The 53,593-nt window shown below is 48.9% G+C and carries 79 protein-coding genes; 72 read left to right on the plus strand and 7 right to left on the minus strand.

Annotated elements, in window-relative coordinates:
• Window positions 1–13 precede the first annotated feature (13 nt).
• Both MKX76_RS29315 and MKX76_RS29320 read right to left on the minus strand, forming a co-directional pair.
• Window positions 14–1,660 (minus strand): recombinase family protein, encoded by a 1,647-nt coding sequence (locus MKX76_RS29315; RefSeq protein ID WP_341035088.1) that lies wholly within the window; start codon window positions 1,658–1,660, stop codon window positions 14–16.
• A gap of 367 nt (window positions 1,661–2,027) precedes the next feature.
• A complete protein-coding gene (locus MKX76_RS29320; protein ID WP_341035089.1) occupies window positions 2,028–2,303 on the minus strand; it encodes a hypothetical protein in 276 nt (91 codons plus the stop codon).
• 138 nt (window positions 2,304–2,441) lie between these two features.
• On the opposite strand from MKX76_RS29320, the gene MKX76_RS29325 reads away from it, so the two are divergent.
• Complete coding sequence (locus tag MKX76_RS29325; RefSeq protein WP_341035090.1) at window positions 2,442–2,645, plus strand: Acb2/Tad1 domain-containing protein; 204 nt, start codon at window positions 2,442–2,444, stop codon at window positions 2,643–2,645.
• A 430-nt stretch (window positions 2,646–3,075) separates the two neighbouring features.
• Here MKX76_RS29325 and MKX76_RS29330 read toward each other — a convergent pair whose 3' ends face one another.
• A complete protein-coding gene (locus MKX76_RS29330) occupies window positions 3,076–3,309 on the minus strand; it encodes a DUF2188 domain-containing protein (protein ID WP_341035091.1) in 234 nt (77 codons plus the stop codon).
• A 94-nt stretch (window positions 3,310–3,403) separates the two neighbouring features.
• On the opposite strand from MKX76_RS29330, the gene MKX76_RS29335 reads away from it, so the two are divergent.
• The 33 genes from MKX76_RS29335 to MKX76_RS29495 all read left to right on the plus strand — a co-directional run bounded on the left by MKX76_RS29335 (window position 3,404) and on the right by MKX76_RS29495 (window position 29,050).
• A complete protein-coding gene (locus MKX76_RS29335) occupies window positions 3,404–3,688 on the plus strand; it encodes a YjcQ family protein (protein WP_341035092.1) in 285 nt (94 codons plus the stop codon).
• 58 nt (window positions 3,689–3,746) lie between these two features.
• Window positions 3,747–4,466 (plus strand): hypothetical protein, encoded by a 720-nt coding sequence (locus MKX76_RS29340; protein WP_341035093.1) that lies wholly within the window; start codon window positions 3,747–3,749, stop codon window positions 4,464–4,466.
• A gap of 1 nt (window position 4,467) precedes the next feature.
• A complete protein-coding gene (locus MKX76_RS29345; RefSeq protein ID WP_341035094.1) occupies window positions 4,468–5,973 on the plus strand; it encodes a hypothetical protein in 1,506 nt (501 codons plus the stop codon).
• Between the two features lie 8 nt (window positions 5,974–5,981).
• Complete coding sequence (locus MKX76_RS29350; protein ID WP_341035095.1) at window positions 5,982–6,647, plus strand: hypothetical protein; 666 nt, start codon at window positions 5,982–5,984, stop codon at window positions 6,645–6,647.
• A 715-nt stretch (window positions 6,648–7,362) separates the two neighbouring features.
• Window positions 7,363–7,887, plus strand: coding sequence for a hypothetical protein (locus MKX76_RS29355; protein WP_341035096.1), 525 nt, complete (start codon window positions 7,363–7,365; stop codon window positions 7,885–7,887).
• Entirely contained in the window at window positions 7,868–9,772 is a 1,905-nt protein-coding gene (locus MKX76_RS29360; RefSeq protein ID WP_341035097.1) for a phage terminase large subunit family protein, read from the plus strand. The genes MKX76_RS29355 and MKX76_RS29360 overlap by 20 nt, the downstream gene beginning before the upstream one ends.
• Before the next feature lie 29 nt (window positions 9,773–9,801).
• Window positions 9,802–10,032 carry a DUF6148 family protein gene (locus MKX76_RS29365; RefSeq protein WP_341035098.1) on the plus strand — a complete coding sequence of 77 codons (231 nt, stop codon included), beginning with the start codon at window positions 9,802–9,804 and terminating at the stop codon, window positions 10,030–10,032.
• Window positions 10,029–11,714 (plus strand): phage portal protein, encoded by a 1,686-nt coding sequence (locus MKX76_RS29370; RefSeq protein WP_341035099.1) that lies wholly within the window; start codon window positions 10,029–10,031, stop codon window positions 11,712–11,714. The genes MKX76_RS29365 and MKX76_RS29370 overlap by 4 nt, the downstream gene beginning before the upstream one ends.
• Entirely contained in the window at window positions 11,714–12,796 is a 1,083-nt protein-coding gene (locus MKX76_RS29375) for a head maturation protease, ClpP-related (protein ID WP_341035100.1), read from the plus strand. The genes MKX76_RS29370 and MKX76_RS29375 overlap by 1 nt, the downstream gene beginning before the upstream one ends.
• Before the next feature lie 2 nt (window positions 12,797–12,798).
• A complete protein-coding gene (locus MKX76_RS29380; RefSeq protein WP_341035102.1) occupies window positions 12,799–13,191 on the plus strand; it encodes a head decoration protein in 393 nt (130 codons plus the stop codon).
• A gap of 16 nt (window positions 13,192–13,207) precedes the next feature.
• Window positions 13,208–14,248: a major capsid protein gene (locus MKX76_RS29385; protein WP_341035103.1), complete on the plus strand. Its 1,041-nt coding sequence runs from the start codon at window positions 13,208–13,210 to the stop codon at window positions 14,246–14,248.
• A 21-nt stretch (window positions 14,249–14,269) separates the two neighbouring features.
• Entirely contained in the window at window positions 14,270–14,464 is a 195-nt protein-coding gene (locus MKX76_RS29390) for a hypothetical protein (protein ID WP_341035105.1), read from the plus strand.
• 14 nt (window positions 14,465–14,478) lie between these two features.
• Window positions 14,479–14,835 carry a hypothetical protein gene (locus tag MKX76_RS29395; RefSeq protein ID WP_341035106.1) on the plus strand — a complete coding sequence of 119 codons (357 nt, stop codon included), beginning with the start codon at window positions 14,479–14,481 and terminating at the stop codon, window positions 14,833–14,835.
• The gene (locus MKX76_RS29400) at window positions 14,832–15,398 is read left to right on the plus strand and encodes a phage tail protein (RefSeq protein WP_341035107.1); all 567 of its coding nucleotides are present in this window, start codon (window positions 14,832–14,834) and stop codon (window positions 15,396–15,398) included. Before MKX76_RS29395 ends, MKX76_RS29400 begins: the two co-directional genes overlap by 4 nt.
• Complete coding sequence (locus tag MKX76_RS29405) at window positions 15,395–15,901, plus strand: hypothetical protein (RefSeq protein WP_341035108.1); 507 nt, start codon at window positions 15,395–15,397, stop codon at window positions 15,899–15,901. The genes MKX76_RS29400 and MKX76_RS29405 overlap by 4 nt, the downstream gene beginning before the upstream one ends.
• Window positions 15,891–16,223, plus strand: a complete 333-nt coding sequence (locus MKX76_RS29410; RefSeq protein ID WP_341035109.1) for a hypothetical protein — start codon at window positions 15,891–15,893, stop codon at window positions 16,221–16,223. Before MKX76_RS29405 ends, MKX76_RS29410 begins: the two co-directional genes overlap by 11 nt.
• 2 nt (window positions 16,224–16,225) lie before the next feature.
• Entirely contained in the window at window positions 16,226–17,665 is a 1,440-nt protein-coding gene (locus MKX76_RS29415; protein WP_341035110.1) for a phage tail sheath family protein, read from the plus strand.
• Window positions 17,666–17,681: 16 nt separating this feature from the next.
• Window positions 17,682–18,203, plus strand: a complete 522-nt coding sequence (locus MKX76_RS29420) for a phage major tail tube protein (RefSeq protein ID WP_341035111.1) — start codon at window positions 17,682–17,684, stop codon at window positions 18,201–18,203.
• A gap of 19 nt (window positions 18,204–18,222) precedes the next feature.
• On the plus strand, window positions 18,223–18,543 hold the full coding sequence (locus MKX76_RS29425; protein ID WP_341035112.1) for a phage tail assembly protein: 321 nt from the start codon (window positions 18,223–18,225) through the stop codon (window positions 18,541–18,543).
• A gap of 172 nt (window positions 18,544–18,715) precedes the next feature.
• Entirely contained in the window at window positions 18,716–21,535 is a 2,820-nt protein-coding gene (locus tag MKX76_RS29430) for a phage tail tape measure protein (protein WP_341035113.1), read from the plus strand.
• Window positions 21,535–21,750, plus strand: a complete 216-nt coding sequence (locus MKX76_RS29435; RefSeq protein ID WP_341035114.1) for a tail protein X — start codon at window positions 21,535–21,537, stop codon at window positions 21,748–21,750. Before MKX76_RS29430 ends, MKX76_RS29435 begins: the two co-directional genes overlap by 1 nt.
• Window positions 21,747–22,859: a phage late control D family protein gene (locus tag MKX76_RS29440; RefSeq protein WP_341035115.1), complete on the plus strand. Its 1,113-nt coding sequence runs from the start codon at window positions 21,747–21,749 to the stop codon at window positions 22,857–22,859. The genes MKX76_RS29435 and MKX76_RS29440 overlap by 4 nt, the downstream gene beginning before the upstream one ends.
• Before the next feature lie 2 nt (window positions 22,860–22,861).
• On the plus strand, window positions 22,862–23,365 hold the full coding sequence (locus tag MKX76_RS29445) for a phage baseplate assembly protein V (protein WP_341035116.1): 504 nt from the start codon (window positions 22,862–22,864) through the stop codon (window positions 23,363–23,365).
• On the plus strand, window positions 23,362–23,769 hold the full coding sequence (locus tag MKX76_RS29450) for a phage tail protein (RefSeq protein ID WP_341035117.1): 408 nt from the start codon (window positions 23,362–23,364) through the stop codon (window positions 23,767–23,769). The genes MKX76_RS29445 and MKX76_RS29450 overlap by 4 nt, the downstream gene beginning before the upstream one ends.
• Window positions 23,766–24,092, plus strand: coding sequence for a GPW/gp25 family protein (locus tag MKX76_RS29455; RefSeq protein WP_341035118.1), 327 nt, complete (start codon window positions 23,766–23,768; stop codon window positions 24,090–24,092). The genes MKX76_RS29450 and MKX76_RS29455 overlap by 4 nt, the downstream gene beginning before the upstream one ends.
• Window positions 24,089–25,216, plus strand: a complete 1,128-nt coding sequence (locus tag MKX76_RS29460) for a baseplate assembly protein (RefSeq protein WP_341035119.1) — start codon at window positions 24,089–24,091, stop codon at window positions 25,214–25,216. Before MKX76_RS29455 ends, MKX76_RS29460 begins: the two co-directional genes overlap by 4 nt.
• Complete coding sequence (locus MKX76_RS29465) at window positions 25,209–25,775, plus strand: phage tail protein (RefSeq protein ID WP_341035120.1); 567 nt, start codon at window positions 25,209–25,211, stop codon at window positions 25,773–25,775. The genes MKX76_RS29460 and MKX76_RS29465 overlap by 8 nt, the downstream gene beginning before the upstream one ends.
• Before the next feature lies 1 nt (window position 25,776).
• On the plus strand, window positions 25,777–27,156 hold the full coding sequence (locus tag MKX76_RS29470; RefSeq protein WP_341035121.1) for a phage tail protein: 1,380 nt from the start codon (window positions 25,777–25,779) through the stop codon (window positions 27,154–27,156).
• A gap of 12 nt (window positions 27,157–27,168) precedes the next feature.
• Window positions 27,169–27,600: a hypothetical protein gene (locus tag MKX76_RS29475; RefSeq protein ID WP_341035122.1), complete on the plus strand. Its 432-nt coding sequence runs from the start codon at window positions 27,169–27,171 to the stop codon at window positions 27,598–27,600.
• Between the two features lie 47 nt (window positions 27,601–27,647).
• Window positions 27,648–27,779: a hypothetical protein gene (locus tag MKX76_RS29480; protein ID WP_341035123.1), complete on the plus strand. Its 132-nt coding sequence runs from the start codon at window positions 27,648–27,650 to the stop codon at window positions 27,777–27,779.
• A gap of 90 nt (window positions 27,780–27,869) precedes the next feature.
• Window positions 27,870–28,160, plus strand: coding sequence for a hypothetical protein (locus MKX76_RS29485; protein WP_028403909.1), 291 nt, complete (start codon window positions 27,870–27,872; stop codon window positions 28,158–28,160).
• Between the two features lie 16 nt (window positions 28,161–28,176).
• Window positions 28,177–28,371 carry a holin gene (locus MKX76_RS29490; protein WP_341035124.1) on the plus strand — a complete coding sequence of 65 codons (195 nt, stop codon included), beginning with the start codon at window positions 28,177–28,179 and terminating at the stop codon, window positions 28,369–28,371.
• Entirely contained in the window at window positions 28,364–29,050 is a 687-nt protein-coding gene (locus MKX76_RS29495) for an N-acetylmuramoyl-L-alanine amidase (protein ID WP_341035125.1), read from the plus strand. Before MKX76_RS29490 ends, MKX76_RS29495 begins: the two co-directional genes overlap by 8 nt.
• A gap of 61 nt (window positions 29,051–29,111) precedes the next feature.
• On the opposite strand, the gene MKX76_RS29500 is transcribed toward MKX76_RS29495, so the two are convergent.
• Both MKX76_RS29500 and MKX76_RS29505 read right to left on the minus strand, forming a co-directional pair.
• Window positions 29,112–29,570 carry a hypothetical protein gene (locus MKX76_RS29500; RefSeq protein ID WP_341035126.1) on the minus strand — a complete coding sequence of 153 codons (459 nt, stop codon included), beginning with the start codon at window positions 29,568–29,570 and terminating at the stop codon, window positions 29,112–29,114.
• 224 nt (window positions 29,571–29,794) lie between these two features.
• The gene (locus tag MKX76_RS29505; protein WP_341035127.1) at window positions 29,795–30,019 is read right to left on the minus strand and encodes a hypothetical protein; all 225 of its coding nucleotides are present in this window, start codon (window positions 30,017–30,019) and stop codon (window positions 29,795–29,797) included.
• 524 nt (window positions 30,020–30,543) lie between these two features.
• Between MKX76_RS29505 and MKX76_RS29510 the strand changes: the two genes are divergently transcribed.
• The 6 genes from MKX76_RS29510 to MKX76_RS29535 all read left to right on the plus strand — a co-directional run bounded on the left by MKX76_RS29510 (window position 30,544) and on the right by MKX76_RS29535 (window position 34,684).
• A complete protein-coding gene (locus tag MKX76_RS29510) occupies window positions 30,544–31,098 on the plus strand; it encodes a hypothetical protein (protein WP_341035128.1) in 555 nt (184 codons plus the stop codon).
• A 412-nt stretch (window positions 31,099–31,510) separates the two neighbouring features.
• Window positions 31,511–32,308 carry a ParM/StbA family protein gene (locus tag MKX76_RS29515; protein WP_341035129.1) on the plus strand — a complete coding sequence of 266 codons (798 nt, stop codon included), beginning with the start codon at window positions 31,511–31,513 and terminating at the stop codon, window positions 32,306–32,308.
• Window positions 32,301–32,513: a hypothetical protein gene (locus MKX76_RS29520; protein ID WP_341035130.1), complete on the plus strand. Its 213-nt coding sequence runs from the start codon at window positions 32,301–32,303 to the stop codon at window positions 32,511–32,513. The genes MKX76_RS29515 and MKX76_RS29520 overlap by 8 nt, the downstream gene beginning before the upstream one ends.
• A gap of 11 nt (window positions 32,514–32,524) precedes the next feature.
• Complete coding sequence (locus tag MKX76_RS29525; RefSeq protein WP_341035131.1) at window positions 32,525–32,728, plus strand: hypothetical protein; 204 nt, start codon at window positions 32,525–32,527, stop codon at window positions 32,726–32,728.
• Between the two features lie 235 nt (window positions 32,729–32,963).
• The gene (locus MKX76_RS29530; protein WP_341035132.1) at window positions 32,964–34,076 is read left to right on the plus strand and encodes an FtsK/SpoIIIE domain-containing protein; all 1,113 of its coding nucleotides are present in this window, start codon (window positions 32,964–32,966) and stop codon (window positions 34,074–34,076) included.
• A 2-nt stretch (window positions 34,077–34,078) separates the two neighbouring features.
• On the plus strand, window positions 34,079–34,684 hold the full coding sequence (locus tag MKX76_RS29535) for a hypothetical protein (protein WP_341035133.1): 606 nt from the start codon (window positions 34,079–34,081) through the stop codon (window positions 34,682–34,684).
• A 420-nt stretch (window positions 34,685–35,104) separates the two neighbouring features.
• Here the strand turns inward: MKX76_RS29535 and MKX76_RS29540 are convergent, their stop codons facing one another.
• The gene (locus MKX76_RS29540; RefSeq protein ID WP_341035134.1) at window positions 35,105–36,022 is read right to left on the minus strand and encodes a helix-turn-helix domain-containing protein; all 918 of its coding nucleotides are present in this window, start codon (window positions 36,020–36,022) and stop codon (window positions 35,105–35,107) included.
• A 122-nt stretch (window positions 36,023–36,144) separates the two neighbouring features.
• Between MKX76_RS29540 and MKX76_RS29545 the strand changes: the two genes are divergently transcribed.
• From MKX76_RS29545 to MKX76_RS29700, 32 genes are all read left to right on the plus strand, one after another.
• Complete coding sequence (locus MKX76_RS29545; RefSeq protein WP_095266869.1) at window positions 36,145–36,378, plus strand: helix-turn-helix transcriptional regulator; 234 nt, start codon at window positions 36,145–36,147, stop codon at window positions 36,376–36,378.
• Window positions 36,379–36,491: 113 nt separating this feature from the next.
• Window positions 36,492–36,650 (plus strand): hypothetical protein, encoded by a 159-nt coding sequence (locus MKX76_RS29550; protein WP_341035135.1) that lies wholly within the window; start codon window positions 36,492–36,494, stop codon window positions 36,648–36,650.
• 96 nt (window positions 36,651–36,746) lie between these two features.
• Window positions 36,747–37,364 carry a BRO-N domain-containing protein gene (locus tag MKX76_RS29555; RefSeq protein WP_341035136.1) on the plus strand — a complete coding sequence of 206 codons (618 nt, stop codon included), beginning with the start codon at window positions 36,747–36,749 and terminating at the stop codon, window positions 37,362–37,364.
• 13 nt (window positions 37,365–37,377) lie between these two features.
• Window positions 37,378–37,554 (plus strand): hypothetical protein, encoded by a 177-nt coding sequence (locus tag MKX76_RS29560; protein WP_341035137.1) that lies wholly within the window; start codon window positions 37,378–37,380, stop codon window positions 37,552–37,554.
• A 1-nt stretch (window position 37,555) separates the two neighbouring features.
• On the plus strand, window positions 37,556–37,729 hold the full coding sequence (locus tag MKX76_RS29565; protein ID WP_341035138.1) for a hypothetical protein: 174 nt from the start codon (window positions 37,556–37,558) through the stop codon (window positions 37,727–37,729).
• Entirely contained in the window at window positions 37,695–37,907 is a 213-nt protein-coding gene (locus MKX76_RS29570) for a hypothetical protein (RefSeq protein ID WP_028403921.1), read from the plus strand. Before MKX76_RS29565 ends, MKX76_RS29570 begins: the two co-directional genes overlap by 35 nt.
• A 56-nt stretch (window positions 37,908–37,963) precedes the next feature.
• Window positions 37,964–38,581: a hypothetical protein gene (locus MKX76_RS29575; RefSeq protein ID WP_341035139.1), complete on the plus strand. Its 618-nt coding sequence runs from the start codon at window positions 37,964–37,966 to the stop codon at window positions 38,579–38,581.
• A 15-nt stretch (window positions 38,582–38,596) separates the two neighbouring features.
• The gene (locus tag MKX76_RS29580; protein ID WP_341035140.1) at window positions 38,597–38,950 is read left to right on the plus strand and encodes a type II toxin-antitoxin system PemK/MazF family toxin; all 354 of its coding nucleotides are present in this window, start codon (window positions 38,597–38,599) and stop codon (window positions 38,948–38,950) included.
• Window positions 38,947–40,497 carry an AAA family ATPase gene (locus MKX76_RS29585; RefSeq protein WP_341035141.1) on the plus strand — a complete coding sequence of 517 codons (1,551 nt, stop codon included), beginning with the start codon at window positions 38,947–38,949 and terminating at the stop codon, window positions 40,495–40,497. Before MKX76_RS29580 ends, MKX76_RS29585 begins: the two co-directional genes overlap by 4 nt.
• 14 nt (window positions 40,498–40,511) lie before the next feature.
• Window positions 40,512–41,420 carry a RecT family recombinase gene (locus MKX76_RS29590; RefSeq protein WP_341035142.1) on the plus strand — a complete coding sequence of 303 codons (909 nt, stop codon included), beginning with the start codon at window positions 40,512–40,514 and terminating at the stop codon, window positions 41,418–41,420.
• 139 nt (window positions 41,421–41,559) lie between these two features.
• On the plus strand, window positions 41,560–41,775 hold the full coding sequence (locus tag MKX76_RS29595; protein ID WP_341035143.1) for a hypothetical protein: 216 nt from the start codon (window positions 41,560–41,562) through the stop codon (window positions 41,773–41,775).
• Entirely contained in the window at window positions 41,772–42,230 is a 459-nt protein-coding gene (locus MKX76_RS29600; protein WP_341035144.1) for a hypothetical protein, read from the plus strand. Before MKX76_RS29595 ends, MKX76_RS29600 begins: the two co-directional genes overlap by 4 nt.
• Window positions 42,227–42,982, plus strand: coding sequence for an MBL fold metallo-hydrolase (locus MKX76_RS29605; RefSeq protein ID WP_341035145.1), 756 nt, complete (start codon window positions 42,227–42,229; stop codon window positions 42,980–42,982). Before MKX76_RS29600 ends, MKX76_RS29605 begins: the two co-directional genes overlap by 4 nt.
• Window positions 42,983–43,453 carry a DUF1642 domain-containing protein gene (locus tag MKX76_RS29610; protein ID WP_341035146.1) on the plus strand — a complete coding sequence of 157 codons (471 nt, stop codon included), beginning with the start codon at window positions 42,983–42,985 and terminating at the stop codon, window positions 43,451–43,453. It begins immediately after the preceding gene.
• Between the two features lie 20 nt (window positions 43,454–43,473).
• Window positions 43,474–44,277 carry a replication protein gene (locus tag MKX76_RS29615; RefSeq protein WP_341035147.1) on the plus strand — a complete coding sequence of 268 codons (804 nt, stop codon included), beginning with the start codon at window positions 43,474–43,476 and terminating at the stop codon, window positions 44,275–44,277.
• Complete coding sequence (locus MKX76_RS29620) at window positions 44,216–44,569, plus strand: replicative helicase loader/inhibitor (RefSeq protein ID WP_341035148.1); 354 nt, start codon at window positions 44,216–44,218, stop codon at window positions 44,567–44,569. The genes MKX76_RS29615 and MKX76_RS29620 overlap by 62 nt, the downstream gene beginning before the upstream one ends.
• Window positions 44,566–45,915: a replicative DNA helicase gene (locus MKX76_RS29625; protein WP_341035149.1), complete on the plus strand. Its 1,350-nt coding sequence runs from the start codon at window positions 44,566–44,568 to the stop codon at window positions 45,913–45,915. Before MKX76_RS29620 ends, MKX76_RS29625 begins: the two co-directional genes overlap by 4 nt.
• A complete protein-coding gene (locus tag MKX76_RS29630; RefSeq protein ID WP_341035150.1) occupies window positions 45,890–46,300 on the plus strand; it encodes a hypothetical protein in 411 nt (136 codons plus the stop codon). The genes MKX76_RS29625 and MKX76_RS29630 overlap by 26 nt, the downstream gene beginning before the upstream one ends.
• 16 nt (window positions 46,301–46,316) lie before the next feature.
• A complete protein-coding gene (locus MKX76_RS29635; protein ID WP_341035151.1) occupies window positions 46,317–46,643 on the plus strand; it encodes a hypothetical protein in 327 nt (108 codons plus the stop codon).
• Between the two features lie 194 nt (window positions 46,644–46,837).
• The gene (locus MKX76_RS29640; RefSeq protein ID WP_341035152.1) at window positions 46,838–47,407 is read left to right on the plus strand and encodes a hypothetical protein; all 570 of its coding nucleotides are present in this window, start codon (window positions 46,838–46,840) and stop codon (window positions 47,405–47,407) included.
• 84 nt (window positions 47,408–47,491) lie between these two features.
• Window positions 47,492–47,923, plus strand: a complete 432-nt coding sequence (locus tag MKX76_RS29645; protein ID WP_341035153.1) for a hypothetical protein — start codon at window positions 47,492–47,494, stop codon at window positions 47,921–47,923.
• An 18-nt stretch (window positions 47,924–47,941) separates the two neighbouring features.
• Window positions 47,942–48,319, plus strand: a complete 378-nt coding sequence (locus MKX76_RS29650; RefSeq protein WP_341035154.1) for a hypothetical protein — start codon at window positions 47,942–47,944, stop codon at window positions 48,317–48,319.
• 28 nt (window positions 48,320–48,347) lie between these two features.
• Complete coding sequence (locus MKX76_RS29655; RefSeq protein WP_341035155.1) at window positions 48,348–48,950, plus strand: hypothetical protein; 603 nt, start codon at window positions 48,348–48,350, stop codon at window positions 48,948–48,950.
• 80 nt (window positions 48,951–49,030) lie between these two features.
• Window positions 49,031–49,948, plus strand: coding sequence for a phosphoadenosine phosphosulfate reductase family protein (locus MKX76_RS29660; protein WP_341035156.1), 918 nt, complete (start codon window positions 49,031–49,033; stop codon window positions 49,946–49,948).
• Window positions 49,949–50,105: 157 nt separating this feature from the next.
• A complete protein-coding gene (locus MKX76_RS29665; protein ID WP_341035157.1) occupies window positions 50,106–50,504 on the plus strand; it encodes a hypothetical protein in 399 nt (132 codons plus the stop codon).
• A 133-nt stretch (window positions 50,505–50,637) separates the two neighbouring features.
• Window positions 50,638–50,937 carry a hypothetical protein gene (locus MKX76_RS29670; protein ID WP_341035158.1) on the plus strand — a complete coding sequence of 100 codons (300 nt, stop codon included), beginning with the start codon at window positions 50,638–50,640 and terminating at the stop codon, window positions 50,935–50,937.
• Window positions 50,930–51,127, plus strand: a complete 198-nt coding sequence (locus tag MKX76_RS29675) for a hypothetical protein (protein ID WP_341035159.1) — start codon at window positions 50,930–50,932, stop codon at window positions 51,125–51,127. Before MKX76_RS29670 ends, MKX76_RS29675 begins: the two co-directional genes overlap by 8 nt.
• Window positions 51,124–51,534 carry a hypothetical protein gene (locus MKX76_RS29680; RefSeq protein WP_341035160.1) on the plus strand — a complete coding sequence of 137 codons (411 nt, stop codon included), beginning with the start codon at window positions 51,124–51,126 and terminating at the stop codon, window positions 51,532–51,534. Before MKX76_RS29675 ends, MKX76_RS29680 begins: the two co-directional genes overlap by 4 nt.
• The gene (locus tag MKX76_RS29685; protein ID WP_157462155.1) at window positions 51,524–51,697 is read left to right on the plus strand and encodes a hypothetical protein; all 174 of its coding nucleotides are present in this window, start codon (window positions 51,524–51,526) and stop codon (window positions 51,695–51,697) included. Before MKX76_RS29680 ends, MKX76_RS29685 begins: the two co-directional genes overlap by 11 nt.
• A gap of 136 nt (window positions 51,698–51,833) precedes the next feature.
• On the plus strand, window positions 51,834–52,325 hold the full coding sequence (locus MKX76_RS29690) for a hypothetical protein (protein WP_341035161.1): 492 nt from the start codon (window positions 51,834–51,836) through the stop codon (window positions 52,323–52,325).
• 83 nt (window positions 52,326–52,408) lie between these two features.
• A complete protein-coding gene (locus MKX76_RS29695) occupies window positions 52,409–52,897 on the plus strand; it encodes an ArpU family phage packaging/lysis transcriptional regulator (protein ID WP_034272328.1) in 489 nt (162 codons plus the stop codon).
• 41 nt (window positions 52,898–52,938) lie between these two features.
• Window positions 52,939–53,145 (plus strand): hypothetical protein, encoded by a 207-nt coding sequence (locus MKX76_RS29700; protein WP_028403938.1) that lies wholly within the window; start codon window positions 52,939–52,941, stop codon window positions 53,143–53,145.
• Window positions 53,146–53,166: 21 nt separating this feature from the next.
• Here the strand turns inward: MKX76_RS29700 and MKX76_RS29705 are convergent, their stop codons facing one another.
• Window positions 53,167–53,499 (minus strand): hypothetical protein, encoded by a 333-nt coding sequence (locus tag MKX76_RS29705; RefSeq protein WP_341035162.1) that lies wholly within the window; start codon window positions 53,497–53,499, stop codon window positions 53,167–53,169.
• Window positions 53,500–53,593 lie beyond the last annotated feature (94 nt).

The raw sequence follows: 53,593 nt of genomic DNA on the forward strand, positions 1-53,593 counted from the left end.
ATAGTTAGTGACATCATTGTACCAAAAAACCATGATTAGTCAATCCCCGTTTGAAGACAGGATACAGATTGTATTTCGCTGGAATCCTTCCACGACCACTCTCCACCAATTCTACGACTACACGATCAAATACTGCACGAAGTATTTGATTCCGATCCGACTTATCCTCCGCATTCTTGTATGCTTCCAATACGGTGTTTAAGTTTTGTTTTACAACGTCAACATCGATAGCAGATCCAGTGGCTTGGCTGCTTTGCTTTTTATGCTGCTCAACTAGCTCGGCTAGTTCCTTATACCCCTTGTCAATTTCAGCTTTCCGCTCGTCAAACATTTCGTCTGAATATCGGCCAGATTCGTATTTTTCGTAAATAAAGTTCATACGAGCTTTGAGTTCCTTCATGCGTGATTCAACATATCCTTCGATATCATTGATTGGAAGCGATTGTGAATCATCTTTCTCCAACACGGCCAGTAGTTCATTATGCATCTTTTCTGCTGAAAGATCGCTGAAATAACGAATTACATTCAACAAATCCTCTTCAACCGAGCGATATTTCACAAAAGTGCATCCAGGACGTGAGCACCATAAGAACTCCTTGTGGTACTGCGTGACTTCCCCTGACTGTTTTTTGTAATTCTGAACGCTGTACTGTCGGATCATTCTCCCGCCGCACTTATAGCAAACGCATAAGCCAGCTAATTCACACGGAGTAAAATCCATTCTTGTCCGCGGCTTATGAGCACTGTCGTTAATTTTGGCCTGTGCTTTCTCCCATGTCTCCTGATCGATGATTCGCGGCATAGCATCATGTACAATAATGTGCTCGTCTTCTGGTCGTTCCTCAACCTTTCCGTTAACCCGTTTAGTGGTACGGAACTTCAGTATGCCGATGAATCTCTCATTTTGAAGGATTCCTCTTAAATAGTTTGGATGCCAGTTCTTTTTTCCTTTTGGTGTCCGGATAACTGTATGACGAGATAAATAGGTCGCAAGGGCTCGGAAGCTGACATCTCTTCTCTTTCCGTTCTCCCCATCAGGAACCCCATTAACGTAAAAATCGAAAATTGCCCGAATTTGTTCTGCTTGACCCTCGTTGATCTCTAGCTTCTTTGTGTCAGGATTGTAGTCATAACCAAACGGAGCTTCCCCGGCAACCCATTTACCTTCCATCGCCCGGTTAACCCGACCTCCCATTAAACGTTCACGAGTTGTCTCGAATTCTTCCCGGGACATGAATAATTCGAATCGGATTTGTCTCAGGTCAGCTGGGTTATTGGGGTCGAAAATCTTATATGGAGTAATGATGAAGATTCTCTTTTCGGTTATAAGGTCATATATGACGCCCATGTCTGTATACGATCCCCGCCCTAAACGGGAAATCTCTTTAACTGCAACTGCTTGGTATTTTCCGGCCTGCAGATCCCTAATAACCCCTTGGAAGACAGGGCGTGTGGAAATCTTATCCCCAGATCCGACTTCAGGCCGTTGATCATAAGGAATGCCCAGCGGCTCGAGAACACGATCCATTAGTTCCTTTTGCGCTTGAAGTACATCCTCTCCGGTACGCCGTTCCATTTCTTCATCCGCTCGTGATCTACGGAGATAATTAATTATGTTCTCTATTCCGAGATCCAATAAATCCTTTGCTCGTAAAGCCATATAACGAGTGCCCCATTTCTTTTGGTTTTATCAGTTCAAATTTGATTATAACCAAACCAAAAGCGTTGCGCAAAATGAATCACCGAAAGATGGCAGTAAAAGAAAAGTAAAAAGTTAGTAAAAAATACGAAGTCGCGGCGAAGCCACTAGGTTTTTAACGTGATATATTGGTATCATAGGAAATCGAGAAGAGGACACCACAGGGGCGTGAACGCCCTGGTGATCGGGTCGGCCGCTGCCGGCCTTTTTTATATGGGAGTGGTGCAAACATCCCTTCCGCTTTCCTAATACGGGTGAGGGATACCGAGATACCTACACGGCACGGTCTCGGTATCCCATATAAAAAAGGAACCCATAGGGCTCCTTGTTATCGTGCTCTTACTTTATCTAACTCGTCCTCAAAAGCATTAACGAACGGTGTTAGCTCGGGCGATTTTTTGAATTGTATCTCATGATCAGGAAATACAAGCTTGGCGGAATAACAGCTTCCGTTATCTAAATTGTAACCTATGTCAATTTCAGTAACGCTCTTGATAGGATACTTAAAGAGCTCGTTCTCATTGTTATCTAGGGCCAGAATATACCCGTTATCGGATATGGCGTACTTTACATTATCTTGGTCAATCGTTGCTTTAATGGTCATGGCATAACATCTCCTATCAATCCAAGTATTTATTAATCACGATTATATCACTCGTACTTAAATTAGTATGATTCTCACGTTGTAATTCTAAAAAGTTATTATTATGAAAACATATATTCGAAAGGGGAATGAAAAGAAATGAATGAACAAATCGAGAACAATTTCAGCTATCACGCACCGAAGCCGGGACAACCTGAGATTTACCAGGAGATCCGCGAGAAGGCAAAGGAGCTGGCGTACCTGATCGATAAACTGGCTCCGAATAGCCGGGAGAAGTCGCTCGCAATGACTAGCCTTGAGCAATCGGTATTTTGGGCCAACGCTGCAATAGCAAGGAACTGAATTTACCGCTTATGCAGGAAACCACCTGATTACGGTCGAAAAATTGTTGTTGGAGGTGGTGGAGTGTGACCCATAATTGCCAACCAATGCAGGATGTAATAGCCAGGCATAGGGAGTTTCAAATCGATTTGCGTGTTGATATCGACTTTGATAAAGACATCAGAGAATTCGTATTACGGAAATATGAATATGACTTACGAACGGGCGAATTCATTTCGATTAATGTGATCGATTATGTTCGTATTTGCCCATACTGCGGAGATCGCTTCGACTCAGAAGGTAACTAAAAATTGAATTTACAAGACTTACCGCCTCTCATGAAACATACCAAACGGTATAATCGATTGAGAGGTGTTGTTATGCTGCTGCGGTCGCCGGCGTTCGTTGAGTTTGTAATATAAAAAGAGCACCCTTTAGGGTGCCATGAGGTTTATTTCTTATCTTTTGGTGGATTCGGGTCATTCCCGTAGCTATTAGAGTTGGCTATCTTTCCGTCTTTGTTATGGATTCTATGCTCGGTACCATCTTTCTTAGCTTTTTCTCTTCCTTTTCTTTGGGCTTCCGCCTTTGTGTCAGCTCGACTGACTATTTTTCCACCTTGCTTATTGTTCCATCCACCATCTGGATTAGGCACGGTGTGGACGGGTGGTTTTTTATCTGGCATGTCTTCACCTCCATTCGAACTACAACTTTCGATGCAATGGTAGGTATTTCCTTCCCAGTTGTCGAAGTCTAATGTCGAGGGAGGTGAAATATCGATGAAAATTGAAAAATTAGCGTTTGCAATTTTGAAGGAGATTGAGAAGGGGAACCAAGCGTACGATGAAGAAACGTTTGGTGTTTCCGTAGAAGAGTTCTCAGATGCATTTAGGTATGTTGTAAGCAATAACTTGGCAAAGAACGTTCTGTTCGCTGATGATCGCGCTTATGTTTATACAACAGCATCACTTACCCCTGAAGGAATAGCATACATCAAAGAAAACTCTACATGGAATAAAGCATACTCAGTAGCAAAGGAAATCAGAGAATGGATCAAGCTCTAAGCACCCACCCAGGGTGCTTTTTCTTTTACATAAAAAACGCAGGAAGGAGGTGAATCGAGTGATCAGAAATCAATCCATATACATCGGTCCGACTTACAAAGGACTCATTCAGCATCAGGTGTTTCACAATGGCATTCCAGAGAATGTGTACAGGCTGCTGCAGGAGGTTGGTCCGGTGCAGAGGCTTCTCATCCCCGTTCACCTTCTGCCCTATATCAGAAAACGATCCCAGATCCAAGGGACTCAAGAAAACATAGCGATTAATGAATTAATGACCGGAGAGGTCGAGACTAATGAAAAAGGAGTGAAGAATGTTTTGAGCAGCTCATATTTTGATACGCCAGTGCCAACGAAACACATAAACAGTGACGGCCGAATTGTTAACCCTGCAGACAGCTACGATCCGGAGGACGGTGCCCAGAAAGTAAAGATCAAGGTGAGCGCCCTGGATGTCACACTCCAGAATGCCGCCTCAGCTGCCGGCAACGGAACGCCGTTCTCACCGAATGACGGCAACTACACGCTCACCTTTGAAATCACTGGCACCAGCACCAGTCGGACGGTCATGTTCGAGCTGGCCGGGCCGAGCGGTCAATATATGCCTGTAACGTCCTTCAGCGTAACCGATCCGACCAAGTTCGGACAGCAGACCTCGAGTGGCAGCGACACTGCGCCGGAGAGCTGGCAAGTCGTTGTGCCGGCAGGGTATTCCTTCCGGGCTCGGATCGGGGCGGTATCCGGCGGGAATGTAACGATTAAAGGGAAGGCGGTAGGTTGATTTGGATCACGGGAGAGTTGCATTATCAGTAGCAGCGTCCGTTTCGAAGAAAGTTGCGAAAGCTGAGGCGGCGGTGCCTTTTATAAATACAATTGTGGACGTTAACATACCGTACAAAGCTGTAAATGCTGCAGCACCTTTAGCTGTTCCGACATCGGCGGAGGGTGGTCAACAACCTACTCATCCGAGTGTGGTTTTCTTCCAAGAACCTTGGCGGGGTTGGCGTTACTGGATGGCTCATACACCGTTCCCTTTCGGTTCAGGAGACGAAGAAAACCCTCATATCGTGGTATCTCAGGACGGAATTACATGGGTAGAGCCAGAAGGTATCGTGAATCCAATATTCCCGCAGCCGGCTCGAGGATTCTATTCTGACGTTGATTTGGTATACCATCCAGGCGAAGACCGTTTGTACCTGTTCTGGAGATACGTTGAAGCGTCCTGGACCGTGGAGAATATTCTAGTGTCCACTTCGGACGATGGCGTAAACTGGACACCGAAACGCGAAACACTGGTGGATGCCAAGTGGATGCTGTCCCCCTCTCTTGTCTATGATGGGGAGACCTGGCATATGTGGTATGCAGGCGCTGCGGATATCAAAAAGCCGGTCCAAGATCAGGCGGTAACAGTTAAGTATCGTTCCTCACAGTCTCCATATGGCCCATGGAGTGAGCCCGTTGACACGAACATGTCCGGAAAGTTCTTACGGAATAATGATGTTGGAGTATGGCATCTGGACGTCAATAAGTACGACGGAATTTACTATATGTTGATTATGTCGGATAACAGTGACTTGTACCTGGCTACCAGTGCGGACGGACTCCAATGGTCGTATAACAAAATGAACCCGATCCTTAGAAAATCCGGAGTGGGTAGTGGTAAATTCGATTCATCGAAAATTTACCGATCCAGCGGCTGGCTGGTGAGAGAAGGAAGTGGTTATCGATATAAGATTTGGTACGGGGCTACGGACGATAACAACAGCTGGAAGATCGGGTATACGGAGCTCCCACTAGGAAGCTCTTCTGTTATGCGTCCAAGAAAAAAAAGCGAGCCTGCACTTAGGATAGAAGGGCGATCCGATCAGGAAGGTCCAGTGCTTGAAATTGAAGCCCTGAAAGGTGCCCAGAAGGCCTTTGTGCTGACCTTAAACGGAAAAGAGTACCTGGTATACGAGCTGGGCAAAGGAATCCAACTTCCGAATGAAAACGATCATGTATTGGTGGGAAGTGAAACCGGGGCTAAAGGTCGTCTTGTCGCTAACGCCGGTGTTGTATATCTCCAAGCCGGAAAGTCTTCGGCCGATGTTGAAGCTATCGTTCGGATTGCCAGGTATCTCTCCACTGCAAACATTAAGTCGTTCGAGGTTTTTGCAGATACCTCTCTTTTCAAGGGTGACGTCGAACTCGATAATTCGGCAAAGGGAGTTATTCTGAAATCTCCGGATGGGTCAAGATGGCGTGTGAAGGTTGGGGACGATGGTGCTTTATCAACGACGAAATTATGATCACCTAGATGGCAACCCATCGCATTAATAAATCAGGCAAGAGGGCCCCGCCATTCACCCGGATCGACAACAGCATGCTGCAGGATGCCCGCTTAAGCTTCAAGGCCCGCGGCCTGCTCTCCTACATGCTCTCCAAGCCGGATGGGTTCAAGTTCTATCTGGACGAGATGACCAAGCACACGACCGACGGCAAGGACTCCATCCGGGCCGGCCTCAAAGAGCTCGAAAAGCTCGGGTATGTCCGGAGATATGCGGTCAAGGATCAGCGAGGGAAAATCTTATCCTGGGAACTCGATATTTACGAAAGCCCGTCATTACGTCCAGAATCGGGTTTTCCAGATGTGGAAAATCCAACGCTATTAACGAATGATAATATACTAACGAATGATAAAAGATTAAATAAATACATCGCTTTTAATAGCAATGGAAATTCATTCGTTGAAACCTATCTGAAATACTTCAGGATAAAGAAGAACAAACATCATATGAGGGTAACTGAAGAGCAGCATCGAATGATCCATGACCAGATCGAGGAGATCCAATCATACGGAATAACGATTGAAGAATGGGAAGCTGAGGTCAAAGATCATTTCGAGAAGCTGCCGAAGAGCAACAACGGGAATATCATTGCATTCCTGCATGCTGCTCCGAGGAGGTTCGATGTTGTTCTCTAACGGGAAAAACCCCCCAATCATCATGGGAGGCTCTCCTTGCCAGGCTGTGGCTGAGTCTGAGGTACAGTTGTCATTTGAATTTTAAGAGATCCAAAGGATCCATTGAAATTCGGATGTAAGTTCTTATGTATGGCATAAATGAAACTGCCAAAGAAACATACACACAGCATAAGGACTACGGCTAGAAAGTATAAGGGCTTGATATTCATAATGCGGGTCTCCTTTTCGCTTAGCGCACTTATCCCACCCAAGCTAAAATTTGTTTCCCCCACACTGCGAAAAAGGAGAAGAATTGTGGTATCACCCGATTCATAAAGTCTTGCACATGTAAACCAAGTTGTACCTTTAACATATCTAGCCGATGCCCTAGATTTTACCATGTGCCTCGATCTTCAACAAGATAAATATAGACACGTCACTAGAGCGATTCCAAGGGGGCATACAGGCGTTTTGTTTGTCGGACTTCTAGATAGTGGCGGAGGGGACCTGAAAGGCTGAGAGGGCCGAAATTTTCGGTCACGGGTCCTTCTGGGGTCTCGGAATGAGTGCGGGTGCGGACGACCCCGAATTTCGTTCAGTTTTATTTTCAAAATTTTACTTTCGCTTTCGCTTGGCAGGTAGCCGACCAGAGGCGTTTTTGATTTTTGCTTCGAATAATGCATGAAAATTTCGAAACAGTTGATTTTATCGAAAATACGAAAGTGAGGTGGGGAAATTGGCGAAGTCTAAAGCGAAAGCAGAACCTCTGCAGGATAGAGAGGTCATCACCTCGGAATTGGCTGCGATCGTAGGGAGAACTCCCCAATGGATTCGTCAATTGACCCGGGATGGTGTGTTGCGGCAGATCAGTCGAGGGAAATACAAACTCGGCGAATCAGTCCAGGCCTACTGCGAGCATGTTTCTGGTGGGAAAGAAGAAGATTCGAAGCCGCGGCTGATCGATTATAAGACCGAGCATGAAAAAACCAAGGCAGAGAGGGCCGCGCTTGAGCTGGAGCAGTTAAAGGGGAACCTGCATGCGGCGGCGGACGTCGAGCTGCTGCTGTCGGACTTGATCCTGACGACAAAATCCCGGCTGCTCGCCGTTCCAAGTCGGATCGCTACAGAATGTGAGAACGAATCGGCCGAATTTGTGGAATCCACGGTTCGAAGGGAGATCGAAACGGCGCTGGCTACACTTGCGAGGTACACCCCAGACAAGATTGGGGGCGATCTAAGCCATGAAAACAGCAGTGATTGACCCGTGTCCGGTCTGCGTTGCTCAAAAAACCCGTGACTTATTTGCCCGCGCATGCCGGCAATGGGAGCCGAGACGACGTCTAACCGTCTCGCAGTGGGCCGATGAGAACCGAGTTTTGACGACGGACAGCAGCTCGGAGCCAGGTCCATGGAGGACAGCACGAGCGGAATACCAGCGAGAGATCATGGATTCCATCGAAAACTGGGAGGAAATCGTCATTATGGCGTCGGCCCAGGTGGGTAAAACCGAATTCCTGCTGAATGTGACCGGCTCATACATCGATCAAGAGCCCTGTCCGATAATGCACGTGCTGCCAAAGGATGATCTGGTCGAGGCCTATTCAAAAAAACGGCTGACCCCCATGATTAAAAACAGTCCTGCACTAATGGCTAAGGTCGGAGTATCCAAGTCGCGAGACAGCAGTAATACAATCAGCGAGAAGTCCTTCCCGGGCGGGTACGTGACGATTGTCGGCGCCAATGCACCGGACAACCTGTCTTCTCGCCCCATCCAGATTCTTCTTTGTGACGAGGTTGATCGTTTCCCGGTTTCCTCCGGGAATGAGGGTGATCCGATAGCGCTGGCTACGGCCAGGACGAAGACGTTCAATCACAAGCGCCGACATTTATTCGTTTCGACACCGGTAGACAAAGAGACGTCACGTATCAACCAGCTTTACGAGGATAGCACGATGGAACAGTGGTGCCTGCCCTGCCCGCATTGCGGTGAGCTTCAACCACTCCAATTCAAGAATGGGAAGGATGGCGGGATCGTATTTGATCACTATGTCTCGGAGTCCGGTGAGATCGTAGTAACTAAGGCTGAGCATCGCTGCGCGTATTGCGGCATGCTCGGTGCAGAAAAGGATTGGAAGCGCGGGGAAGGGGCTTGGGTCGCTCGCAAGAAGCACTCCACACGACGCGGTTTCCATATCAATCAGCTTTCGAGCCCGTGGTCAGATTGGCGGGAAATCTCGAAGGCTTTTTTAGTCGCCAAACGTGAAGGTGTCGACAAACTCAAGGTTTTCGTAAACACCGTCTTGGGCGAACCATGGGAGACAAAGGTCAAGGGCGTTGATGAAAAGACGCTAGCAGCGCGCCGGGAGCGTTATGAATACGAGGTTCCCGAAGGGGTCAAGATTCTCACTGCAGCGATCGATACACAGGACGACCGATTTGAAGTTGAAGTTATCGGGTGGGGTGCTGGGAAAGAGTCATGGAGGATCGAATACCATCGCATTTACGGCGATTTAGATAGGGAAGAGGTGTGGGAACGGCTCGACGAATTCCTTTGCCGATCCTGGATAGGGCCAAACGGCAGGGAATTCCGAATCGTCGGGGCTTTCATGGACTCAGGCGGTCACTACACCAAAGAGGTCTATGCGTTCACTAAAGCACGAAATTATCGGAATATCTATGCTATCAAAGGTGTGGGTAAGACGGCTAAAACGGCTCACGATATCCCATTTATCGCTGGCCACAGCAAAACGCAGATCGAGAAAGCAGTATTGATCAAGCTCGGCGTAGATGATGGCAAGGTAAAGGTCTTCGATTCGCTGAAAGTCGAGAAACCAGGCCCTCTATATTGTCACTTCCCTGGTGAGGATAAGGGCTACACCGAGGAATATTTCCTTGGTTTGACTTCCGAAACGCAGAAGATTGTTACCCAAGAAGGCGTCAAGTACAAAACTTGGGTCAAGATTAGGGACCGCAATGAGCCTTTCGACTTGGCTGTTTATAATAGAGCGGTCCTCGAAATGCTTAGACCGAATCTCTCCTTGCCAGTTGAACGACAACCCAATGGACCTAAGGTTACTCCTGGTGGAATGACTCAGATTCAAAGGGCAAGGAGATCGAAGAAAAAGAACGTTTCAAGCAGTATTTAGACCCACTGAAAGGAGGTGAGTAAGGGAAAATGCCGAGAATATCCTATGAAGAAGCCAAAGAGAAATATAGGTTGTGGAATGATGCAGAGGATGCCATAGCAACAGGTAAAGCTTATAGCATTGCGGGCAGGTCTTTGACTCGAGCAGACATGGAAACTGTTCAAATGATGAAAAGGAAATATGGCCGCATCGTCGACGCCTATGAAAATGGCGGGAAACGGCGTTCCAGAACGTCGGGATTTTACCCTGTTGACCGATGAACATCATTGATAAGGCTCTTAACGTATTCGCTCCTGGGATTGCTGCTAAGCGCGAGCAGGCCAGGACGGAAGTTGTAAGACAACAAGCGGTACGGAAGGTTACCAATAGCTTGATCGGAAGGGCTGGAAGCAACGGGCGGGGTTACGGTAAGCATGGAGCAAGTACAACCAAGTCGTCCATGCTGTTCTGGCAAACCCCTGTCGGTGATGCTGACACAGACATCCATCAGAACGTCCCCAAGCTGCGCGAGAGGGCGCGGGACCTGCACATGGGTTCAGATATCGTCGCCGCAGCTCACAAAGGTTTACGGACCAACATTGTAGGTACCGGATTACGACTGAACCCGGCCTTTGATGCTGATTACCTGGGGCTCACAAAGGAACAAGCGGAAAAGCTTCGCAGTTCCATTCAGCGGGAATGGGCACTATGGGCAGAAACAACCAAGTGCGACGCTGCCGGCCTTAACGACTTCTATGAGCTGCAAGGACTGGCCTTCATCTCAACGCTTATGAGCGGTGACGTCTTTGCGTTGTTGCCGAGCAAACCCCGCCCCTGGTCCGTGTATGACCTGAAGGTGAATCTGATCGAGGCCGATCGATGCGCGACTCCTCCAGATAAGGTCAACGTTGATAGGGAACGTATTCAATCCGGGGTCGAGGTTGACGCAGACGGGATGGTAGTTGCCTATCACTTCAGCAACCGACACCCTGGAGCTGGAGGTTATAGTCTGAGCGGGGCGAACGAATGGGTTCGTGTTGAAAAATACGGAAAGCGCACCGGTAGGGTGAACGTGCTTCATTTGTTTGAGGCAGAAAGGCCCGGACAACGACGAGGCATTCCGGTAATCGCTCCAATCATTGAATCCCTGAAGCAGCTCAGTCAGTACACGAATGCCGAGCTTGCTGCCGCTGTGATTACGTCCATGTACACAGTCTTTATCACAACCCCCGCCGATGATGAGGGGGGAGCCCCATTTGAAGGCGTTGGAATGGATGATGAGGATCTGGACGGTACTGAAATTGCGCCTGGCGCTACTGGTGACGAGATAAAACTCGGCCAGGGCGCTATCATGCGGACGGATCCGGGGGAAGATGTTAAATTTGCCGATCCGACAAGGCCGAATCCCAACTATGAGGCGTTTGTCCGTGCCATGCTTAAGCAGATGGCCGCAGCCCTCGAGCTTCCATACGAGATTCTGACCAAACAATTCACAAGCTCGTATTCTGCTTCTCGCGGCGCCTTGCTTGAAGCATGGAAGATGTACCGCATGCGCCGCGCTTGGTTATCTAAAACGTTTTGCCAACCGATCTATGAGGAATGGTTTGTAGAGGCGGTATCCAAAGGAAGAATTGACGCACCCGGCATCTTTGATGATCCGGCTATTTTTGCTGCCTACACAAAGGCTGAATGGCACGGACCATCACAGGGATTGCTTGACCCAACCAAAGAGGTACAAGCTGCCGTCATGCGGATTGACAACAATCTTTCCACTGGAACACGCGAAACAGCCGAAATCAACGGTGGATCGTGGGAGGATAATGTTCAGCAGCGCGCATATGAGCAAACCCGCCTGAAAAAATTGGGACTTGTGCCAGCTGCTTCGACACCAGTGACTTTGTCGGAGCCATCGGATGAGGGAGATGAAGACAACGATGACGAGGAAGGGGGTGAACAAAACTAATGCCGAAACGAATTAACCTATATGGAACCATCGTCGCGAATGATGATGCTTGGTTTTATGAATGGTTTGAAATGGATCACGTTACACCACGCATGATCTCCGACCAGCTAACTCAAGCGAATGGTGAGGATGTTGAATTGTACATTAATTCTCCAGGTGGAGACGCGTGGGTAGGGTCCGAGATTTACACGGCTCTTCGCGAGTATCCTGGAAACGTCACCGCAAAGGTGGTTTCTATCGCCGCAAGTGCGGCATCAGTGGCCATGTGCGGAGCGACGAAGGTCATGATTTCCCCAACAGCACAAATTATGGTACATCGTTCTGCTACGAGTGCTTGGGGGAACAAAAACACCTTTGATCAGAAAACTCAAATGCTCGATAGTGTTGACGAAGGGATGGTTAACGCCTACCAGCACAAGACTGGGAAAAGTCGTGAGGAGATACTCGCTTGGATGGACGGCGAAACCTTCTTGAATGCTCAGCAGGCAATTGAAAATGGATTCGCCGATGAAATCATGTTCAATCAAGTGGAAAAGGTAGCCGCGTCTGCTGCTGCCCCGTTATTTTCTAGTGAGGTTTTGAACAAGATCAAGTCCAAACTGATCCGTGAAAATATTTTACCTGGTGCGGCTCCTGCTGCATCAATCAGGTCGCAAAACCCTGCCTCTAAGGCAGGAAATGAAAAAAAGGAGGAGACAAAGACGATGAATATGACTGAATTTAAAGAACAACACCCTGATTTGTTTGCACAGGTGACAAGTGAAGTACAGACAGCCGAACGTACACGTATTGCAGAACTGCAAGCATACGCCTCGGCTCCGGGTGCAGCCCAATTTATTAACGAGGCCATCACTAACGGCGAAACCGTACAGGACGTTGCGATGAAGGTTTTTGAAGCCTCAATGAAACGCGCGAGTCAAGAAGCTGAGAATCGCAAACTTGATGCTAAGGAAAGCGGCGTCGATAACGTGACGTCCATCGAGGCTAAAACGCCAGACGCGGTCAAGGAAGAGAAGAAGGCCAATACAGTAGCCAGTATGGTTGCTATGGCCCAAAACATGAAAAGAAATGGAGGTCGTTAATAATGGCAGAGTATACAAGCCCATCGTTTGACGAGTTGTTTGCAGGTGGAGTGCAGCCGGAAAGAATGACGGCAATTATCATCCAGTCCGGGTCCGGGGTGGTGACGCGCGGTACTGTATTAGGTCGTGTGAGCCAGCTGCCTGAAGGCGACTTGTATGCGGGCACGCCGATCGTGGCTCCAGTTGATTCCACCAAAACAGATGGTTCTCAAAACCCGTACTGCATTCTCGCGGATTCGATTGTAGATGCTACCACAGGCGATGCCCGCGCTGCGGCATATCTTGACGGTGAATTTAACCGTGATGCCCTCAAGTTTGGCGGAACGGATAAAGTGGCCCAGCATGAGGTTGCAATGCGTAATATCGGCCTTATCACTAAACGAGTAGTTAAATAAAGGAGGAAATATAAATATGCCATCTTACCACGAAATTTTAGAAATCCCGACACTAGTACAGGTTGTCGAAGCATTCCCAAAAGATTCGTATTACTTGACGAATACGTTCGCAAGTGAAGGCGAGACATTTACTACAGACGAAATCGAAATCCAAACTAAGAAGGGTCACCGTCCGCTGGCTCCTTACGTGAATGAGTTGCTTCCAGGTAAGGTTGTGCTGCGCACTGGATTTACATCCAAGACGTACAAACCTGCCTTATTGAAACCGATGCGTGTTATCACGCGTCACGATCTGAAAGTAAAGCAGGCTGGGGAAACACTGCTGAACCCTAAAACCCCGGAACAACGTTATCAGGAGCTGATCGTCAAGGACCTGGCTGAGCTGACAGACACCATCGATCGTCGTAAAGTCCAGCAGCTTTCCGAAATTATGTTTACGGGTAAAACGGAGCAGATCGGTGAGGGTGTAAGTCAAATTCTTGACTGGGGTTTTACTAACATTGAAGTTCTGTCCGGCACAGATTTGTTCTCAAATCCAGATACCGACGTCGTTGGTTATCTAACCGAGAAAGTTCAAGAGGTAATGGAGAAAAGCGGACGCACTATGCGCCGAATCCTTACTACTTTCGAAGTTGCTAAAACAATCGTAAATCACCCAACGTTACAAAAATTGATTGAAGCGAAAAAGGAAACCTTGGACGTGGGCGATCTGAATCAACAAATTTTGCCGGAGGGCGTGGTTTATCATGGATATCTGCGTCAAGCCAACCTGCATATTTGGTCGTACACGAACTCTTACACTGATGAGGCAGGCAACGAAGTAAGCTATATCCCAGCGGGAACACTAGCTTTGCTGCCTGATGGTCAACCGTTCGAATTCTTGTACGGGGCGAACCTAGTCGCTGATGAAAATGGTGAATTTGTATTTGCCGAAGCTAAAATCTACCCGCAAGTATTGAGCGAAATTGAACCGCCAAGCCGTAAACTGCAATTGCTGTCACGGCCAATTTGCGTTCCTGCTAACGTTGATGGCTGGTACGTCGCTAAAGTTCTTTAATCCAAAGGAGGATAAATAATCATGCCATATATCGCAGAATGGAATATACGTCATAACGGTAAGAAAATCGCAATTGGGGAGGAAATCCCTAAGGACATGAAAAAAGAAGATATCGATCGCCTGCTGAAAATTAAGGCGATCAAGGACCCTGAAGCTGAAGCGAAGGCCATCAAAGAAGCTGCTGCAAAGAGGGCAAAGGAAGCAGCGGCTGAATAAGGAGCTGATCCGCTATGAATCTTCGAGATCAAATGGCGAAGGATGTTCAGGCGGTTTTCATGAACTCAAATGAGTTCGCCGAGGTCCACACGGTTACGACTTATACCGACGATGTGAATCAAAAGGGTCGGAAGGATCGGAAACTCGAGATGATCGTCGAAAAGTTCACTTTAGACGGACGCCCGATCCAGAGCGCCGATGGAGTATCTGCTCATAATGTCATTATCCATATCGATCCGAATGTGCTGGCTTATACCCCAAGGGTGGACCAGCATTTTTATTTGGACTTTAATCGATACCGGGTGACAGGCGTATCCAATGACACGGGTATTTTAAAAATCGTGCTCGAGGCAAATGGTAAGCGGCCATGAGTGATTTTATAGAGGTAAGGGACAACTTTCGGGAAGCGAATCGGTCGCTAAGGCAGATGGATAAGGCTGTTCGTCAGGCAGTCTTATCCGCCCTTAACCGGGCCACTCAGCGATCGAAGACGGAGACAGGTCGAAAAGTGCGCGAGAAGTATGTCGTGAAGCAGAAGGAAGTGCTGGAGACCATCAGCATAAGGAAAGCACAGGGGAATATGCTCCAAGCTACATTGACCTCAAAGGGTCGAAATATTCCTCTTGTGCGCTTCTCAGTTGCGCCTAAGCGTCGTCTGAAAAGAGCCCCGGCGTCGATCAAAGCCGCAGTTTATCGAACAGGCACCAAGAAACCTATTCCCAGGGCGTTTATAGCAACAGTCGGTGCTCATACGGGAGTGTTCGAACGTGTCGGTCGGAAGAGGTTGCCGATGCGGGAACTCTATGGACCGGCGGTGCCGTCCATGGTTGGTAATGAAGAGGTCCGGGAGCATGTTCAGGAGGTTTTCGCGGATGAGATGATTAAGCGGCTGCCACATGAGCTCAACCGGACATTAGGGAGGCTGAGAACGTGACGCCTGATATATTGATGGAGCATCTGCAAAAGTACCTGCAGAGCATCACGAAAGGTATGCTACTTGGTCCCCATAAGGTTCAGCCGAACATTTATAAGGTGGATCTGCCGGCCAGAGCGACGCCGGAATACGATGACCAAGAGACGGATATTAAACCGTTGGACACAACGATTCCAGACGAACGGGATGAGCGTTGGCCATTCATCATTATCGCGTTCAGCAGCGCTGAGGATAATGATGAAGGATACCGGACACTTCAAATCGATTTCGTTTTTGGATGCGAGGGAGGAGACCGCGATGCCTTCATGGATGTTTTGCATCTCATGGAGCACGTCAGGATCTCTTTTTTACGTGAAACCTATGATGGATGGCCGGTTCGTAGAACTGGACCGCTCAACATGGGAATCCAAGAAGAACAGGTCGATGATCACTGGATGGGATATATGTCAACCACATGGGAAGCACCATCCATAGTACAGGAGGTATGGAAGCATGGCTACTAAGAAAAATCCGAAGGAAGAAGAGCAGGGGCGCGTCGCTCCTGTATTGACAGAGGAAGATACCGAGTTTAAAGCAGCAGAGACGCCTTCGGTCCCTGAGCAGCTGATCTACATCGGCCCGACTATTCGCAAGAACGGCATCGGCCTGCGTACAAATCAGGTGTTTCTCGGCGGTCGTCCGGCGCATCTTAAGGATTTGTACACAGAATATCCACATATTAAGGCGCTGTTCGTGCCGGTGGATAAGCTCCAGGAATCATTAAAACAAATCAATCAGGCAGGAACGGCGCTGAATACAGCTCTCCTGTCGCTGAAAGGAGTTTGACCATGGCTGAATTTCATGGTGTAAAGACAACCGAAGTGTTGCAACCCAAGGCAGCGGTCGTGCAAACGAACACGCTGCCTATTTATTTCGGCACGGCTCCGATCAACCAGGTCGCTGATCCGGCCGGAGCGGTAAATAAGATCATTATCGCCAAGAACCTCGAAGACTTCCGGACTAAGCTCGGATTTTCTTACGACTGGAAGTCGTTCACACTCTGCGAAGCGGCGCACGCGCATTTCGTGGACAGTGAGCAATCCCCGATCGCTTTTATTAACGTGCTGGACGTGACGGATGCAGAAGTGACGGCGCCAGCGGCAGCCACGTTCGTGGACGGGATTCATATGATCGATAAGGAAGGCGTGCTGAAAGCAACGGTAACGGTAGCAGATGGGTCCACAACATACGAACACGGAAAGGATTATACTCTCACGTTTAATGCTGCTGGCAAGCTGGTCATCGCGATCGTCAGCGGCGGCGCTATCCCGGCGGGAACAACGTCTCTGCAGGTAGGATACAGCTCGCTGAAGCCGTCCAACGTAACGGCCAGCCGGATCATTGGCGGCACGGATGCGCAGACGGGCGAGCGCTCCGGCCTTGAGCTGATCGAGGATGTATTCTTGGAGACCTCTTTCGTGCCGAACCTGATTGTTGCTCCGGGTTGGTCGCATGATCCGGTGGTGGCTGCCGTGATGGTGGCGAAGTCCCAGAACATCAACGGCCTGTTTGAGGCGCACGCGGTTACGGATCTGGACGCGAGTCAGAAATACGTAGACATTGTGAAGTGGAAAGAGGACAACGGCTATACCAGCCACCTCCAAACGAACACGTACCCTATGGCGACATACAAAGGGCGAACCTACTACATGTCTACACTGGTCACGGCGTCCATGGTGGCGACGGACAGCCTGAACGAGGGTGTTCCTGTACAGACTCCGTCGAATCAGCCTATCACGGCTGACGGTCTGGTATATGCAGACGGTGCTCCGGTTCGAATCCCATATGATCAGGCTAATCTGTTGAATGCGAACGGCATTGTAACGGGAATCAGATGGACGGACGGATTTAAAGCGTGGGGGAACAGAACCGGTGCATATCCGGAATATAAAGATGCGCAGCGCACCTTCATACCGGTTCGTCGGATGTTTTCTTATATCAAAAACAACCTGGTCCTGCGCCATTGGCAGTATGTTGACGATCCGCTTAATCGCCGGCTGATTGACTCGGTCGCGGACGCTGCAAACATCTGGATTAACGGGTTAGTCGGTGCAGGTTATCTTCTGGGAGGCCGTGTGGAGTTTCTGGCTGCGGACAATCCAGATGATCAACTTGGAAACGGTAAGGCTGTTTACCGGGTGTATATCACACCGCCGTCCATGGCCCAAGAAATTGAATTCCTGGTATTCTACGATGCGTCATATTTGGCCGCATTGACAGCGGCTTAAGGAGGTAACTAAACACATGCCACAAACAATCCCTTCAAAATTAATTGATCACACGTTGTTTCTTGAAGGTTCAACGACGCCGATTGGAACCGGTGATGTTACACTGCCTTCGTTTGATGCATTGACTGATACGCTAAGCGGAGGTGGCATCCTCGGCGAGATCGATGTCCCAACACCAGGCCATTTCGGTTCTTTAGTTTTGGGAATCAACTGGCGAACGGTCAACAGGGAAGCATTTTCCCTGTTGCCGGCTTCGATTCACGCTTTGGAAATCAGAGGAGCTCAACAGGTATTCGTGAATGGTCTTTCTCAGACTCAAGCTGTAAAGGCAGTTGTCCGGGGTATGGGTAAAAGCATGGATCTAGGAACATTTGCTAAAAACGCAGCGACGGGCGGTAGCAACAACATCGAGATCACTTATATCAAAATTTTTCTGGATGGAGTTGCGGCTCTTGAGCTCGATAAATTCAACTATATTTTCAGGATTAACGGACAGGATCAGACCATGCAAGATGTTCGATCCGCACTTGGATATTAATAAATAAGGAGGAATTACCATGTCAGAAAAAGATGAAGTAAAAGTTGCTGAAAAGGATGGCCGAGCGTATAAACTCGCTCGGCCATTTACTTATGAGGGTGTGACCTACGAAGAGATCACACTTGATTTTAGTAAATTGAGTGGTCGAGACCTGATTGATTGCGAAAATCAACTAAGCAGTTCAGGAACCATTTTGACGAAGGAAGTCAACCAAGAGTACCAGGCCTTAGTAGCTGCTAAGGCAGCGAACCTGCATCATCATGTGATTACAGCACTTCCAGCTCAGGATTTTATACAGATTACTAAGAGGGCGCAACGTTTTTTGCTCAAGTTGGCCTAAAGGATTGGGCCGGACTTGATCTATTACGTCAGCATGCCCTTATTCTTTCGACCCATAGGCATACACCAGTAGAATACTGGCTCAGTTTGCCTCTTCGGGAATTAGAAAAATGGAAAGAGGCTCATATCACATTACGCGAACAAGAACGTCCTCCTAAGAACGGGGGTTAACCATGGCAGGCAATAACAGGTATGAAATGCGCTTTGAACTAAACGGGGAGATTGATCCGTCGATCAGGCGCGCTTTTGACATGATGTCCCGGACCATTAACCAATTGGGTGGTGACCTGGAGGAACTTGAGCGAAATAGGCCATTTGACGATCTAACCGAAGGAGCTAGGGAATTTGGTGAAGTGCTCCAAAGGGTGGGTCAGTATACTGGGGCTTATGCCATCATAGACAAGGTCACCGACTCTATTGGCGAAATGGTTAGCACCATCGGAGAATTGGATGCTCAATCTGGTCAACTGGAGGCAGCTACAGGTGCAACGGCTGAGGAGTTGGCGGAACTTCAAGACATCTCCGATTCCTTGTATCGCAAAGGCTTGGGAGAAGGGGTCAGCGACCTCACAGATGCCTTAGTCGTCGCTCGAAATGTAACCAAACAACAGGGAGACGAGCTTGAGAGGACCACCAAGAATGCCATTGTGCTACAGGATGTTTTTCAGTACGACATTCCCGAGTCATTAAAAACATCAGATACCATGATGCGGCAGTTCGCCATCACTTCCGAACAATCAATGAACCTGCTCGCCCAGGGGGCTCAGCGGGGCCTAGATAAGTCCGGGGAGCTGCTTGACTCTGCGAACGAGTACGCTCCGCAATTTGCTGCCCTCGGGTACTCTGCGAATGAGATGTTTGACTTCTTCGCGGCCGGTCTTGAGGCTGGCGCCTGGAACCTAGATAAGGTAGGGGACTTAGTAAAAGAATTCAATATCCGCATTCAGGATGGCAGCGAGAAGACTGCGGAGGCACTGGCGGCCCTGTTTGCTCCGGAAGGCATCGAAGAATTCACCACGGCCCTAACTAAAGGCGGGACAAAGTCGGCAGAATATTTGGAACTGCTCAAGCACGTCTCCGCCGACACGGCCAAGGAAATGATAAAGAACCTGCAGAAGGGCGGCAAAAAGGCAGAGGATACCTTCCTTGCAATCTCGGGTATGATGGGCGGCGGGGATAAAATCCTGACCGATTTGAGCACTGGCGCCATCAAGGGTAAGGACGTCATGCAGCAGGTCATTGCAGAACTGAACAACATCGAGGACCCGGTGTATCGAAACATGCTGGGTGTCGAGCTTTTTGGCACGCAGTGGGAAGACCTGGAGAAAGACGTCGTTGCCGCACTCGGTTCCGTCCGGAGCCAGTTTAATATGACGGAGTCCACCATGGAAGACATGGCTGCCGTCAAATACGACAACCTGACGCATGACCTGAAGGTGCTTGGTCGCGAGCTGATGGATGAGGTGATCATCCCGATCGGCGAGGATCTGATGCCTGTCTTACACGATTTAACGGACTGGGCCTCGGACAATAAGGATCTCATCAAAGCTATCGGGCTTGGGGTTCCGGCTGCACTGCTTGCTAAAAATTCGGTTGGCATGGTCAAAGACATCACCAGTGTAGGGAGCGCACTTTTCGATACAACGAATGGAGTAAGTAAATTCGGCCGAGTGGCTGGGTTGATCACGAATCCAGTTGGGTTAGCTATTGGCGCTGTCGGTGCGTTGACTGCAGGAGTGATTGCCTACAAAAACCATCAGGAAAAGGCGCGTCAAGCTCTGATCAATATGGGGGATGCTCTGGATGGTGCTTTTGATAATTATAACGATATCGAGCACCAGACAAAGCGAACCAGGAATCTGATCCGTGAGTACGATCGACTCGAGGAGAAAATCAACAACACGAAGACGCCTGCAGCGGAATTGGCCGAAGCGCGTAGAAAGCAAAAAAATGTTGAAGAAGAACTCATCGCGCTAAACCCTGAAATTTTGAAGGCGGAAGACGCTAAGAGTGATAGTTTCCGGGAGCAGCTGGGTCTTGCAGATAAACTCAATCAGACACAATTGGAGATGGAGAAGCGTCGCCTGGATGCTGAAATCCTAGATACTCGTTCTCAACTTCCTCAGTTGAAGGAAGAGTATCAATCCATGACCGAAAACTTATCAGAGTATGAGCAAGCATACCAGAAGGCGCGTGAGTCCTACGTTCAGTATCAAGATTTTGTGAACCGTCAAGAGAAGATCATCAACACAACTACTGGCGAAGAACAAGCTCGAAAGTTGGCAGAGCTCGCAGCTGAAATCGAAAGTGTGACAGGTAAGTTCTACGGAAATAACTGGAGTAACATGCTCTTTGATTTCCAAGGTATGAAAGAGGCTTTCGATTCAAATTACGAAAGCTTGACCAAAACACAAGAAGAGCTGATAACAACCGAGCAAACTTTCCAGAAGTTTTATGATACACAGGCTGCATTGATTGAACTGAACCTCGGCGCTCCGATTGAGGACATGGCTCAGAAATACGATGAGCTTACCGCGAAGGAAAAGGCGCGGTTCGATAGTGCTATGCGGCAGCTTGAGACCTTAAACGAAGAGATGAACAACCTACCGCTTGAGAAACAAATTGATGTTTCTGTTGTTTGGCGACAGGCCGGGGTCCGACCAGGGTCCAACATGCAGTCAATGGAGGCTTATGGGGACGGGGGTTATGCCGACAAGCCATCTATCTTCGGCGAGGCTGGGCCAGAGATGGCGATCCCGATCAATAACAGTAAGCGGTCACGTGATCTGTACGCCATGACTGGCCGGATGCTTGGTGTTGACTCTGGACAAGGAGATAGCCCTTCAGTTAACTTTAGCCCAGTTATCCATGTAAACGGTGGTGCTGGCAATGTCGAAGGTCAGGTGAAGGAGGCTCTTAGTATAGGACTTCGAGAATTTGAAAACCTGTACAAACAAATGCAAAGAAACAGGCAAAGGGTGGGCATGTCTTAATGAAAACCTATAGAACGATTCAGGGCGATACTTGGGATAGTATCGCCTTTGCTATTTCCGGCGACGAGTCATTTATGGTGCCGCTAATGACGGCCAATCCTGACCATACGGAGATTGTCATTTTTCCGGCCGGAATCACCCTGCAGGTACCCGATATCCCGGTCGAATCGGCGTCCACATTGCCGCCATGGCGTCTGGAGGAGGACGGATCATGAAGACAGTACAGGATGGACGTCATGCGTATCTGATGCTCAAATACAACGGCAAGGATATGGGGACCGAGTATCTGAGCAAATACCTGATGGACTTCTCATACACGGACGGAGCGCCCGGGGATCAGGATAACATCACGGTTACCTTGGATGATAGGGATGCGAACTGGCAAAAGACCTGGAAGCCCGAGTTTGGTGATAAATTAATCGCCGAGATCACGGTGGTCAACTGGGATAAACCCGGTCAAAAGGCCAAGCTGCCGTGCGGATCATTTGAAGTCGATGCCATCGATGTTAATGGACCGCCGGATACCGTGGCAATTCAGGCAGTCGCGCTACCACTTGGGGGTTATCAGGCGAAGCAGGAGTCCCGTACAAAGGCATGGGAGAAGGTCAAACTGAAGACGATAGCCCAGGACATTGCAAAGCGAGCAAAGCTAGGTTTGGTCTATTCAGCTTCCACCAATCCGACCTATGATCGGATCGACCAAACGGATCAGTCTGACCTCTCCTTTTTGATCCAGATTGCCAAGGATGAGGGAATCGCGGCCAAGATATCCGGCGGGAAGCTTGTGCTCTTTGATGAAGCCGAGTATGAAAAGAAGCCAGCGGTCTTGGACATTGTACGGGGAGAAAGCAACATCATCTCCTACAGTTTTAACGAAAGCAGCACGAACAGGGCTTATGGATCATGCGTGGTTACTTATCGGCCGCCAGCTCCGGCTAAAAAGGCGAAGAAGAAGAGTAAGGGGAAGGTACCGACGACGGCGCTTGCTGCCGCACCAGAAAAATCAGTGACTCCGAAAGTCATCACAGGGAAATACAGCCTTCCAAACGCAAAGGATCTCCCGGTGCTCCGCATCAATGAACGGGTTGAATCGGTGGCAGAGGCAAATCGGCTGGCCAGGAATAGGCTGCGTGAGCAGAACAAACAGTCCGGCCAGGCACGCTTTACGTTAGACGGCGACATCCGACTTGCCTCGGGCATTACGGTCAACGTCAAGGGGTACGGGCGCTTTGACGGCAAGTACATTATTGAGAGTGCGACGCATAGACTTGGTACAAACCCTTACAGGGTCGATATTGAAATACGTAAGGTATTGGGGTGGTGATCATGGGAGTGAGGAAATTTTCGAGTGAATTTCGGAATATATTTCGCATAGGAGTTTGTTCAACCTCAGACCCTGCTACGGGGACCATAACGGCCGTTTTTGAAGACCGAGAGGATATGGTCTCCGGCGATCTTCCCGTGCTTACTCGCGGCGGCGGATGGGCGCGAAGCAACGATATACCTGAGCCAGGCCAAGAGGTAGCCTGCTTATTTTTAGCAAATGGCATTTCGGACGGAATATGCCTCGGTGCGATCGATGATGATGAGGATCCGCCAGGCACTCCAGATCAACGAGGGGTATGGTTTGAGGATGGTTCCTATGCCTATTATGACCGATCCACTAAAAGATTGATCGTCAAGCCTGCCGGTGGTGTGATGTTGGATGGCGATGTAACAATTTCGGGCAAATTGACCGTTGACGGTGACGTAGCACACGGCGGCAGTGTTAAGATTGCCGGAAACCTAGTTGTTGATGGAGGTATAACGCGAGGCGGTGAAGGCATATGAAGATTGGTCTTGGAGCTCTGGGAGACGTGGTATTCATTTCCTCGTTCCGGACTCCAATCAAGGTAAGGACATTCCGGGATTTCCAGCGTGATTCCTCGGCTAGATGGGGGACCAATGAGATCCATCTGCAAAAGCCCCGCAGCCAGTTCATGGGCCCGGGGCTTGATACGATTTCGTTCACGATGCAGTTCGATGCGCGGCTTGGTATGAATCCCCGAAAAGAGGCAGAGAAGCTGCTGGACTATCAGCGGGAAGGTAAAGTCCTGCTGCTCCAGATCGGCGGGAAACCCTTAGGACAGGGGAAATGGAAGATCACGAACCTGACTCAATCGTGGGAAGACATCGATCGGGAAGGCAATCTCCTCAAAGCCGGCCTGTCCGTTACATTGGAGGAATACGTATGATTCATGAAGTGAATGGAACGCCACCGGTGCCCATGAGGTTTGGGCTTACCGGCATCGAATCGATCAAGCAAAATATACAGGTCATAGCAAGCACATTTACAGGCACGGTCCCATTGGATCGTGCCTTTGGTATATCTCCGGATGTTGTGGATCAACCGGATGTCATAGCTCAGGCCCTACTGGTAAATGAGCTTACGGCTGCCATTACGGAATTTGAGCCAAGGGCGGAAGTGATCGATATCGAATTTGACCAAAGCGAGAAAGAAGCAGAGCAAGGGAGATATCACGCCGTTATCCGGTTTGTAGAAAGGCAGGTGCAATGATGGCGCTCGTAGAGTTACCAGATATTCAGTTTGTCGAGCAGGACGTGGACACGGTGTTCTTGGAGCTAGTGACCGTCTTTCAGGGGATTACCGGACGGACCTTAAACCGCTCGGATCCGGAAATGCTCGTTATGCGTGCGTTCGCCCAGCTGTTCGTGCAGCAGCGCGTCTTGATCAATCAGGTTGCCAAGGGCGAGCTACTGCGGTATGCCCGGGGCGTGATCCTTGATTACCTTGGAGAGCCAAACACCCCCCGGCTGCAGGCGGAGCCAGCAGTGACCACCGAGCGTTTTACCCTTTCAATCCCTCTGGTTACGCCACAGATCATCCCAGCAGGCACCCGGATCGCACCGGATGGGGCGGAGGGTACGATTATGTTTGCTACACGGGAGGCAGTAACCATCCCGGCCGGGAACACGACAGTAGACGTCCTGATTGAGTGCTTGACGCCGGGCGTCATCGGCAACGGATTCCTGCCGGGGCAGCTGACGACGCTCATCGACCCGTTACCGTTTGTGGCGTCTGTGACAAACCTGACGACAACCGCGGGAGGCGCAGACACCGAGGATGACGATTCATACCGGGAGCGCATCAGGATGGCCCCAGAATCGTTTTCCACGGCCGGGCCGGAGCAAGGATATATCTATTGGGCAAAGACGGCTAGCGCCGCCATCGTGGACGTGGCAGCCATAACTGAGAAGCCTGGAGAAGTAACGATATTGCCACTCTTGGAAGGCGGGATAATCCCAACACAAGAAATCCTCGATGCTGTCACTGAGAAGGTAAACAGTCGAAAAATCCGGCCTCTTACGGACAAGGTGACGGTCCAAGCTCCCGGAGTGGTCCCGTATGACATCGTGCTCACCTATTACATCAATCGGGAACGTGCGGCGGAATCGGCCGTCATACAGGCTGCTGTAATTAAAGCGGTGGAGTCCTATGCCTTGTGGCAAAAATCCAAGCTTGGACGTCATATCAATCCTTCTGAGTTGATCAGTAAGATCATGAATGCCGGTGCGCTCCGGGTCGAGGTAGTCAGCCCGGTCTATACGCCGATAACTGACCTGCAGGTGGCTCAGGATGCGAATATTAATGTCACGTTTGGAGGGCTTGCTAATGATTGATATCGAGCAGATCAGCATCTATGACCTGCTGCCTCCGAATGCACAGGCGGACCCTACTGTATCGGCAGCGGTCCTTGCTTTGGATGGCCGCATGAGGGAGCTTACTCAACGGGTCAAAGACCTTTCCTTTTATCGGCGACTTCTGGAGGGGAAGATTACGGATGCCGAAGCCGACGAACGAGCTTGGCAGGATCATGTTGATTTCTGGGATACGACACTCCCGTTGGAGCAAAAGATTCAACTGCTTCTGAATGCTAAGGAGTTTCACCAGATCAAAGGGACGCCCGCGGCGATCGAGGATTTAATCACGATCCTTTTCGGCGAGGGGAAGGTCGAAGAATGGTTCGAGTATGGCGGAGATCCTGGATATTTCCAGGTCATCACCAATAATCCGGAAGTGACTCAGGAGCGAGCTCAGGAGTTTTATCGGGCCGTGGAATCCGTGACGCGGCTAAGCGCTCATCTGGAGCGTGTGATCCTATCGCAGTCTGAACCGATGAATCTCTATTTTGCGGGAGTCCTTCGGATGGGCGAGAAAATGACAGTGAGGATGGTGTAAAATGGGCGCTTTTGGCGGTTTGATTCAAACAAATAAAGGCCGGAACTTGCAGGCCAAGGCTGAGGCAGGCGCACAGCTTAAATTTACGAGGATGGGGGTGGGAGACGGGCAGCTCGGCGGCCAGTCCATCCCCTCATTAAATAAATTGATCCATGAAACGATGTCTCTCCCGATCACCAGGCTGAAGCCGCAGCTTCCGGCCCAGGCGATAGTAGGGGCGGTATTATCCAACCAAGACGTAACGACGGGATTTTTCTTCCGGGAGCTCGGCATATTTGCTCAAGATCCGGACGAAGGAGAAATCCTATATGCCTACGGGAATGCAGGGAGCGGCGCCGAGTATATCCCTCCAGCAGGATCAGAGGACATCATCGAAAAAACGATCGATATGATCGTCATTTTCGGCCAAGCTCAAAATGTATCGGCTGTGATTAATAGTTCCTTGATTTTTGCAACACCGGACGATGTGGAGACAGCCCTAGAAGAAGCGAAACAGTACACGGATACGGCAGTGGCAGGGGTGAAGGTGCCGGATGCATCCCTAACGCAAAAGGGCATCACGCAGCTCTCTAGCGCTCTTAATAGCATATCCGAATCTCTGGCAGCAACGCCGAAGGCCGTAAAGTCTGCATATGACGAGGCGCTTGCGGCAAAGCAGCTTGGAGTTGAGCAGAAAGCGAATGTGGTTGCCGCGCTCAACTCCATAGGTGTAACGGCATCCACATCCGAAACATGGGCGCAGCTCATCCCAAAGATAGCAGCCATTATCCGAGCAACAGGAAATGCAACGGCAGCCGATCTATTGGCCGGGAAAAGCGCCTCTAATGCAAGCGGTCCTTTTAACGGTAGCATGCCTAACCGTGGTGCAGTCTCACAGACAATAACGACACAAAACGGATCATACACTATCCCTCAGGGTTATCACAACGGATTAGGTGTTATCAGGGCTGTGTTTGCCAATCTTATTGCTTCAAATATACGCAATGGTGTTAATGTAGGTGGAATTATTGGAACGCTGGTCGAAGGGAGACCCGTCATTAAGGGTTATGGTGTGGTTGATGTAAACGACAGCTACAGTTTAAACATCCCGATACCTCAAGGTTTCGTCCCTGGCATTGTTCGGGTGTGGCGGGACTACCAAGGCCAACCCGAAGGGGCTCCTGTCTATATAGGGATGGTACCACAAACAACTCCGGGACCTAACCCATGGCTTTACCGTAGTGATCGTGATTTAAGGTGGTACGGTGATGGCGGTAGTGGAATTTTTGGATTAGGCAACCCGTATAGACCTGATTGCGTGCGATTAGTTGGAGGGTTTGCTACGGACGGAAGTACAGGTAAACCTATAGGTAATCATTATGAAATACTTGCACTTAATTAGGAGGATAAGACTATGATTCAAATTGGTGTGATGATCTTCTACGAAGCCGACACCGGGCGCGTCATAACGCACATACCCGCCCAACAATACCCTGATGAGTTTCCTGTTCGCACAGTAGAGGATACTATCCAAAACTACCCACTATTGCGGGATAGAGACCCTGCAACGTATGGCGTGATTCAATTGGAATACGGCGAGCATCAGGAAGACTTTATGCTCGCCTCTTCTTTTCAGGTAGACCCAGAAACAAAGAAGATACTATTCACCTACCCGGATCCTAACAATCCAGAAGTTCCGCCAACACCACAGCCGCCACTCACGGAACAAGTGGCTATGCTGAAGCAGGAAAACACCTTGCTTAAAGCACAAAACAATGCATTGACTGAAAGAACGGAATTTATCGAGGATGTCATCGCCGAGATGGCTCAGCAGGTTTACCAGTGATTCGCCGGTTCCTTTACTGGATACTCTGGAAAGGAGGTGGAGGCGACATGATGGCGATGTTTTTTGCTCAACGTGTGATCCTGGGTAAAACCAAGTACAACGAAGTACCATCCACATTGCAGCCAGGCGTTCGTGACATCCTGGTTGAGAGCGGACTGGAATTCCTGATCGAAGAATAGTTTCAGAAGCAGCGCCGAAAGGCGTATTTTTTATGCCCTTGGAGTGGTCCATGGGCTTTTTTTATCCGAAGAGAGACAGGGGGAAGAAGGGTGGACTTCAATGTGATGATTACACTCATCGGGGCAATTTGTGCCATTAGCGGCATGCTTCTTGGTTGGATTGGTAGAACCAAGGCATTCAAGGATGAGGTTGCTCAGGAGGCGACAGCGGATGCGTCGCTTCAGACCGATGTGTCCTACATCAAGCGAGGAATTGATGATATTCGGGTCGATCTCCGAATGCAGGGTCAGCGTATGGACGGCTTATCCGAGCGAATCACGAGAGTCGAGGAATCGGCGAAACAAGCGCACAAACGACTGGACCGACTTGAAGAAAAATAAGAGAGGATGATTGTAAATGAAAAATAAATGGATTAAAGCGGCAGGTATCCGGGCAATTAAGACAGCAGCTCAGACGGCAATCGGTGTAATCGGTGCTACTACGGTATTTAACGAGGTCGATTGGTATGTGGTAGGTGGTACGGTTTTACTGGCCACCATCACCAGCTTTTTGACGAGCTTGGCAGGATTGCCGGAGGTAAGCGATGAGTAACTTCACGTACCGAAAAGATCACATACCTAAAGGGACGGCTTGCAACCGCCGTCCTGGCTTCGCAATGAAGCCGACAACCATTACAATCCATAATACCGCGAACGAGAAGAGTTCTGCAGCAAACGAACGCGCCTGGCTAACGAACCCGTCCAACAAGGTGCAGGCGTCGTATCACATCGTAATCGACGAACGCGAGGCAATCGAATGCATACCACTAAACGAAAATGCCTGGCATGCTGGCGATGGTAGCGGTAGCACTAGTGGTAACCGGACATCGATCGGCATTGAAATCTGCGAGAGTGGAAATTACACCAAGACAATCGATAATGCAGTAATGTTAGTTGCTCAGATGTTAATGGAGCGAGGGTGGGGAGTGGATCGACTTCGCCGACACTGGGATTGGTCTGGTAAGATATGCCCACGCCTTATGTATGATGGAGGCACTTGGTCCAAGTGGTATGCGTTTAAGGCCGCTGTACAAGGCCGGTTGAACGAATTAAAGAAGGAGGGCGTTGCTTCCGTGAGTGACAAAGTAACCGTAAAAGCCTATGGAAAACAGATCAAAGACGGAAAACTAATCGATGGTACGGTGTATGTGCCGTTGCGAGCTGTTGCAGAGGCCCGGGGTGACCAAGTGTCCTGGGACAACAATACCAAGACAGCTACGATCTATAAGTAAAATATACCGATAAAAAGACAAACTCCCCTACCAGTAAATCACGTAGGGGAGTTGCACTAACTTAATTGAACTTAGTAAAAGCTAATCTGTAGAATTGATCGGGACTATAATCGTACGCTCCATGAGAATAAACTTTGACATAGAGGCTCTGACCAGACGGTACATAGATGCCATTAGCATCAGTACTCCCAGCGCCTGTATCATATCCATTAGTTACACTAATGATTTGCCCATTCGAGTCAACTGTAATAAATTGCATGTCATAGTTTAACCCTGATGGAGAGTAAAGCGCTACAGCCCCTCTCAAATCTTCACTACCATAAATATTATTAATTAAGAAGAAATCATAATCATCGGTACCTTCAATTGGAAAAGAGGCTGAACTATCTCCACCTCCGGGGGAATATATTTCCATAGCATCATTTATGGTGTCTCCCCATCCGTACTGTGCTGAAACAGATGAAGCTCCAACGACTATTAAAAATGCAGTGAGTAAGGTTGCAATAGCGAATTTTTTCAAATAAACTACCTCCCATTACTATGATAGGTTGGCCAACCACCTAAAACCTACCATAAAAAACCTTATATTGTAAATGATTTGCGTATAAATGAAACTAAATATCTACACAAAAGCGAATTCTTTAGGTGGAATACAATCGAATTGTGCCAAATTATGTAGTTTTCAATTAACTATTGAAACAAATAATATCAAATCTCTCTTGGAAATTTGGAAGACCCTGCTGGCTATTCGCTGGCAGGGTCTTTTTTGTTTATCTTGAGCAGCCGATTTGCTCGCATAATATCCTCGACAGGTATCCAAATGACGCTATCAGGACGTCTTAATTTCACCAGGCTTTTTGTACAGGACTCTGGGATGCCTTGTAACATTTCGCCATTCATTAAGCGGATCATAACAGGTCCCTTTGAACGTACCGCCGCCCTTACCTCCTTCTCCCACACTGTTAACATTCCCCCTTTTAACCACCTTGTATATTCAACAAGCTGAGATATTTCCCTTCTTCATACATTGAAATCAGAACGATCGTTCGGGTATAATGCAAACAAATGTTCTGTTGGAGGATGGATATTATGCTGCCAGATCCTGAGCGTAAATTACTTCGGATTTTGATCAATTACCCGAGTCCAGTCCATGCAAGCCGAATGCCTGACTTTAAACGATTAGAGGTTATGACCGGTCGGAGGCGGCCTGATATTATAAGAGGACTAGAATACCTCGAGGCTGAGGGTTACATAGTTTGGCCGGATAAATCCACAACAGATGGAATTCAAATCATTCGGACAGAAGTTCTCGAAAAGTCTCCACCAAGGCAGAACAATGTAGAATACTGGACAAAGTATTAAAAGATAAAGCCTGCCGGCGATATGCCATGGCAGGCTTCTTCTTTTCTTTTAGAAACCAAAATGAGGAATAAATCGTAGCACATAGATGATACATTTGTTAGTATTTAGGAGGAAAAGGGGGAGTTGAGATATTGAAACTAAGAAGTGTTTTATTATTTGTCGTTTTATTAATTATGTTGGCTGGATGCAATGAAAAAGGGCAAGGGACGGGGCTGACTAAGAAAGACCTTTCAATCGAGCGCGTTGGACAAGAGAAGTCAAAAGTAGAGTATGGGATGAATCGATCCGATGTAGAAAAGGTTCTAGGGACAGGCGAAAAATCCACTCTGAACTTTTTCTCATATGAGTCTGGTGTAAGAATTATGTATCGTGAAGACAAGGTGGCCGGGATTTCCTTGGAGAAAGAGGCAGCAGATGCATATCAATCACCGAAGATCAAGATCGGTATGCTCAAGGAGGATATCAAGAAAGCCTATGGTGAGGAGAATGTACTCCTCGAAGCTGATAAAAGCATAGACTTTGCTTACGACACTAAGGAAGGATCGTTTCTGACTCAAGACTCAAAGACGAAAGAAAACATCGAAGATATGGAAAATGTATATCTGGTATCAGTTGTTTTTGATGACAATGGTTACGCGGAAAGAATAATGTTGCTAGACCAACGAATGGCGATGTATATGAACTAACCCCACAAAATGTGGGGTCTTTTTTTATGTCCAAAAATCATGTGCGCGTACGTCGTATCCATGCTTTCGTAACGTGGATATGATCTTCTGTACTGTTTCTGCACGCGGTTCGTATTGATCGTCCCCACAAAGCTGAGTCAACGTATTTCGATTTAGTTTGGCGTGAGCCACTAACCATCCCTGAGTGATGTTATTCCTATCCAGGAATTTCCCGAACCGTGTTCTCTTTTTACCTAATCCGTACATTTCCCCACACCCCTTCTACTTCAGAGGATGGACAATCTATGAAAATTTTATTCATGTAACTATGAAACATAGGCAAGCCGTCGGGCATAGATATGTAACCAGATACGGCACAACGGGCTCAGGCGCCAGTCCGGTTCCGTAACCAGTTCAACAAGGTGGGATGCGGATGATATCGGCAATTGATGCAGGTAATTACATGACTAAGTTTTATGACGGCCGGCAGCTGAGGGCGTTCCCCTCCCTGATCGGGGAGTATCGGGAACGCAATCTCCGGCAGCAGCACGGGGATTATGATTTCGAGTTTGAGTATGACGGCCAGCGGGGATTCGCCGGCACGCTTGCTCTCCATGAGAGTGAGTGCGCGGAAAGCCGGAAGGGAGAGAGCAAAGCGCATCCGGATGCCCGACTGCGGATCCTGCTGGCGCTACACCAGTTTGGCGAGGGAATAGAGCATCGAATCATAGTCGGCCAGCCGATCAGCACGCACCAGGCGGAGGAGAAGGCGGTTATCAAGGAGATGCTTTGCGGCCGGCATGAGCTGGTCGTCAACGGACAGCGAAAAATCATCGTTATCCGGCGCTGCGAGGTGGCGGCGGAGGGGGTAACGGCGGGCCTCCTGGTTCCAGGGGGCGGAGTGATCCGGGTGATCGATATCGGCAGCGGCACGGTCAATTTCGGCACGCTGATCGATCGCCGGTTTAATGATCGCGGGAGCTTTACGCTCGGGACCGGGATGGAGACGCTGCGATCCGTTAAGCCTGCAGACTTCTCCCGCCAGATCGCTCTCAGGGCGCTTGCCGGGGGTTGGAAGGCTAATGATAGGGTTTACCTTTGCGGGGGCGGCGCTGGGGCCGTCTTGGAAGCCCTACGGGCTTATTTCCCTGGTATCCAGTTGATCGAAGGTGATCCGCAGTATGCCAACGTAAAAGCGTTCTTCTTGATCGCGAGGAGGGTCTATGGCTAAAGAGATCCGGATAATACAGGTGGCGTTTAACGTTCTGGATCCCGACCAGCTGCAGCTCTACAATCACGTCCAGGAGCGGCCCAATAAGTCCGGTTATCTCAAACGGCTGATTCAGCGGGATGTAGACGGCGGGCACGGAGGCGGCCGGCTGGCTGCGCCGGCTCCGGATCTGGGGAATGATTTTGTCGTTGAGGGGTTTATTTGAGGAGGGATAACATGCTTGAGCTGGCGGCTATTTTTAAAATCCTCGGGATCGGGGTTGTATCTCATTTCAGCACAAACGTGCTGGAAAACATGGGTCATGGCAGCAAGGTAATATTCGTCAAGATTGCCGGATACGTCGCTTGCGCCTACGTATCATTTGAGGTCTGGTGGGATTGCTTGCGGCAGGTTGCCCATACCTTCGGAGTGCATGTTTGATGCTTTGGCAGCTACATTTGCAGATACGTTAGTAGGTACAGCAGTAGTATTGCAAATGTAGTACGAGCAAAAAGGTTGATAGATCGCGGAAAAGTGAAATTGTTTTGAGCGTGAGCGAAAAGGGGCGAAGCGAATGATAATGAGCGGAGTTGGTGGGATAGCAATTATTAAGTTAGCTGCAGCCTGTGGCTGTCTGGGCGGCGCGTGGACGGTATACAGGACGACGGCAGACTCAATGTATCGGACCAAGATGAGGCGGCTGTTTGTAGCCGGAGAAATCTGCCTGAAGCGAAAGGGTCGGCAGGGGAAGGAGGTCCGCGCGTATCCCCAGGTGAGCCGCGTCACAGTTTATCACGATTGTGTGCAGGTGGTCTTTGTCCTGCCGAATGGACTGGACCCGAAAGAGGTCCGGAAACGGGATTGGCTATTCGAGCAGACCTTTGGAGATAACATCGAGCTGTCCGGCTCCTCCAAGACATTCACCTTGAACATTTACAGCCAGGGGGTGCAGCGGTTCGATTATGATCCGGAGGCCGTAGTGCGAGCCGTGGAAGGGCTGAGACTGCCTATCTATGTCGGACGGAGCCGGACAGGGGATGAAGTGTATGACATGACGGAGCACCCGCATTTACTGGTGGCAGGGGAAACCGGCAGCGGGAAATCCGTCGCGCTGCGGTCTATCCTCACGACCCTAATCCGGACAGCGGCGGACAGACTGGAATTGTACTGTGCAGACCTTAAGCGTTCGGAGTTCCATTTGTTCAAGGGGGTGGCGCGGGAGGTTGTTGTTGATACGCCTCAGCTGCACAAGATCGTTCTGCGGATCCGGAAGGAGATGCGGCGGAGGGGAGACTTGCTGGACCGAGAGGGCCTGGCGAATTTAGACGATCTGCCGGCGAGGGAGCGGCCGCCCTATATCGTGCTGGCGATCGATGAGGTGGCTCTCCTCAAAAAGGAACGAGACCTCATGGACGGTATTGAGGAAATCAGCGCGATCGGGCGAGCGCTGGGTGTATTTTTGATCCTATCCATGCAGCGGCCAGATAGCGACGTCCTGGACGGCAAACTCAAGAATAACCTGACCGTCCGGATGGCCTTCCGTCACTCAGATGAGATCAACAGCCGGATCACCCTAGGCAGCGGGGAGGCAGCGGACATCCAGCAGAGCCAAAAGGGGCGAATGGTGCTCAAGCTTGACGGCCTGACGACCGTCCAGGGCCCTTATCTGGACCTACCGAAGGCAAAGGCACTCCTGGAGCCCTACAAGCGGGCAGAGGAACCAGCAACGGCCCAGAATGAGCCGGAAATGCCGAAGGATGATGAAACAATAGAGATAGGGGTGTTGTGAGGGTGAACGCGCGGGATAAGGCTATCGTGGCCGATCTGGTACGCTTCCGCTGCCTCAGCCGGGATGACATCGCGGAGCTCCATTTCTCCAACATCAAAAATCCAATCACTCAGGCCAACATGGTCCTAAAGCGGCTGCGGCGGGATGACGTCATTACCTGCGCCACGGATCGCCGGAAGTACGTCTATTTCCCTGTACCAGGCATCAAGAAGGACAGCGCGAAGATCGGGCACTTCCTGGCTATCGTGGACTTTTACAAGCAGATCCGGAAGGTGGAACTGCCGCGGGTGTTCGATGTGGAGCCTAAGCTCGGCGGGAAGGGGCTGCCGGAGCCGGATGTGTTTTGCATCTGGAAGGGGGCACCGTGGTTTGTCGAGATTCAGCGGAGCCAGTTTTCAGACAGGGTCATGCAGGAGAAGATGAATCGATATGAACAGTATTATTTGAGCGGGGAATGGGAACGAGAGGCGTGGCAGCCGGCGGCCAAGAAGGTGTTCCCTTATATCTGGATCATAGGCGCCGGCAGTTACCGCACAGGAGGAAGGCCATTCAGAGTGTTTCAGGACAGCATCGATGGAATGATTTCGAGAGTGAAATCATCAAATTAAAAATCGGTCCCATTAAATTGGGACCGATCATTCTTACTATAATCCCAAGCAAATCGTGTTGATATGTTCATACCCATGACAATTTCAATGTCACACATCTGTATGATTAAATGCTCGATGTCTGACATCCGAAAGAATGGAGTCAGTTTTTCTCCTCTTAGTTTATTGAGCCGCAGCTTCACACGTGGCAAATATATACCAAAGTGATTCGGCTTCTTGACACTCATCACTAGATCGGTCTGTATAATTGATATTCCTAAGGAATCGTCATTCATTTCATCCCTTGAGAGACGTTGGAAAGGGGCTTCAATGGGGACGTATATGGTTTCAGTGCTCCAGTCAAAGCACCCGCATCGTGGCTTTAAAACCATCCAAGCGGGCCACATACCATCATAACTGTAATCATAGATGACTGATATGTTATACATCAAATTCCACCTTCGTTACTTGTCCTTGGATGATTACCTCGTCGAGCGGGTAAGGGCGTGGTGGAATTCTCTTGTTGGATGCCCGCAGTACGACATTATCATCCTCATAATAAACACGCTTTAATGTACCTTCCTCACCATCAACAATAACGACACCGATTTTCCCGTGTTCACAGTGGCTTTGCTTCCGGACAAGGACACGCATACCTTCATAAATTCCCTCGTCGATCATACTGTCGCCTTTTACGATTAGATAAAAATATTCACCATCACCAACAGAATCGCGAGAGGTTACCTCATATCCGATGATATCCTCTTGTGCAAGTGAGCCATATCCAGCTCTAATTTCGCCGTACACTGGAATCTTTACCATTTCGACTGTATACGGTTCTTGATTCTGCACGTTATTCGACCCGATACCCTCGACAATCTTATGTTTAATTCCAATGTCCATTAGCGCCCCATATAATTCAGTTTTAAAGAAAAAACTATAGTCGTCATGCATTATAGCCCTTACTTCTCTGGGGGTATAGGTAAAATCTTCTTCAATTGCAACAGTGAATTTCTTATCAAGAGTGTTCTTTACGTCCGCAAAAACCTCTGCTTTAAAAGAATTATCATCTTCTGATAAAAGTTTAAGTATGGAATTGAATTCATCAATGAGAATGTCATTACTATGTCTAGGATCCTCAGCGTTACCAAGAATGTAGTCAGTTGTTGTATGGAGGTACTCAGCTAGTTTGTTTAAAACACTACTCTGTGGAACAGCCCGGCCTATTTCATAATTAGATAAACTATGGCGAGTTATGCCAATATGATCTGCCAGTTCCTGTTGTGTCATCCCAGTTTTTTCGCGGAGATTCCGGATTCTTAGTCCTATCATTTTTTTATCTTCGGTACTAGCAGACATATAACACACTCCAAAAAATAGAATTTAAGTGTTGACGCGCAGATTATGCGCATGCTATATTTGTTGTGCGCAGAATATGCGCGCAACAAATATAAAAATAAATTGAAAGGAGGTTCTTTCAATTGGCGCGTAGGAAAGCTGAACCACGAACTGTTGTTAAACGTTCGAGATTTACTGAGCTTCGTATTCAAAAAGGTAAGACTCAACGTGCACTTTCTTTAGATTTCGGTGTAACCGAAAGTTTTATTCGTGGTATCGAGAGTGGTAGAAATAACCCCGAAATTAAATTCGCTTTTAAGCTAGCGAAGTATTTTGAAACAACAGTGGACGATCTATTCCAGGATCTTGCTAATTAAAAAGCGTGTATTTAATTCACTTCCGACAAAATGGATTATACACCGTTAATTTAATTGATGCAATAGAGAACGAATGTTCTTCAATAATTTGGAATTGAGGTGAATTTGTTTTTATGACAATCAACGTAATTCCTGTCGAAGTAGTCGATCACTACAATGCTCTCCACAGTTTCTTGAACAGCGGTTGCATCGCTCCTGATCGAATCGACTTTGTACGAATGGAGATCGCCATGATCGAGCGGGATATCCCCGGAATAAAGGTGCTTCAATGAAGATCATTTTGATCATGATTGCATGGCTGCTTCTCAATCTACTGTTTGTCTGTCGGCGCTTGCTGGCTGCTGAAATGAGAGAAAGGAGAGAGTCCGATGAACATCCGCGTTGAAAACTGGCTTGGTCATGAGATCCGGTTTGTAGAAAAAGTGCCTGGTGAATGGTGGGCTGTGGCAGCTGATATTGCAATAGCATTGGGTTACAAACACACTCCGCATATGCTTAGGACACTAGATCCGGATGAGAAGGATGTCCACATTATGGACACCCTTGGCGGTAAGCAAAAAATGAGGATGATATCCGAATCGGGGATTTATGAAGCAGTCTTTAATAGCAGACGTGATGAGGCAAAGGACTTCAAAAAATGGGTCAAGGAAGTCCTGAAGGACATCCGCAAGTCAACCGGCCTTGAAGGATTTCAAATCTTCCGCATGTTGGACAAGGAGCATCAGAAGGAGGCCATGCAGAAGCTAAAGGTTTCCCTGAGAAACCCGGTGCGAGTGGACTTCATCAAAGCTAACACGATTGCAAACAAGGCAGTTTCCAGCAGATACGGTCATCCCAAGATGATCAAAAAGGAACAAATGACACCAGATATGTTGGTGGTCCGTCAGGAGGTCTTGGATGACACGGTAAACCTTATGGGTTTGAAAGAGAAATTCGATCTGGATATACCGATATCCACCACGATTTATAGCAAGTACGCGAATTGAAAGGAGAAACACATTGAACGATCAGAATTATCTTCGCAAGAAAATGCTCCAAGCACTTCAGACCGAGCAACGCATGCTGGATGAACACAGATACTTGGAAGCGCTGGACGCCCGCGCCGAATATCGAAGATGCCGGCAGGAGCTGCTGAAGCTCTGGGGTGACCGCAGGTATCTGCAGGAGGCGATGTAGAATGTGCCTCGATCGCTTTTCCCGGCCTTTGTGGGATGAACAAAAATCTGCAGGTCAGCTGGAAGAGGATGCACTGGATGCGTACAAGCAACAAGTTGAGGACAACTTGGTCGATTCCTTGGAAGGAGGTGAACAAGACAATGCAAGTGATTCAGAAGCTGACGGTAGTCAGTAACCCGACAAGAATCTTTGAAGTCGGTACCGAAGTGAATGGGCGGGAAGTCATCGAGATCAAGCAGGTTGGGGATGAGAACATATCGGAGTTTTGGGTGGTCGATGAGAATGAAAAAATCATCGTCAGCATCGAAAACTGTCCGGTAATCGTGGAATGGCAAGAAGTCGCTGAAGACTAAGGCTATTATTTTTTTGCCAAAATCGGGTCCTCGAGCCCTAAAAAGGAGCATGAGCAATGAACAAGCTGACGGTTGAATTGGAGCTGGATTGGTTGGATTCAGAGTCCGGAAGCGTATCGGATGCGCTCAGAGACGAGGTAGTACGCGGACTGCAAGATCGATTGATCCATAAGGTTGAGAAGCAAGTGCAGGCTACCATCGAATCCAAGATTCAAGAAGCAGTTGAGAAAGTTAGCGATGAATTTTTGGTGACCGTGTATCAAGAAAGGCTGCAGAACCTGAAGATCCCGGTTAAAACAAGCACCTGGGGTTCAGAGGTGGAATACCATTCGATCTCCGAATATGTTGGCGTTCAATTCGATAACTTCCTGAAGAGAAAAACCTTCGATGAATATGGGAAACGAGTTGATTATGAACGTGATGCCAAGTACACGATTTTCGAGTATTTCGCCAAAGACATTCTGGGCAAGGAACTTGAAAAGAAGGTGTCTGCGCTTATCTCTGAAGCTAGACAAAAAGCCGAAAACACAGTGCTGAACACCCTTGAAAAGAATCTGAGAGAACAGCTGTCTGCCGACATCATCAGCCGATTGAACATCCCTTCAATGCTAAAGAGCTTGCAAGAAAAAGCAGCTGAAATTGATTTGCTTGAACAAAACAAGTCGGAGGTTTAGGGGAGGCGAATCGCTGTGAAGAGAGGTCAAGTCTGGATAGCCGATTTAGGGGAAGGTCTTGGTAGCGAACAGAATGGGACACGCCCAGTCGTGATTATTCAAAACGATGTCGGTAATCTCCATTCGCCCACAACGATCGTCGCACCAATTACGGATAACCACAAGCGACATATGCCGACACATCAAAAGATCTGGAGTACGGAAAAGCCGTCGGTCGTCCTGCTAGAACAAATCCGAACCATCTGCAAAAGCAGGCTCCAGTTTCATACAGGCGAGTATCTCAGCAAGTCGGAAATGAGCGGCGTGGATCAGAAGATCCTCATAAGTTTGGGGTTGGCTGAAGTGAAGGAGGTAAAGAAGCAAAGATGAGTCATTTCAAATTGATTGAATGCAGCGGCCACAATTTTAAAGCCCACCGTGATCTAAGCGTTAAGTTTGGCGACCTGACCAAGATCACGGGGGATAACGAAGTAGGTAAATCCAGTATTTTGGAAATCCCCACATGGACATTGTACGGCACGGACACCTTTGGCGGCAAGTTGGACCCGACCCCTACGGATTACAAATATGATCATGTCCTGGCCGAAACGCTGCTGGAGGTTGACGGCAAACTGCTCAAATTCGGACGCGGGATCGAGAAGGGGAAGGCAACCTATTACATCAATGACGTGCCAAGTAAGGCGAGCGACTTCGATGAGATCGTCAAATCACTGATTGATAAGGATCTATTCCTCGCGCTGTACAATCCACTGTACTTCTTCTCACTCCATTGGGAAAGGCAACGCGAGCTAATGCTCCGATACTCGACGCCGCCGACGCAAAAAGAAGTGTTTGCGGAGATGAGCCGGACGAGCCCGGACCAGAAATTAAAAGACATCAAACTGAATCCTCAGGCTGAGAAGCTGGCCGAGTTGGTAAAGAAGCACACGCTGCCACAGCTTGAGGAGATCCATAAGAAGAACAAAAACGACAAAGACACTGCACATAAGAAGGCCCAGGGCCGTACGGAGACACTTGAAGAACAGTTCAGGAATTTGCCGGACGTACCGGATGATATCGAGGCGATCAAGGCGGAAGATGCCGACCTGATCAATCAGATTAAAGCCATCCATGCCAAGATCGAGTTGGCCGATGAGCCTAAACGGAAGCAGGCAGTGATTGAAGGGACACTCGAAAACGTCCGGCAACAGATTGCGGCAGCCAAGGCCCGATACATGAAGGTCCACGGCGAAGAGATCGCAGAGGAATGCTCCACCTGCAAGCGGCCGTTTGACGAGGCGGCGAAGGCGGCTGCAGAAGCGAGTAAGGAAGAGCGGAAGAAGCCGCTGCGGGAAGAGCACGACAAGCTGGTCGCTCGCCGCAAGGAACTCGAGGCGGACCTAGCCGCGGTGGAACTGATAGACGTGTCGGAGTTATGGGAGCAGATGCGAGCGCTGGAGCAACGTAGAGACGCTACTGCGGAGACAATTGGCTGGTACAACCGACGCCAGAGCCTACAAGCCGATCTGGAGAAGGCGCGGGCAGACGAGGCGGCAACGCTAGCAAGCCGGAACGATTCCATCTTTATCCTAGATGCAATCAAAGCGTATGAGGCCAAGTTAGCGGAGCTGCAGGCGGTCAAGGTACAGAGCATGTTCAGCGATTTGAAAATACAGCTGTTCAAGCAGCAGAAGAACGGCGAAATCAAACCTGACTTTGTGATTACAAGAAAAGGCAAGACGCCGACACAGTTCTCACTGTCGGAGAGCATCCGGGCAGGACTGGAAGTCCGGGACGTTATTAGCCAGCAAGGCGAATGGATCGCCCCTTGCTTTATCGACAACAAGGAGAGCGTGACTCGTTATAAAGCTCCTCGAGGTCAGCTGATCACTTGCCAAGTCGTTGAAGACCAACCATTAAAAATCATTAACGCTTAGGAGGCACTTATCATATGGCAAATTCTAATACGCAAGTTATGACTCTCACTCCAGAGATCAAGGATGCATTTCCAATCGAAGTCCTTGAGGTAATCCGTACATCCCTTTGTCCGACTGCAACAGACCCTGAATTTTTGCTCTTCGCTCATAAGGCAGCATCCTATCGACTCGATCCTTTCAAAAATGAAATCTTCTTTATCAAATACGGGAACCAGGCGCGGATCCAGTTCGCTGCGGAGGCGTACCTCGCGAAGGCAAGGGAGAAAGAAGGTTTTCAGCCACCCGACACTCAGACGGTTTGTGCCAACGACACCTTTAAGGCACGGAAATATAAAAACGAGAAGGGTGAAGACGAATGGGAAGTAATCGAACATGAAGTTACTTTCCCTCGCGGAGCCATCGTTGGAGCATACTCAATTGCTTATAGAGATGGATACCGCCCTGTGACCGTTTTTGTTGACAAAGAGCATATCGGTCATGTGTACACAGGACAGAACAAGGACAACTGGAACAAATGGGAGCCGGATATGATCGGCAAACATGCCGAACAAAGAGCACTGAAAAAACAGTATGGTCTTGAATTTGGAGATGAGAACATCGAACAGCCACCGCTTCAGAATGTCGATTCATACAAACGAAAAGATGTAACCCCAGAAGCTGAAGGACCGGAAACAGCGGCACCTCAGCAAACCGAGCAGGGCGATGACGAGGCTGCTACGCGTATGAAAGCACTCAAAGCTCAGGTCAAGGCTAACTACAAGAAACTGGGGCTAACGGACAAGGAAGCTATGGGCGCGCACATGCAGCAATACTGCAAGGTTAAGGGTGACGAGCCTACGGAGGCAGAACTGAAGGCATACCTCAAAATTATGGACATGCAAATTCAAGCAGCAGAGCAGGCAGAAGACACGCTCCCGGAATAAGCCATGGAGCAGGTAATCGTCTATGAGCGGTGCCCGGACTGCCAGGTATGCGGCAGCGAGATTAACCCGGGCAATGAGGAGTACATCCGCGACAAGCGGGTGTGCCCCCGGTGCTACGAAGGACTGGAGGGGAAACGAAATGGCAAGCGAAAGCAAGCCCATACAACTCGACCTTTTCGACCATATTGACCCTCCAACTCCGGCCCGGGAAGTCCTGAACGGCATGTATTACGAAAAGGCCACGGATAAATTCGTCTCGTTCGTGCTTGGGCGCCGGTATTACGAAGAGCCGGCCAAGGGATGCCCGCACGATCGGGAGTGGCAGGAACGAATAAAGAGGGAGCGTGCGATATGAGAAGTATCACCCCGGAACATCTAGCATTTGTGGAAGAGGCTGCAAAAGCATTCGAAGATAACCAGCGGTTAGAGACTTATTACACTGATGAGGCCAAGCTTATAGCTCTCCGGTTCGGGGCAGATCGTGATTGCATTAAAGTGTATGAACTCGGTGAGCCGGTCGGTTTCTTCGTCCAGCAGGTGAATGTACGGACACCGTTACCCAGAAAAGCTGTGGCTAGGTTTGCAATGGACATGGAAGAGCAGCTTAGAGCAAATGAACACAAGGGTGGATGGGAGAATTCATCAGTGGATTATCTCATCAGAGAAATGGCCAAGAATGGTCGCCAGTTGAAGTATTGTTCCACACACTCAGAATTCCGTCGCCGCTGCGCGAACATTGCAAATTACGCAATGATGCTTTCTGACAACGATCGGCGGGAAGAAGTGGAACGGATGGGAGCGTCAACATGAAAGTTGATATTCTCGCTTCCGGCAGCACCGGGAACTGCGTGGCCGTCACCGTCGGGGGCAAGACCGTCCTGATCGACGCGGGCGTGGCGAAGACCAAGATCGAAAAGCGGCTGCTGGAAGTCGGCATCCGGCCGGATCACATCGCCGCGATTTTCATCACCCATGCCCACAATGACCATACCAAAGGGCTGCCGCTGGCGAACAAATTCCAGATCCCGGTATGGGCAACGGAGGGCGAATGGCACAAGATTTCAGGCGTAGATGAGGACCTGCGACGAGTAGCGGAAACCCGGTGGGGCAAATACGAGATGATCGAGCTCGGCGGCGTGCATGTATATCCTTTTGAAACCTTCCACGACGCTAGGGAGCCCGTAGGATACTCGATCGAGGACGACGAGGGCGGCCGCTGCTGCGTGGTCTTCGACACCGGGAAGTGGACGGAGGAAATGCTCGAAATGATGGAGGGCAGCCATTACGTGCTGATCGAGGCGAATCATGATCCCGACCTGGTCGAGATATGCAACCGGCCCGACAGCATAAAGGCCCGCATCCTCTCCGACATCGGGCACCTGAGTAATCAGCAGACGGCGGAGGTCCTGAAACGGTTGATCCGAGGCTGCGGCGAGCGAATATACCTGACTCATTTATCAGGCGAGAATAACACTCCGCAGCTGGCTGAAATGACCGTGAAGATGGCACTCCGGCAGCGCGGATTCGAAGCAGGGAAACATTATCACCTGGAGGTGGTTTAGATGAAACCTTACAAAAATGTATATTCGGCCGAGGAGTATAAACAGCTTCAAGAACTGAATGAGGCGGCATTGGAACAAAACAAAATCTTGAAGAGGCAGCTCGACGAGGCGATGAACAAGCAGAAGGTGGAGTTGCCGCGGAAAGTGGTCGAAGCAATTGAAGGATTTCGTGAACTTGGTTGGGAGCCTCATGATATTTTCCAGGTTTCCTACGATCCAACTGACGGGCAGTGGTCTTCCGAATTGAACAAGTACATCAGCATTAAGTCTAATGGGGCAAGAAAGTTAATGGAGGCCCTCGTGAACGGCTATACAGTTGAGAAAACACCTGAAGACAGAGTAATTGAAATGTTTATGCACTACAAGAATCAAAAAGCATTTCTTCCGATGGAAGCGATGGAGGAGATGGCAGATGCTTTAGGTAACTCGCACTTATCGAATAGGTTACGGGAACTCCGGATGAATGAATAGATATGAACGGGTGAGGGGAAATGGCAGGACCGCAACTTGAAGACGGTTATACCCGGATAGCCAATGCAATTTTGGAGGAGGTAGCCCGGCGGAAGCTAAACGGCACGCAATATTCCATACTCTTGACGGTCTGGCGCTACACCTACGGGTTTAATCGTAAGGATTGCGCCTTGTCAGTCAGCTTCATCAGGGAAGCGATTGAGGGGGATTTGAAGGGTGTCAAGAGAGAACTTGCCAATCTCATCGACCGCCGGATCTTAGTCATCACTCAGGAGGCATATGGAATACAACCTCGGAAAATTGCATTCAATAAACGTTTTGATGAATGGTTAGTGGTGGTCAAATCACCCCCACTACCTAAGAAACCTAGTGGGGGACAATCCTCCCCCAGAGTGGGGGACAATTCACCCCCAGTAGTGGGGGACAATTCACCCCCCAAGAAAGAAAGAAAGAAAACTATAAAGAAAGAGGATATATATATGGACAAACTCAAGTTCCATGACACCGTATATCTGACCCTTGAGCAATACGAAAAATTATGTGCTGAGTTTGGAAAACATCGAGTCGATAACACCATCGAAGCTCTCGATGAATGGCAAACCAATAAAAAGCCCAGCCAGCATAAAAAGGATCACCATAAAACAATTCGCGTTTGGATCAAGAAGGACCTTGAAAGAAGCAAGACATCCTTTAAACCAAAAGCGCAGCGTAACAAAGAAGAGATGGATATTCTTAATCAGTTTTACGAGGAGGGAGCAGCGCGTGAAGCAGACGGAGACGGCAAACTTCCTGGCAATGATCAAGACCGCTTATCCCTTCTTTGAAGTAACAGAGGCTGGCGTTCGCTTATGGCACACCATGTTAGCGGATCTCGACTACAAGACTGCACAGATGAGGCTGGCTAATCATATCCGGTCTAGCAAGTTCGCTCCTACTATCGCAGAGATTGTGAACCCGGTTCCTTCAGAAGAAAAATCATTTTATGAGCTGCAGCGGGCAGAGGAAGAAGCCGAACGCCTGGCACTTGCCGAGTACAACGAAAAGGCCGTACCGATGCCGGAGCATATACGGGTGAAGCTTGAGCAGACGCTTGCGAAGAAGGTGAGCAGGCAATGAGTTTTGAGGCAGAACAGGCCGTGCTTGGCTCAATCCTTAAGAATCCGGACCTGCTTGATGATTGTTACCTCCGGCCGGATGACTTCGACCCACAAGGCAATAACGGGCTGGTATTTGAAGCGTTGAGCTGGGCGCATGAACATCTATCAAATAGACCGGGGGTAAAGGACCCCTTTGACCCTGTATTGCTTGCAGAGCAGTGGGGGGCACAGCTTTCCAATATCGGCGGACTGACTTACCTAATGCAGCTTCGGGGATCGGTCCCATCAACTTCAAATTTTGATCACTATCAAAAGATCGTCCGAGAAACGAGTATTGAGAATCGAGCAGCCCGTATAATGCGTGAAGTTTTAAACGGGGGAAAGCTGAATCTCAGTTCGGTCCGGGAAAGCCTCGAGCGCTTGGAAGAGCTTCAAGGCCAGACGCTAGTCGATGGCATGAGGAAAGTCTCCGACGTTCTGGACGGACATCACAAGGAGATTATGGCACGCGGCAGCCGCGCCGGACTGACCGGGGCAAGATCGGCCAGTGATGACATTAACGAAATGTCAGGCGGGCATCAGAAACAGGATGTAATGATCGTCGCGGCGAGGCCTAGTATCGGAAAGACAGCTTATATTGTCAACGACTCAAGGTCATCTGCAGAACACGGTTATACCGTAGGGTTATTTTCCGCCGAGATGCCGGGGCTAGACGTGGCCGAACGCTATGTTTGCACGATTGGCGGGATCGACAGCAAGAAAGTCCGTGCTGGACGTCTGTCGGAAAATGATTGGCATAGCTACAGCAAGGCGCTTGAGATCCTCGACAACCTGCCGATCTACATTGATGACACTCCAGGGATGACCATCGAATACATCCGCCGGCAAGTTAAGGCGATGAAGAAAAAGCACAAGAATCTGATCATTTACATCGACTACCTGCAGCTGATCGAGACCGAGAAGAAATTCACCCAGAACGCTGACCGTGTAAACCACGTCTCCAAGCAGCTTAAGCAGATAGCCCGCACATTTGATGTGCCGGTGATCGCCATCAGTTCAGTCGGACGGAAATGCGAGGAGCGCCAGGATAAGCGCCCGATGATGAGCGATCTCCGGGAGTCTGGAAATATCGAGTTTGACGCAGACATCATCATGTTTCTTTATCGTGACGACTACTATTACCCGGACACAGTCCGGAAAGGAATCATTGAATTGATCATAGCTAAGGGGCGTAAGATCGGGACGGCAACGATGGAGATGGTCTTCGACCGAAAAACAGGGCGCTTCATCAACCTGAGCAAGGAAGATAAGGAAAAGCTGGCGGAGAAGGTGAGGCAGCATGAGCAAACTCATTCAAAACGATGAGCAGTATAACAAGGCTCTCAGCGGGCTAGTCACGATGGCCGCGCAACTGGATGACCCACTGAGTTCCATGAGTCCAGAGGAACGAGACCGGAAACAAGCGATCTATGACCGGACGGCTGAGCTCATTCAGTATTACAGGCGGGGGCAGATGGTGAGGAAGTTCCCTGGTCTCCGTGAGCAATATGAGAGCCTCGGATGGAAGTGGCAGGAGCTCAGTGTCCCCGTACAGTCTGAGCCGGATCAAATGGAGAATCAGCCAGGGGAGAAGGCTGTTCCGGAGGAGCCAGATACTCAGCCACCGGCAGAAGAACGGAAGGAACCCAAAAACGCACCGCCAGCAAAGCCGGCACCAAACAAGAGCCTGATGGACTGGCTTGATGATTAGAAAGCGAGGGGAAACGATGCAATATATAACCATTGCAATACCGGTCCTGGATTACCCAATCCGAGGTTACCAGCCCGGCGACATGCGGGTGAAGCTTCAAGAGGAAGCGAACGAACTCATAGAGGAGATCGAGTCTGCTGACTTCGATCAGCGCCGAATGCTCAGCGAGCTGCTGGATGTGCTGCAGGTGACTGTTGGAATGATCCGGCAGCAGGCTAGGGAGGTATTGCCGCCCGGGGAAGCATCAAAGGTACTTGCCGATGTGATTGTACGTGCTAATCAAGATCATCTTCTGAAGATCAATGAGTATGCCCGGCAGCGCTCCTGGGAGGTGGCGAGATAAATGGGAAAGTGTAAGTTTTCGAAATGTGATCACAAAGCTGCTGGAACGTGGGCCCTAGTGGAGGTCTGCAGCGATCATTTAAAGGGGATTCGAATTGAGACAGATGCTTATTATCGCAGAAGTATCTACTCCTATCAGCGCTATTTGTACAACCAAATATCCTGGCGGATTCCTTGGAGCCGGGAGGCGATGAGATGAGATTCGTCGGAGTGGATCCAGCAACGAAAACCGGAGTAGTGATCCTGGATGAACAAGGGAATGTGATCTTTGAAGATGAGCTCAAAGGTGAAGGTCGAAAAGTTAAGGGCGGGATTAGTACCGAGCAGCTCGTTTCTCTTGAAAACCAGTTCTATAAGATCATTAAGCCGGAGGATGAAATATCAATTGAGCAGCCGGCGATGGGTACGCAGATGGGCGTGACAACCGGAATGATCCACGGCGGGCTGCGGACGATGATATTCCGGAAGGGGCTGGCGTTTTGGGATGTCAACCCGGCCTGGACAAAGAAGTATGTCAAGGTAACCGGGTGGATTATAGAGAATGGCAAAAAACGCAGGTTCAAGGATAACGAGAAGAAGAAGGTGATGAAGGATGCTGCCCTTGAGCACTTTGGATACACCCATAAAAGCGATAACGTCGTGGATGCTTACATCATCGCCAGAATTGCTTTGAATCTCTACTTGATGCGAGAGTACAAACCGTTGCTCGACACCGAAACGTACCAGGTCGAAGTATTAGAATCCATTTTAAATAAAGTTGAGTAACCCGGGGCCGATCAGGTCCTGCGGCGGACAGTCACACCCAAATGACGGAACAACAGTTCTTATTTTGAGGGAAGGATGATCAAAATGGAGAAACAAATTTACAGCCCCCAGCCAGACGGATATTTCTATCGCTGTGAAATTTATCATGAGGCTTTGCTGACTTATGGACAGTATTTGGAAAAAACATCTGGTGAAAAAGTGTTCTATGGCCCGGATGATAGCACAAATTACCATGCATTGGACTGGTATAAGAACGGCAGCCTTTCATTCGCTGAAAAGGAGTGGCCTAAGTTTATTTCAAGGCTTCGAGATAATATCAAGCTCTCTTGCGGAATGTCTCTCCAAAAGGAAGAGAATGGCCGGCAATATATCTATCACCTTGGAACAGTCTTAGGTCTCAAAGGGACGTTCTTGCTTCGTAGCCGGATATTCATTCAGCACTCATCAATTATCGAAATGGATGAAGCCAAATTCATGACGGATATGACGAGATACGGAAGATGGGAAAATCGCTAAGTGGAGGATGGAAGTTAAATGGACGAAAACCAGAAGCGAAGAGTCTTCCAGAAGGTCAAATCAATGTCGGCAAAAACCTTCTGGCAGTGGATGAATGACATCCACACCCGAGCCTATGCCAAGGGCATTACTCATATGCGGGAAGCTATGGAATGTCACCCGCGGATCAGCAAGCCAATGGTGGAGCAAGTGCTACTGAAAGCGGAGGAGATCCGGGAGCAGTGGGACGGCCTTCAAACAGTGACGATTAATGACACGGAAGACGAGCAGTTCAGGACGGCTGCCGAAATCATACACAACCTTACGCCGACTGAAGGGTTCATCTACAACCTGAAAGAGGAGGCTGTGATCGACATCGCTGGGCGTCAGTTCAAGGTGCAGCCGGTTCAGGATTAAATCAAATTTAATTCAAAGGAGAATTCATATGGCGATTAGATTGGATTTTCAAACTGAAAAGAAGCAAGGATCACTCTTAATTACGGAGGAATCCGAGTCCAATAAAACCGATGTTATCCGGGGATTTTTCAGCCTTTTTGGTTTCGAAAAGGAGCCAATGCAAACCACAGTTTACTCTCCTGAAATCGTCGTCCACAGCCAAGGGAAAGCGGAGGAGATCCAAAAGCAAGTCTCAGAAGCTATTAATCAGCGATTGCAACAGCTCGAGTCACGACCGAGCAAGGATGAAGTCGAGATTAAAAAGCCGGAACTAATCAATTCGAAGAGGACGCTCAACCCGACGATCGGGGAAATGATTGGGGGCGCGCCGCAGCAAGAAGCTCCACCCGAAGAGCCCGAGTGGTATCAAACCGGGATCAAAAATAAGGAGGGAGTTCCACACTACAAACTCCGTTACTGGTGCAAAAATCCACAATGCCGAGATAGATCCAATGACTATATCAAGGAAGACCAGAAAACGGTCAAGTGCCGAAAATGCGGCCAGAAGCTGCTGGTAAGACAAGCGGCGGACGAACATATGAAACGTGATGAATGGGGGAATTTCTTTATCGCTGACAAGCTGGCCCCATAACTGGAGGTAACCGGGGATGCACAATACTTCGAGATGGAGAGACCGTCATACAACCAACACTAATAACGGGAGGGAAAGAAGTGACAGAAACTATTAATGTTATGACCGTTTCCGGTGGCAAGGACAGCACGGCTATGTGGATATACGCTATTAAGGAGCTCGGCGTAGAGGTCAGTGCCGTTTTTAATGATACTGGGAACGAGCACCCAATGACCTACGAATATATCGATTATCTAGAATCGGTTCTTGGGCCGATCAAGCGAGTTAAAGCTGATTTCTCCAAGCAAATCGCTCATAAACGAGAAGTGGTTCAGACGAAGTGGCGAGATGATGGCGTGTCAGAAGAAATCGTCCAGCAGGCACTTGAAATGCTTCATCCAACGGGGAATCCATTTCTAGATTTATGTCTATGGAAAGGAAGGTTCCCGTCGACAAAGCGTAGATTTTGTACACAAGAGCTGAAAATTATCCCTAACCTGGAACAAGTCTATATACCATTACTTGAGGCTGGATATCAGGTAATAAGTTGGCAAGGAGTTAGAGCGCAAGAAAGTGCTGCTCGGGCAAAATTAGCAGAATGGGAAGATACTCCAGAAGGATACCGGATTTATCGTCCGATTCTCAAATGGACAGTTGAGGAAGTTTTTGAAATGCACCGGCGACATGGAATCAAACCCAATCCACTTTACACAATGGGGATGGGGAGAGTGGGATGTATGCCTTGCATTAATTGCGGAAAGCAGGAATTGTTCGAGATTGCCCGGCGTTTCCCCGAACAAATTAATCGTATCGCCAAATGGGAGGAAACGGTCAAGAAAGCGAGCAAGAGAGGGGCGGGCAGCTTTTTTCCAACAGCTAACGGGCGTGATACTGAGGGGATTTACGATGAAGTGGAGTGGTCTAAGACGACATGGGGAGGGAAACAGTACGATCTTATCAAAGCCATCGAAATGGAAGATATCCCTGTTTGCTCCAGTCAATATGGGTTATGCGAATGACGGACAATAGCGTAAGGGTTTCCAGTGGAAAGACATGATGATTATTGCCGATCGGGACGAGACAATCCGGCAGTTGTGAAAAAAATGTGGCTCACTTGAGAGGGCAGTTTACACCCCAGGGAGGGAGATGTCACTGATAAAGAGGAGAGAAGAACAAATGAAAACCATAAATGAATTGGTCCAGGCAGCACATCAAAACGCAGTTTCGAAAGGCTGGTGGGACGAATCGCGCAGCTTCGGGGAGATCATCTCATTGATCCACTCGGAAGCATCTGAGGCGCTGGAGGACCATCGGAACGGAAAGCAGCCGACGGAGGTCTGGTATGAGTACGAACATCCCAACTACGGAAAGTTGACGCACAGAAGTAGCGCTATGGAATGGGGCGGCATTATCCATTTAGGGAAGCCTTGCGGTGTCCCATCGGAGCTCGCGGACATCGTAATCCGAGTGTTCGACGCCTGTGGGCGGTACGGGATTGATCTGGAACAAGCAATCGCCGAGAAGATGGCGTATAACGCCACCCGGCCGCGGCGGCATGGCGGGAAGAAGCTATGATAAATTCCTCCGTGGAACTTAAAGACCAGTTGCAAAAAAATCGTGAATATATGGGACAACTCTTGGAGCGAAATATAATCGGCTCGATTCTTTACAACATGTATCGTCTCGTGGATACCGTAGCTCCGAATCGATGGAAGAAATCGATCGCCTAAAAGCCGAAAACGAACACTTGAATGGGATCGTGTCCAGTTGCACAGCTGATAACGAACGATTACGTAGGTTACTCGCAGACGGTGAGCAGCAGTCGAATCCGGAGGGCGTGAAAGAAGAAGAGCAAGTGATTAAGAAATTCAACCTTTGCTTTTACGGGATAGAGGAATCAGATGAAGTCGATTGCTCGGGATTGTCGGAAGACGAGATAAATCGCGAGTTGGTGGAGTGGGTTTTAGAGCGCGTTGATCATTGGGTGGATGAGGTGTCGGATGAATAATCAATTCAAAAAGAATTGGCAGGTTTGCCCGCCAGCATTGATTATAGCTGGAGCAATGGGGATGCTGGTCGATGACTATGGGATGTCTCACCGCGAAGTGTTTGAGCTGATCGAAGCTATTAAGCGCGACACCTGGCACGGCTTAGCGGAAATGCATGCTGAGAATAAGAAGGGTGGTCGGGTCCAGTGACTAACCAAGAAAAGCTAGATACAGCACTCGATGAAGCTGATCGAGTATCCACCATAGATCCAGGAGATCGGGACTGGCAAAAGGATATGGAATGGGCACAGATCATATGGGACGCTGGCGAGTATCAGGCGTGGACAGAACCTCTCATCTACTGGCTCCAAGAAGTAAAGGATCTTCAATCAAAACTTAGAACCGCGAATGAAGAAATCGCCCGGATCAACAGCAAATATTACGCGGACAGGCAGCGGTTCTATGATCGGGGCCGGCAGCTCGCACGTTATGAGGGTTCGCTGGATTGGTTGAAGCAAAGGTTCGAAGAGGAATGGAACTTTGAGCTGGGGATCGGCGAAGTCGTGGAAGAAATCATATATCGGTTTGAGGGTGGAGGTGAGCCTGATGCTGGATAAAGGGAAAAGTGAATTCTGGCCGCCGGAGAAGCTGGCAGCGCACCTCAAAGCGATCGGAGCAGACAAGCCGCCAGAGCCAAGAAACAGCGGATTGAAATATGAGATCACCGCGCCGCGGAAGGGGTACAGCGGCAAGTATCTTAAGCGAGGTGGAGAGTATTGATCAAGGATTGTGAACTGTGTGAAGAGAAGCCAGCGAAACACAGAATCAAGAATAGCAAAAATGGCAATGTGCTTGTGATCTGCTGTGAATGCGCGGAATTATTCATAAAAAAATAATCTGAGAGGGGAAATAACCAATGATCAATATGAACGTGCTTTTTAAGTCCATGCAGAAAGATGACAAGAAGGAAATCCTAAAGTTTGAAATCAAGGGATCGGAGGATGCTGGCGAAGAGATGGAGCTGTTCGAGCTCTCCGGAAGCATCGTAGTTCTCTCCCTGAAAGTCGGAGGAGATGATGTTTGCGGAGATGTATCGGCCGAGTTTATCTCCATGCAGCGCGACAGTAAGAAGACTGTCATGAAGTTCGGTATTAAAGGCGACCGAGATGGCAAGGCTCAAAAGCTTTATGAATTCGCTGGTCGTAATGTAGAACTTGGGGTGGCACCAAGCCAGATGAGCATTGAGGAGTTTAATGAGCCAAGGGAAGGCATCCGCGGCAAGATCAATCCCGACGGAACGGTAGTGGTCGAAGAGAAGGACCCGAACCAGCTGACGCTTGAGGAGGCAGCTGCGGCAGCTGAGGGAGACGGCCCACCGATGCCAGATGATGATGATCTGCCGCTTTGATTGAGTGTAAGGCACAAGCCCCGGCTCCGGCCGGGGGAGACTTTTCTCCAGTCAACAGAAATTGAGGTGAAGAAATGACCCAGATGTCATTCGAGCTTCCCGAATTGGATAGGAAGAAAACGCAGGCAGCTGTCGAGTCGGCTCTGGAAAAGTACCGCATATTCAAGACAATAACATTCGAGGAACGTGAAGCGAGTATAACAGCCAGCAGCACGGAGCGATTTCACGGGCCTACAAATGTAACCAGCGATCAGACTGCTGATGTTGCCATTTACAACGTGTACGAACCACAAGCAAGACAGCAGTATTGCGAGAAGGTCGAGAGGGCAGTGAATAAGTTGTATCCCCGAGAACGTCTCCTAATTCAAGAACGGTATATGAAGGATGAGACGGTGACGGATCTGAAGGTTTACAACTTCATCTTTAACCCGCCGATCAGCAAAGACCTTTACGCAAAGATAAGATGGACAGCGTTTTACAGGTTGGCTTTTAATCTGGATTATTTCAAGATCATCGATATAAAAAAATTACTTACCCCTCCAAAAGGGGAACATTACGAGGATCTTTCTTGAATAAACATTACCTAAGCAGCACAGAGGAGGGGGCAAAGCACATGGATTCCACCCAGGCACCTGTCCAGCATGATCAAGAGGTCGATATAAAAGAGCGTGTCACAAAATACATCGAAGGGAAAAACGGACTCATTGGCATTGTCATTCCTCCATGTGACGAACCAACAAGCGCTCTCGACGATCTCTACAAAACGATCGCTGAAATTGCGATCAGACAAGCAAAGAAGAAAGCCGCTCAGAATGATTGAGCGGCTTTTCTCTGTTCTTCTTCACTTAGGTGCAGAGATCCCTATGGCGTTAAATTTGTTCAGAAAATCAACAGGAAATGAATTGATTGAAATGATTTCACTTGGTATGTGATACTGGCAATAGTAAATATTATGATGAGCGGTACAGTCGTGCTTCTCCATGTAATGCCCTACAGCGAGGTAAATACAAAAATATTCATCGCTTTGTTCATACTTACAATAAGTATAATCAAGAGGTCTGCCCTTCAGGTTCTGAATTCGGTCAGCAAACTTTTTGTTTGAATTACGCTCAATCTCTTCAAAATCAATGCTAACACGTAGGTCGCCTTTATTAACGTCTTCTAATGAAATCATTCCAAAACTCCTCTCTCAACATTCGATAGTTTAGTTTATGATGGTTACTTGAAAACATGACATCTTTTTAGATATATGAGTGCACTAACAGTGA

It is taken from the genome of Paenibacillus sp. FSL R5-0810 (genome assembly GCF_038002285.1).
GTDB lineage: Bacteria > Bacillota > Bacilli > Paenibacillales > Paenibacillaceae > Paenibacillus_AQ > Paenibacillus_AQ lactis.

Coding starts and splice junctions, on each gene's coding strand:
- MKX76_RS29625 (WP_341035149.1), top strand. CDS start 44,566: ATGAGTTTTGAGGCAGAACAGGCCGTGCTTGGCTCAATCCTTAAGAAT.
- MKX76_RS29705 (WP_341035162.1), bottom strand. CDS start 53,499: ATGATTTCATTAGAAGACGTTAATAAAGGCGACCTACGTGTTAGCATT.
- MKX76_RS29410 (WP_341035109.1), top strand. CDS start 15,891: ATGGCTACTAAGAAAAATCCGAAGGAAGAAGAGCAGGGGCGCGTCGCT.
- MKX76_RS29320 (WP_341035089.1), bottom strand. CDS start 2,303: ATGACCATTAAAGCAACGATTGACCAAGATAATGTAAAGTACGCCATA.
- MKX76_RS29380 (WP_341035102.1), top strand. CDS start 12,799: ATGGCAGAGTATACAAGCCCATCGTTTGACGAGTTGTTTGCAGGTGGA.
- MKX76_RS29475 (WP_341035122.1), top strand. CDS start 27,169: ATGATTCAAATTGGTGTGATGATCTTCTACGAAGCCGACACCGGGCGC.
- MKX76_RS29525 (WP_341035131.1), top strand. CDS start 32,525: ATGCTTGAGCTGGCGGCTATTTTTAAAATCCTCGGGATCGGGGTTGTA.
- MKX76_RS29335 (WP_341035092.1), top strand. CDS start 3,404: ATGAAAATTGAAAAATTAGCGTTTGCAATTTTGAAGGAGATTGAGAAG.
- MKX76_RS29470 (WP_341035121.1), top strand. CDS start 25,777: ATGGGCGCTTTTGGCGGTTTGATTCAAACAAATAAAGGCCGGAACTTG.
- MKX76_RS29690 (WP_341035161.1), top strand. CDS start 51,834: ATGATCAATATGAACGTGCTTTTTAAGTCCATGCAGAAAGATGACAAG.
- MKX76_RS29435 (WP_341035114.1), top strand. CDS start 21,535: ATGAAAACCTATAGAACGATTCAGGGCGATACTTGGGATAGTATCGCC.
- MKX76_RS29350 (WP_341035095.1), top strand. CDS start 5,982: ATGGCAACCCATCGCATTAATAAATCAGGCAAGAGGGCCCCGCCATTC.
- MKX76_RS29400 (WP_341035107.1), top strand. CDS start 14,832: ATGAGTGATTTTATAGAGGTAAGGGACAACTTTCGGGAAGCGAATCGG.
- MKX76_RS29360 (WP_341035097.1), top strand. CDS start 7,868: ATGAAAACAGCAGTGATTGACCCGTGTCCGGTCTGCGTTGCTCAAAAA.
- MKX76_RS29330 (WP_341035091.1), bottom strand. CDS start 3,309: ATGCCAGATAAAAAACCACCCGTCCACACCGTGCCTAATCCAGATGGT.
- MKX76_RS29590 (WP_341035142.1), top strand. CDS start 40,512: ATGGCAAATTCTAATACGCAAGTTATGACTCTCACTCCAGAGATCAAG.
- MKX76_RS29480 (WP_341035123.1), top strand. CDS start 27,648: ATGATGGCGATGTTTTTTGCTCAACGTGTGATCCTGGGTAAAACCAAG.
- MKX76_RS29415 (WP_341035110.1), top strand. CDS start 16,226: ATGGCTGAATTTCATGGTGTAAAGACAACCGAAGTGTTGCAACCCAAG.
- MKX76_RS29445 (WP_341035116.1), top strand. CDS start 22,862: ATGGGAGTGAGGAAATTTTCGAGTGAATTTCGGAATATATTTCGCATA.
- MKX76_RS29505 (WP_341035127.1), bottom strand. CDS start 30,019: ATGTTAACAGTGTGGGAGAAGGAGGTAAGGGCGGCGGTACGTTCAAAG.
- MKX76_RS29460 (WP_341035119.1), top strand. CDS start 24,089: ATGATGGCGCTCGTAGAGTTACCAGATATTCAGTTTGTCGAGCAGGAC.
- MKX76_RS29640 (WP_341035152.1), top strand. CDS start 46,838: ATGAGATTCGTCGGAGTGGATCCAGCAACGAAAACCGGAGTAGTGATC.
- MKX76_RS29440 (WP_341035115.1), top strand. CDS start 21,747: ATGAAGACAGTACAGGATGGACGTCATGCGTATCTGATGCTCAAATAC.
- MKX76_RS29700 (WP_028403938.1), top strand. CDS start 52,939: ATGGATTCCACCCAGGCACCTGTCCAGCATGATCAAGAGGTCGATATA.
- MKX76_RS29600 (WP_341035144.1), top strand. CDS start 41,772: ATGAGAAGTATCACCCCGGAACATCTAGCATTTGTGGAAGAGGCTGCA.
- MKX76_RS29665 (WP_341035157.1), top strand. CDS start 50,106: ATGAAAACCATAAATGAATTGGTCCAGGCAGCACATCAAAACGCAGTT.
- MKX76_RS29605 (WP_341035145.1), top strand. CDS start 42,227: ATGAAAGTTGATATTCTCGCTTCCGGCAGCACCGGGAACTGCGTGGCC.
- MKX76_RS29570 (WP_028403921.1), top strand. CDS start 37,695: ATGCAAGTGATTCAGAAGCTGACGGTAGTCAGTAACCCGACAAGAATC.
- MKX76_RS29595 (WP_341035143.1), top strand. CDS start 41,560: ATGGCAAGCGAAAGCAAGCCCATACAACTCGACCTTTTCGACCATATT.
- MKX76_RS29635 (WP_341035151.1), top strand. CDS start 46,317: ATGCAATATATAACCATTGCAATACCGGTCCTGGATTACCCAATCCGA.
- MKX76_RS29390 (WP_341035105.1), top strand. CDS start 14,270: ATGCCATATATCGCAGAATGGAATATACGTCATAACGGTAAGAAAATC.
- MKX76_RS29495 (WP_341035125.1), top strand. CDS start 28,364: ATGAGTAACTTCACGTACCGAAAAGATCACATACCTAAAGGGACGGCT.
- MKX76_RS29395 (WP_341035106.1), top strand. CDS start 14,479: ATGAATCTTCGAGATCAAATGGCGAAGGATGTTCAGGCGGTTTTCATG.
- MKX76_RS29550 (WP_341035135.1), top strand. CDS start 36,492: ATGACAATCAACGTAATTCCTGTCGAAGTAGTCGATCACTACAATGCT.
- MKX76_RS29365 (WP_341035098.1), top strand. CDS start 9,802: ATGCCGAGAATATCCTATGAAGAAGCCAAAGAGAAATATAGGTTGTGG.
- MKX76_RS29530 (WP_341035132.1), top strand. CDS start 32,964: ATGTATCGGACCAAGATGAGGCGGCTGTTTGTAGCCGGAGAAATCTGC.
- MKX76_RS29465 (WP_341035120.1), top strand. CDS start 25,209: ATGATTGATATCGAGCAGATCAGCATCTATGACCTGCTGCCTCCGAAT.
- MKX76_RS29685 (WP_157462155.1), top strand. CDS start 51,524: ATGCTGGATAAAGGGAAAAGTGAATTCTGGCCGCCGGAGAAGCTGGCA.
- MKX76_RS29555 (WP_341035136.1), top strand. CDS start 36,747: ATGAACATCCGCGTTGAAAACTGGCTTGGTCATGAGATCCGGTTTGTA.
- MKX76_RS29420 (WP_341035111.1), top strand. CDS start 17,682: ATGCCACAAACAATCCCTTCAAAATTAATTGATCACACGTTGTTTCTT.
- MKX76_RS29650 (WP_341035154.1), top strand. CDS start 47,942: ATGGACGAAAACCAGAAGCGAAGAGTCTTCCAGAAGGTCAAATCAATG.
- MKX76_RS29540 (WP_341035134.1), bottom strand. CDS start 36,022: ATGTCTGCTAGTACCGAAGATAAAAAAATGATAGGACTAAGAATCCGG.
- MKX76_RS29515 (WP_341035129.1), top strand. CDS start 31,511: ATGATATCGGCAATTGATGCAGGTAATTACATGACTAAGTTTTATGAC.
- MKX76_RS29670 (WP_341035158.1), top strand. CDS start 50,638: ATGGAAGAAATCGATCGCCTAAAAGCCGAAAACGAACACTTGAATGGG.
- MKX76_RS29630 (WP_341035150.1), top strand. CDS start 45,890: ATGAGCAAACTCATTCAAAACGATGAGCAGTATAACAAGGCTCTCAGC.
- MKX76_RS29575 (WP_341035139.1), top strand. CDS start 37,964: ATGAACAAGCTGACGGTTGAATTGGAGCTGGATTGGTTGGATTCAGAG.
- MKX76_RS29675 (WP_341035159.1), top strand. CDS start 50,930: ATGAATAATCAATTCAAAAAGAATTGGCAGGTTTGCCCGCCAGCATTG.
- MKX76_RS29370 (WP_341035099.1), top strand. CDS start 10,029: ATGAACATCATTGATAAGGCTCTTAACGTATTCGCTCCTGGGATTGCT.
- MKX76_RS29585 (WP_341035141.1), top strand. CDS start 38,947: ATGAGTCATTTCAAATTGATTGAATGCAGCGGCCACAATTTTAAAGCC.
- MKX76_RS29645 (WP_341035153.1), top strand. CDS start 47,492: ATGGAGAAACAAATTTACAGCCCCCAGCCAGACGGATATTTCTATCGC.
- MKX76_RS29375 (WP_341035100.1), top strand. CDS start 11,714: ATGCCGAAACGAATTAACCTATATGGAACCATCGTCGCGAATGATGAT.
- MKX76_RS29490 (WP_341035124.1), top strand. CDS start 28,177: ATGAAAAATAAATGGATTAAAGCGGCAGGTATCCGGGCAATTAAGACA.
- MKX76_RS29695 (WP_034272328.1), top strand. CDS start 52,409: ATGTCATTCGAGCTTCCCGAATTGGATAGGAAGAAAACGCAGGCAGCT.
- MKX76_RS29565 (WP_341035138.1), top strand. CDS start 37,556: ATGTGCCTCGATCGCTTTTCCCGGCCTTTGTGGGATGAACAAAAATCT.
- MKX76_RS29655 (WP_341035155.1), top strand. CDS start 48,348: ATGGCGATTAGATTGGATTTTCAAACTGAAAAGAAGCAAGGATCACTC.
- MKX76_RS29385 (WP_341035103.1), top strand. CDS start 13,208: ATGCCATCTTACCACGAAATTTTAGAAATCCCGACACTAGTACAGGTT.
- MKX76_RS29450 (WP_341035117.1), top strand. CDS start 23,362: ATGAAGATTGGTCTTGGAGCTCTGGGAGACGTGGTATTCATTTCCTCG.
- MKX76_RS29325 (WP_341035090.1), top strand. CDS start 2,442: ATGAATGAACAAATCGAGAACAATTTCAGCTATCACGCACCGAAGCCG.
- MKX76_RS29615 (WP_341035147.1), top strand. CDS start 43,474: ATGGCAGGACCGCAACTTGAAGACGGTTATACCCGGATAGCCAATGCA.
- MKX76_RS29315 (WP_341035088.1), bottom strand. CDS start 1,660: ATGGCTTTACGAGCAAAGGATTTATTGGATCTCGGAATAGAGAACATA.
- MKX76_RS29520 (WP_341035130.1), top strand. CDS start 32,301: ATGGCTAAAGAGATCCGGATAATACAGGTGGCGTTTAACGTTCTGGAT.
- MKX76_RS29455 (WP_341035118.1), top strand. CDS start 23,766: ATGATTCATGAAGTGAATGGAACGCCACCGGTGCCCATGAGGTTTGGG.
- MKX76_RS29610 (WP_341035146.1), top strand. CDS start 42,983: ATGAAACCTTACAAAAATGTATATTCGGCCGAGGAGTATAAACAGCTT.
- MKX76_RS29425 (WP_341035112.1), top strand. CDS start 18,223: ATGTCAGAAAAAGATGAAGTAAAAGTTGCTGAAAAGGATGGCCGAGCG.
- MKX76_RS29430 (WP_341035113.1), top strand. CDS start 18,716: ATGGCAGGCAATAACAGGTATGAAATGCGCTTTGAACTAAACGGGGAG.